Below are 57,671 nucleotides of genomic sequence, written 5' to 3'. Positions count from 1 at the left end.
ATACCTTTCACTGGACAGGCAGTGGCCCGCAACCTGTAGCACAACTGGTCGCAGAAAATTACCTGCACCGCAAAAGGCTGGTGACACTGACGAGCAATCTGCATGATGTCCCATCCGATATACAGCAATTCTTGCCTGGGGTAGCGCTGACTGTACCTACCCATGATCCTGATTATGTCAAAGCGGGCATCGTTGCTTGTCTTGGTGTTGCCTGCTTCCCTGAGTTTATCGAGACGGCCAGCAAGATAGGAGATGTCTCACGCTATCGCCATCGCGATAGTCGAGGCCCTAAACTGCTCCTGATTTCAGATTCATTCGGTCAGGGCGTCGCAGGCTTCTTTTCAGAATATTATGGCGAAGTCTGGCATGTGTCTTTAAATAGCATCAATCAACTTAGTGATAAAGAGCAAGCCAGCTTCAAACAGATTTTGCTCAAAGAATACGCCCCTGACCAGATACTGTATGTCTTCCACGATGCAGCAGTGTCCTATTTCGATAGAAATGGCGGCATCCTGTTAAAGGCAGGTCAATAATTTCTATTATTGTGGCAGCCCGTCCAGACAGCCACTGTATGTTCGCACAACATAGCAGAACTCATTTCATAAATAGAGGTGAGATGCGTTTACCTCATAAAGTGGGCTGGCCAATGGTAAAACTATGGACGAGGCAGTCAATATCGGATCTATTGACAACGAATCCAACGCAGTCCAGCCTGCGTTATTAGGCAAGCCCTCCGGGAACTGGCGATTCGGGCGCATTGCTACCTTGCGCCGCTTGCTAAGGCACCAGCCTTAGCTGCGCGTCACGCCTTGCACTGCATCCCGAATCGCCTTGCTCGCTCCAGGCCTTTGCCCTGCCCATTTCTTCCAGTCCTACAAAACGGCGGTCCCGTGTCCTATATCTGGGTACCTGGCGCGCTGTTACGATACATTCCATGCCTCTGCATTAGTGATTTGAAAAATTAATCAGGCTAATCAGTTCTTTTTTTAATAAAGGAAACATCATGAAAAAAGTCATTTCTATCCTAATGATCTCTACTGCAGGTTTTATTGCAAGTTCCAGTTTTGCTGCTACCGACGTGGCAAAAGCAAACTTCAAAGCGACGGAAGAACGTGCCGAAGCTGATTTTAAGGTCGCTAAAGCCAAGTGTGATGCCTTGAAAGACAATGCAAAAGACATTTGTGTAGAAGAAGCCAAAGTTGTGCGTACCCGCAACAAGGCAGTCGCGCTGGTGACATACGACAATACAGCAAAAAATCATACCAAGGCAGCTATCGACGTCGCGGATGCTGAATACGCGCTCGCTGAAGAAAAATGCGATGACAAGTCGGGTAATGATAAAGATGTCTGCAAAAAAGAAGCCAAGGCCGTGCAAAAAATAGCCACGGCTGATGCCAAGGCAGGCAAGAAAATCTTTGATGCCAAAGTGGACGCTGCCACTACAGCCAATGATGCTAATTACAAAGTGGCGATAGAAAAATGTGATGCCATGTCTGGCCCATCCAAAGATGCCTGTGTCTCGACAGCTAAGAATCAGTACAAGTAATACGGTTCGCTGGACTTCAATCTACTGGCTGGCTTCATGTCGCACTTGTCAGCTTGTTGTGCACCTTAGTTAGCACGTTTTTAAAGCAATTCCAAAAAAAAGTATTTCCTGCATCTCAAATCTACCAGGTTGAAAACCTGCTCAAGGAGAAAAAAATGAATAACTTCGTCAATAAAATCATGGGCATTTTTCTGGCAAGTATCATGCTCAGCATCGTCGGTTGTGCGTCAACTTCCAAACAGGAAAGTGCAGGCGAGTACATCGATGACACAGTCATTACCACCAAAGTGAAAGCTGCCATAGTCAATGAACCGACCTTGAAAGCAAGTGAAATCAATGTTGAAACTTTCAAGGGTATCGTTCAACTGAGTGGTTTCGTGGCTGACCCTGGTTCTGCCAGCAAGGCTGTCAGTGTATCAAGTGGAGTCAAAGGCGTGAAGTCAGTAAAAAATGATATTCGCGTGAAATAGCATTGTTTAAGACGCGAGTACGCTATTACATATGGTGCTCGCGTCGCTCGAACGCATGTTGCATACATGCGCAAGAATATTCTGGGTGTGTTCGCTAGCGCACCGAAAAAATATCCTTACCAATTTAATCTAGTGCTACTTTTATCAGGCGAAGTAAGAAACTCTGTATTCTGAGTTGATGGAAGTACATAGGTTTTATGCAAATTTATACTTTTAAACAGGAGTTTCAAGATGAATTCAGACCAGGTCAAAGGCGCAGCAAAAAAAGTTGCAGGTAAAGTCCAGCAAGAAGCAGGCAAGCTGGTCGGCAATAAGGAGCAGCAAGTCAAAGGAGTTGCCAAGCAGATAGAAGGCAGCATGCAAAAAAGCATGGGTAATGTCAAAGAAGCACTCAAAGACAAAAATTAATTCCAGTGGTCTTCCAGGCTTTTGCGTTGTGAATGATGACGCAAAAGTCTAGTTTGGCCATTGTCTTCATATCTCCATCCATAAAGACAGTTGAAGCATTCCGACAGGTGTTCAAAATTACTGTCTGATCAAGCTTATTGAAAAATACAACCAGTGGACAAAGCGATGGATCTGCCTATACCAACAACGCCTCCGGCAAATGAGGGTGATCTCGATCAAGCAGATGTCGGCACTGTCACCCCTGATTCCAAGCCAGTTGCCGCATCTGAAACGCAAGCTCAATTATTTCCCGGTGTTCATGTCAATGTCCGTGGCGTGGCCTTGACCATACTTGCAACCGTCGCTTTTGTTTTTGCCCTGCGCGCTGCGCAACGGTTTTTCATTCCACTGACCTTTGGTATTTTCATTGCCTATACCCTGGCCCCTCTGGTCAACGCCTTGCAACGCCTGCGGCTGCCGCGTGTCGTCGCTACTACGGTGGTGATGATCAGTGTATTGACGATCTTCGCGACGCAAATCAATTCCCTGCATACAGAATTCAATGCCATTCTTGACCAGTTGCCAGTGGCTACGCGTAAATTTTCCAGCGAAATGAGCAAGCTGCAATATGGCCAGGCCGGTTTTATGCAAAGAATGCAAACGGCTGCCACAGAGATAGAAAAAGCAACCAGCCAGGCAACCACTGGGGTACAGCCAACTGTGAAGAAAACAGTGGTCAGTGAAACGCCGGTACTCAAACTGCGCGAATTACTGCTGGCAGGATCATTAGGCATCATGGATTTGTTAAGTCAGACAGTCATGATGTTGTTTCTTATTTTCTTTCTGCTGCTCTCTGGTGACAAATTCAAACGCAAGCTGGTCAAGATTACGGGTCCTTCCTTGACGCAGAAGCGCATTACTGTGCAAATACTGGGCAAGATCAACACTTCAGTGCAGCAATACATGTTCATGCTGTTAGTCACCAATGGATTGCTGGCCTTGCTGACCTGGATTGCGTTTCACCTCATCGGACTGGAAAATGCAGGTGCCTGGGCGTTGACCAGCGGTCTACTGCACGTCATCCCTTATTTTGGTTCCATACTGATGGCTCTGGCCGCTTGTTTGATTGCCTATGTGCAGTTTGGCACCATCTCCATGGCCTTGTTGGTTGCGGGCGTTTCAATTGCCATTGCCACCCTGGTTGGTACAGTGGTCACTACCTGGATGACTGGGCGCATCACCCGCATGAATGCTGCAGCCGTCTTTATTTCACTCTTGTTTTGGGGGTGGTTGTGGGGCGCATGGGGTTTATTGCTGGGTGTGCCTATTATCGTGATAGTGAAGGTCGTTGCTGAGCATGTAGATGGCATGCAAACTGTGGCAGAATTATTGAGCGAATAAAAGTAGATTTCAATCCGGCATAAAAAATCATTCCAGCAGGGAATGATTTTTTTTACCAGTGTCGTGTGCTAAATCTTAGTTTCGATACACGTAATTGTCCTTCACATACACACGATTACCGACACGCAGATCGACTATATTATCCTGCACGATGGATTGATATGCACCATTGTCCAGGCGCACGCTGATTTGATATGCCTCGCGGACCTGTTGGTTGCGATTATTCTTTTCGATATTGTTGCCGACAATTGCACCGCCAACCACGCCAACAGCCGTTGCTGCTGCATTACCCAGGCCACCACCTACCTGGTTGCCCAAAATGCCGCCAACGATACCGCCGACTACAGCGCCGGCACCAGGCCCCCGGTTTTCACTTGATACCTGTACTACCTGTATGGATTCAATGACGCCATAGCTGCTATAGGGCGATTGTGAGGCTGGATAAGCCGTAGTCATCGATGGTGAGTTAGTACCGCAACCTGTGAGCAGGGCAGAGGCAGCAATACTCACAGCGATGGCAGATTTCTTATAGATGTTCATGATGATACTCCACTGTTGGTGATGTGGTAAATCGTATGCATAGTGAAGATCTTTGTCGGTGCGATAGCGTACTTTATCTTCAATGTGATCGAAGATATTTGTAATAAAACAGGATGGCTGTAGGAACTATCCCACATATCCCAGCGTGTTCAGCGTACAAGCGGCTGCCAGACTCTCTGATGCCAGTTTCAAGAATAAAAAACTACAGTGTAATCAGTTTGACGGACATCAAGAAACGCACCAATAAATACGCGATGTCGACATAAAGAATCATCTGATGGTTAACACAAACACGGCACGACATTCAATAATTTTGATAAGAGGGGAAAAAATGAATAGTACGCAGCCCCACATTTCTATGACTGCATATCCTTCGCTGACCACCGCAGGGACATTGCATCGCAGATATTCAGTCAGCTACACGCCGGCTGTATCACTCCCCATGGATTTTGGCTTGCTTGACGAGCCGATGCAAAACGATATTCTGGCGGCCTTGCCTGATGATGAGCTGGCCTTTCTGTTGCCACATCTCGAACTGGTCCATTTGCCCTTTGGTAAAGAACTCTATGAATATGGTGCCAAGCTGTCGCATGTCTATTTTCCAACTACCGCCATCGTTGCTTTGCTGTATGTGCTGGCAGATGGTGATGTTACCGAAATAGGAGTCACTGGCTATGAAGGCTTGCTCGGCATTTCTGCCCTGATGAGCGAACGTGCCATGGGTACAGCCATGGTGCAATCTGCCGGTGATGCTTACAAACTCAAGGCCTCGGTGTTGAAAGAAGCCAACGCCAGGGGAGGGAAGTTGCCGCAATTGTTGATGTGCTATACCCAGGCACTGTTTGCCCAGATGGCCCAAAACTCTGTGTCTGGGCGCCACTACTCTGTCGATCAGCAACTGTCGCGCTGGTTGCTCGACCGAATGGACAGACTGCACGGTAATGAACTAAAGGTGACCCAAGAAATGATTGCCAACATGCTGGGTGTACGCCGTGAGACAGTGACAGAAGCAGCTGGCAAATTACAGCAGGAAGGCCTGATACAGTACAAGCGCGGCAACATCACCATGCTCGATCGCGAGGGCCTGGAAATGCATGCCGGAGAGTGCTATCGCGTTTCAAGGCAAGAGTTTGAACGTATGCTGACTGCTTGCTGATGCCTTAATCGGGCAATAATTACGCAAACAGTTCTTATGTCGGAAAGGGAATGAAAGCTTCTATGGCAGTTCCCTGATTTTTTTCACCAGGCTTGACAGAAAAGCTTCCGCCCAGCAGCAGGGCGCGTTCACGCATGCCCAGTATGCCATGTGCTTTCGGCTTGGTAATGGCATCCTTTTGTATGCCTATGCCATTGTCAAGAATTTGCAACCACAAGCCCTTGTCAGTACGTTTCAAACTGATCTTGACCTCGGTGGCTTGTGCATACTTGATGACATTGTTGACTGATTCCTGGGTAATACGAAACAAGGCAATCGACCAGGAAGGGTCCAGGGTGTCGAAATCTTCTGTAATATCGGTCACATACGACAATCCGGCGATTGCAGTCGCTTCTTCGCAATAGTGTTGTATGGAAGCAGACAAGCCCAGATTGTCCAGCATGCTGGGTCGCAAATCCTCGATGATACGACGCTTCAAATCGACGGTATCCAGCAGGGCGCGTTTGGTTCTTTGCAATTGTTTGGCCAGTTCAGGCTCCTTGTCCTTGAGCTTTTCAGTGACGACAGAGATATCCATGCTGATGGCTGTCAGATTGGAGCCCATTTCATCGTGCAGTTCGCGCGCCAGTTTAGCCTTCTCGTTTTCCGAGACATTCAACAGGTGATGCGACAAGACGGATAATTGTTCGGTCCGCTTTAATACCGTGCTTTCCAGATTATCGTTGGCGATCTTCAATGCATTCTCTATTCCGCGCTGCTTATGGAAGCTGCGATAGATCAGGCGATAGAACAAGATCAGGACCAGCAAGGCAATCGAATTGGTGGCGGTGCCAAAGAACAGCGCATCCTTGTATTCATTGTAAAAATTGGTACGTCTGGCTACCAGTGCTTCGTTTTCTTCTTTTTCCATGATGATATCAAGCAGCCTGATTTCATCCATGACTTCCCGCCCTTCACCCACTTTAGATAATTCTATGATACCTGTCAGTCCAAATTCTCTATAACTCGAGATGCCATGTTCAAAAACTCTGGCCTTGCTGTCATACAGTTTGCGCAACTCCGACAGGTTTTTGATCTGCGAAGGATTGTTGCGCAATAGTTTTTCAAGCTCCTTGAAATCATCTTCCAGCTTGCTCTTGGCGATATCCCAGGGGCGCAGGTAAATCTCATTGCCCGACATGAAATAGCCGCGCAAGCTGCTTTCTGAATCCATGATAAGCAGATTGATATCCTTGAGTTTATCTTTGACGCTCCAGGTGTGTTCTACCCAATCATTATTGGTCTTGAGTTTTTCCAGGTTCTGGTAAGCGTTGTAGGCATTGCCTGTCAAGATCACGAGGCAGGTAACAAACAAAAACGTGATGTACAGCGGTATGGAAGTCGATGTGTTTTTTTTCATGAAAATTCCCTCGAAGAGTGTCTGAAATGATCATGTGCTTGTTGAAAAAAATCAAAGTCAGTCATACAGGTTTCCAGTCATTTTTTTTCAGGTCGACAAATTTTTATTTTTCGTCTGTGAAAAACAATACCTGAATTGATAAATTATGTGTCTTAAATTCTGGGGAAATTTTTTTTGCCCCTGAAATATGAAGCAGTAGGTTTTTTCCTACAAATGATTCCGCCTGTGCTTATTGCCAATCAAGCTCAGTCTCCTTAGAATAAAACATAGTTAACGCGCATAAAAATTTGGTAAGACTTAGACCATCGGTGTAATTCCGACAAATTTCAGTTCGTCTGAGTATGGAAAAAAATGGACGTCAAGAAAAAATTAAAAGTATTCTTAATCGAAGATGCGCAAAGAATACGTTCAGTGCTGATAGAGGTTTTGCAGCAGACGGACAATGTAGAGGTCATCGGTTTCGCAGAAAGTGAAAAAGAGGCTTTGAATCAATTGCGCTCTATCGAATGGGATGTCGCCATCGTGGACATCGGTTTGCGGGAAGGTAGCGGGCTGGCCGTCCTTTCCGGCTTGAAAAGTGATGGCCGTCATTATGGCTCCCGCCTGGTATTTACCAGCAACCCCAGCAATGCTTTAAAAACCCGCACCATGTCTTTGGGAGCAGAAGGCTTTTTTGATAAATCCCGTGAAATGGACAGCCTGGTTGATCACATACAGGCGCTGGCTCATTAAAGTACCATCAAATTTCATTGATTCCGGCCTGCAATGGTCATAGCTGGATAATGCTTATTCCAGCAAATTATTCTTCATGGCGTAATAAGTCAGGTCACAATTGGATTGCAAATTCATTTTCTCCATGACCCTGGTACGATAGGTGCTGACGGTTTTTACGCTCAGTGACAGTGTGACGGCAATATCAGATACCGATTCACCCTTTGCCAATCTTAAAAATACCTGAAATTCACGGTCAGACAGCTCAGTATGCAAGGCAGTTTCTGCATTATGGTCAAAGCCCTGGGCCAGGATTTCACCCACGTCTGCACTGACATAGCGACGCCCGGTGGATACAGTACGGATGGCCTTGATCAACTCTTCGGCATCGCACTCTTTGTTAAGATAGCCGTTAGCCCCCATTTTCAAGAGATTTACGGCATATTGCTGCGCTGGGTATCCACTTAAAATCAGGATAGGCAAGTTTGGCTGGCCCTGCTTGATTGTACGCAAGGTGTCGATACCGCTCTGATCGGGCATGCTGATATCGAGCAACATGACATCACATGCATCTCTTCTGGCGATGTCCAGCGCTTCGCGCCCGGTCGTGGCCTCTGCCACTACTTCGAAATCGTTCACTTCAGAAAATATCTGCCTGAAGCCGGCCCGTACAATTTGATGGTCGTCACAGACTGCGATACGTATCATTTTCTTCCTTCAAATTTGGGAATACACAAAACTACGTCAACGTGTTTCAACACGGCTTCACCGCTGGCAACAATGCATTTCACTGTATCAGGTTTTGAATGCGATGGAGATTTCCATGCGAGAGGATATTGTTGCGATAAGTCCTCTGCATCTGCCTATAGCATAGCACCTGGACCAAATATGGGGTGGCTTTGTCGCACCATGCGTGATAAACCTACGGGCTTACTCCTTGCAGAGCGGGTTTTCACACAAAATGTGGAAAAAATTTTGGCGCAGACAATACACGCACGTAATACATATTCTGCCGGGATAAGAAACAGCAAGATAATTAGCTCTTACTGTTTCCCGGAAACGATGAGGCCACAATTCTGAACAGGCGTTTGCTAGCGTGGCTGCCGATGGAACAAGACTCCCAAGGCCACTACAGTGGCAATTGCCACTCCCAGTATGGTCATGGGCTGTTTTCTGACTTGCACGCGGCAGGTATCCAGCAATTTCGCCTGCGATACATAGAGTTTTTCGCTATGCTCACATAGCTTCGCCACTGCCTGACTGGCACTGGCGTTTAATTTGCTGGCTGCCTGCTCTGTTAGTACAGTCAGTTTTTCAGCCACCGGCTTAACTGTTTCTGCAGTTTTTTCCTTGATCTGCTCAACTACTTGCTCAGCTACCGGCGCAGGCACTTGTTTAGCCAATGGCGGAGGGTTATCTCCGGTAGGGAAGGGGATGGCAGGATGGTTGATATTGTCGGCCACCGTTGCATTGACACGTGTGGCAGAATTATTTGCATTATTTGGCATGATGACTCCTTTTGCATAGTGGCTGACTGATGCCTGGCAGTGTCAGGGCATCAGCATACTGTTCAAGAACTATTGGGGGGCTGCAGTATTATCCGTGGCTGGCCGGCTTACTTTCGGTGGCAGGTTGCCACCTTCGCCTTCCCAGGTACTCATCTCGGTTTTTTGCAATTTTTTGGTGGCATTTTTTTCCTGATACAGTTTCTTGCCGAAAGCCGTCATCAAGGCCCAACTGGCAAGACCGGCAACAAGGAAGAGGTGTTTGGTAGCTATCATGTATTTCTCCAGAAAGAATTGATATTGATTGAGCTCATCCAGGATCAGGATCGGGGAATAGAGCTTTGAGAACTTTGAGAACTTTGCGAAGTGAGCGCAGTGAGATTGCTTTGCTGGCGCTTGATGCATAGGCGGATGATCTTTTGCGCATCGCCAATAGCGAACCGGCATCTGGCATTGGTCATCATTTGGTAGCCGCTGGTGCGCCATTGAGAGCTGGCAAGCAAGTGACCAATACCGACACGCAGCAAGCCGTAGATGAAAAGTGCGCCATTCTTGAGCAAACATGTATTCATTTTGATTTCTCCAGAAAATGGGTGAATCCTGAGATGAGCGGTAAGTCTGACTGCTGCAGCTAGCTGAATTTGCTATCGACTTGCAATGCATACTAGCATCGGCCCATTTCCCTCCATATAGGACACCGGCCCCCACCTTTGTAGGAATAGATGAAGTAAATCAGGTTCAGCAAATATTGCCCTGCATATGCAAATAGCACTCCAGGCACTGACAACAGCGGTAGCACCCTCCCCAGTTCCTACATGCTGGCAAGCCCATGTCCGATACTTTCAAATAAGCAATAACTTTAGTATGCACCCATGTCTAAGAGGCATGCCTCTAAGACAAAAAGCCTGTCGTGACCTAAACGTGGTGACAGGAAAAGATGTCCGCACCTTGCACCGCCTCTAGAGATAGCAGGCAATCAAAATTTGCATTCATGGCGGACTGACTCACTAACATTAAAGGAAGCATCATGAACAACGACGAAATTATTTCTACGCTGAACGATCTGATTGAAACCAGTAAAGATGGAGAAGAAGGATTCAAGATCTGCGCGGAAGATGCGAGTGGGCGTCACCCGCAACTGAAAGCCATGCTGGCAGAACGGGGACGCGAATGCGCCGCTGCCGCCAGTGAACTGCAAGAATTGGTGCGCAATCAGGGCGGTGACCCGGAAACCAGCAGCAGCGTCTCAGGTGCATTGCATCGTGCATGGACCAATATCCGCATGTCCATCGTAGGCAAAGATGATGAAACCGTGCTCAACGAATGCGAACGCGGTGAAGATGTCGCTGTAAAGGACTATCGCAAAGCCCTGGAAAAAGACTTGCCCGCCCACGTGCGCGTGGTAGTTGATCGCCAGTATCAAGGTGTGTTACGCAATCACGACACCATCAAGACCTTGCGCAACCATGTCAGGACGCATGCCTGATGGAGCGTCTAAGTGATGCGTGAATGATGGTCGAGTAAAATCGCTCATGGCAAGTTCTACGTGCAAACACAGAGCTTGCCATGCATCAGCGATCGGCATGAATAAAACAGCTATAATCCCTGTTATGAAAAAGCTGTTGCGACTATTCTTGTTATGTGTGCTGATGCTGGCTATCCCCACGCAAGCAGCCATAGCTGCGTCGAGAATATGTTGTGCCACCGGGCATTCGCAACATGCTGCCAGTCAGCAACATGAAGATCAGCATCATCCAGATGAATCCCACGATGCCACCAGCGCAGAATGCTGTATCGCTGCGGCGATCCTGAGCACCGTCTTACCCCCGGTTTTTCCGCCCACCACCTCAGAAAAAATTGATTTGATTTTTTCATCTTACGCTGGTCACATCAGCGATTGCCCTGACAAACCTCCCAGGTTGCACGCCCCTCAATAGTTATCTTCACCCTGATATTTTCAGGGTTTGATCGTCATTGCTACAGGCTGCGCCAGCCTGGGCAGCGACATGACATTTCCATTTTGGGACAAGGACAAGAATCATGAAATCACTACATATCGCCACGCTGCTCAGCCTGGCGCTGATAAGCCTGACTGACGCCATTGCTTCAGGCTCGCACACAGGTGACCACGGTCACGACACGATGATAGGCAAGCCCGGCAAGGCTGCGCAAGTGAGCCGTACCATCAAGATAGACATGAATGACAATATGCGTTTTACGCCTGCCAATCTGCAAGCCAAACACGGTGAAACCATACGTTTTCTCATCAGCAATTCCGGCAAACTCAAGCATGAGTTTGTTCTTGGCACAGAACAAGAACTTGGCCAGCACTATGAACTGATGAAAAAACATCCAGAAATGGAACACAGCGACCCCAATATGATCAGCCTGGCAGCCGGGCAGAGTGGTGAAGTGTTATGGCAATTCAGCAAGGCGGGCCAGATAGATTTTGCCTGCCTGCAAGCAGGGCACTACGAGGCAGGAATGAAAGGCAAAGTGCAGGTCCACACATCCAAAGCACCCAGCACAAGCAAAGCGCAGCCACATCAACATTAACGCTACCAGGACTAAATATGAAACTTATCAAGACATTGGCAATGACAATCTTCCTGGGCATGGGCTTGCAAATGGCCCATGCACAAGAAACCAACCTGGCCAGCCCAGAGAGCAAGGTACCTGCCAGCGCCAGCCATGACGCTTCTGAAGCTGAAGTCATCAAAATAGACCAGAGCGCCAACAAGATCACACTCAAGCATGGCCCTATTAAAAACCTCGACATGCCGGCCATGAGCATGGTGTTCAGAGTCAAGGATACAGCCATGTTAGCTAAACTTGCCGTTGGCGATAAAGTCAGGTTCAGGGCAGAAAAAGTCAATGGAGCAATCTATGTGACCGACATTCAAGCCGTCCAATAATAAGCAGAATCCCGGCTGCTCAGACCATGCCTATCTGGTTTGAGCATCCGGACTTACCATAGACTGGCCAATACCTTGTCTGAATTTGACACTGATCGATCTGGATGGGAGGATTTGTCCCAGACTGTTCGCTAACGAACAGAGGTTTTCTTGCAGGCATGACATGATGTTATAGAACTAAAAATCAGTTATGATGAACATCGGCAAATAACAAATGTTCAAAGTATTGATCAACGCAGGATGACAAACGGAGAATACAAATGCGCAAAGTATGGCTATTATTGTCGATGAGTTTGGTATTGTTGCTTTCTGGTTGTGGCTACAATGGCTTCCAGAGTGGGGACGAGCAAATCAAGTCCAGCTGGTCTGAAGTGTTAAACCAGTACCAACGTCGTGCTGATCTTGTGCCTAATCTGGTGAGTACCGTCAAAGGCTTTGCCGCACAGGAAAAAGATGTGTTGCTGGGTGTCACCAATGCCCGTGCTAAAGTTGGCAGCATGCAGGCCACGCCAGAACTGCTGGCCAATCCAGACGCATTTGCAAAATTCCAGTCCGCCCAGGGCGAATTATCCGGTGCCTTGTCCAGGTTGCTGGTCGTCACTGAAAATTACCCGCAACTAAAATCAGACGCCAACTTCCGCGACCTGCAAGCCCAGCTTGAAGGCACAGAAAACCGCATCGCCGTCGCACGCAATCGCTATATCAAGGCCGTGCAAGAATACAATGTGCTGGTACGCTCCTTCCCATCCAACCTCACAGCCATGATGTTTGGTTACCAGGTCAAGCCCAATTTTGCGGTAGAAAACGAAAAAGAAATCGCCAAGCCGCCCAAAGTGGATTTTGCCGCGCCAGCGGTTAATAAGCCTGATAGTGCTGGCAGCGCAAAATGAACATCCTGCACAAAACAGCGGCAGCATTCTTCATATGCATGCTGCTGTTGACTTTTGGCGCTCACGCACAGCTTGCCGTGCCACCCCTGCAAACGCGCGTCACTGACCAGACTGCCACCCTCAGCAGCGAGCAAAAAGCCATGCTGGAACAAAGCCTGCAAAGCTTTGAAAATACCAAAGGCAGCCAGGTCGCCGTGTTGATTGTGCCAAGCACAGCACCAGAAAGCATAGAACAATTCGCCCTGCGCGTGGCAGAACAATGGAAACTGGGGCGCATGAAGGTGGATGACGGTGTCATCCTGCTGGTTGCCAAAAATGACCGCGCCATGCGCATAGAAGTCGGCTATGGACTTGAAGGGGCACTCAATGATGCAACCGCCAAACGCATCATTGCCGAAACCATGACACCCCACTTCAAGCAGGGTGACTACTATGCAGGCATCAAAGCAGGCACTGACCAGATCATGCGCGTCATTGACGGCGAACCCTTGCCAGCAAAAAAATCCGGCAGCGCCACAGGCGTTGGCGGCTTTGAGCAATATCTACCCTTCCTGTTGATCGCGGCGCTGGTAGTCGGTGGCGTCTTGCGCGCCATATTCGGCAGATTTCTGGGTGCAGTCATCACAGGTGGTGTGGTTGGCGTAATTGCCTGGTTTGTGGCCGGTGCTATTTCCTTGGCAGTGCTGGCTGCTCTGGCTGCCATGATATTCAGCCTGTTTAGTGGTGTGATGGGCAGGCGCGGCATCGGCGGGTATTATGGCGGTTCAGGTCGCGGTAGCAGCGGCGGCGGTTTTAGTGGTGGCGGCGGTGGTTTTGGCGGTGGCGGTGCATCGGGACGGTGGTAAATATGAAAAAACTCAATTTCCAGCGTATCGCAAAACATCTGTTGACTGGCACATCCAGCCTAAGAAAAGCCTTTCCGCCCTTGAGCTTGCATGCCATAGAATCCGCCATCAAAGAAAGCGAAGCGGCGCACCAGGGACAAATTCGCTTCGTCATCGAATGTGCACTCGATAGTGCCGCCTTGTTTGCAGGCCAGACCGCCAGGGCGCGCGCAATAGAAGTCTTTGCGCAACTAGGGGTGTGGGACACCGAGCACAATAACGGCGTGTTGATCTACGTGCTGCTGGCAGACCGTGATGTAGAAATTGTTGCCGACCGTGGCATAGACCGCCAAACCCCCACAGACACCTGGCGCCAGATCTGCCACGTCATGGAAGCCGCCTTCAAACAAGCCCACTACGAAGACGGAGCCGTCAAAGGCATACAGGCCGTTGGCCAGCATTTGAGTACGCATTATCCAGCAAACGGCGAAAATAAAAATGAATTGCCGGATAAACCGGTGATACTTTAAAAATCCAGGGAGCCGCCAGATGCGAGACAAGTAGCACCCTGGCTCAAGCAGAGCGACTGCCAGCAAAATATCCCAGCGTACCCGCACAACTTGACAGCGCCGCACCCCAGCAAATATCGATAGCCGCCAGCACCGGCGACCAGGCTTTTAGCGTCGCCAGATTGCTGAGGTCATATGTCCCATATGCCACCAGACCCAGCAAGCCACATAAGCACGCTGCCTGACGCCAGCTTTGCGCACGCAGGGCAGGCAGGATGCCCAATACCAGCAATCCAGAGGAATACAACAGATAAAAAAGTGCTGCCGGTATTAACCTGGGTTGCGGCAGCATCAAGTCACCCAGATAAGCCTGGTAAGTCGACCCCATCAACAACCCCAGCCATATAGCATCCAGCGCAAGTATGGCGACTAGCGCAGCACCATAAGCAATCAGCAATTGCTTGCCTGTTGGTGATGTCACTGTGGATAGCATATGCATGGCAAAAATCCATTTCAAGTAGTGAGGGAATACCCATTTGCAGATTGACGAATGGAAAGACTCTCCATTGCAAGACAGTGCGCAAGATCAGAGTAGCAGATATCTCAAATAATCCGTATGATCATTGACATGCGTGGCCCCAGTTTAATTGCTCAGTCTTCTACCTGGCGAGAAAATTAATGAAAACAAATGAGGGAATTGCAGCGACTGCGATTGATGCGCAGAAAGGTGAGCGTGATTATGCACTGCTTGAGATACCTGCTTACATGCCCTGGTCTGAGAGAAAATTGCTTGAAGGAGAGTCTGAAGCATTAATCGCCCATCTCGATGCGACCAGCATGTGGCTGTCGCCTGAACAGTTGCAAACAGTAACAGAATCAGACTTCGAAGAATTATTGTCTGAACTCAAAGAAACGCTTGGAAATGCCAGTTAACATGAATCTTGAAAAACGCTCCAGTTCCATCTGAGAAGCGTTTTTCTGTTTATGCTGACTTCACTCCAGCGACTTGGCCTTTACTGCCGGTAAGCGCCTTTCCTATCCCCGTGAAACACATTACATTGAGCGGGAACTCCAAAAGCACATGCAAAAGACTCAGGAAGAATAAAACCTGCAATCCCAGATTATAGTCATATGCATACAGCGCTATCGACAACAGCCAAATCGTAATCGTCAAAACCAAAGTCTGCCTGGGAACCTTATGCCATTTGATGACCGATGTTTTTGAAAACCAGTTCAGGTAATGATAGGTGTAAGCAAAAGCAATAAACCGCATGATCACAAAACCTGCATCGCTGGTAAAAATCTCGCTAGTCCTTTGCAACGTATCGAGATGAAAAATATTGATTAAATTAAAATTCAATGATGCAAATTGAAAATAACTTTTGTGAACATCAATACTGACTACATACTGCAAGCCGTCTGGCTTGATAAGAAAAAAACTTGCCGCACAGACGATCAAAACCGCGATGGACAAATACCCCGAAAACGATTTTTCTTTCAATGCACCAAACAGCATAAACGCCAGCGTAAAAATAAAGACGTGAATAATGGTGGGGAGAAAAAGACCTATCCAGATTAAATAAGCTGGAGACTTATTGACCAGGCCCACAGCCAGCAAGGCCAGAACCACCAGCGCAATCCGATAAAGCCTGTCTTCTACCAGCGCAAAAATAAGCGACAAAAAAACAGCAAGCGCAACCAGGTTTGCGGCAAAAGTGCTGTCTTTAGAAAGTGGTATAAAGGCCGGGACGAAAAGCAAAACAAAGCACAAACCGATCAAAAAAATAAAATCGTATTTGCCCTTGGTGAAATAATTTTTTTTATGCAGCCATCCTATTTCGGTCAGGTAATGCAATGGCCCCAGTACACCGTAAGAGAACAAAAACAATTCGAAAGGGATGATGAACGCAATGACGCAAGAAAAAATAATCAGAGCAGTGTTTATATAATTAATGCTGTTGGTGGTCATAATTTCCAACTAAACATAATTTGAGCTCATCACATTCTCGGCCTAGTCTGACTGATGAAATGGCATTGGCTTCTCTAAATGTCTGCACAAAACCTGAAATTGGAAATGGACTCAAAAGAATTTATCGAAAGGTGCGTGATGCACTGCTTCATCAATTCTTCGGAATTGTGATTCGTCTATATTTTTATAGTTAGAACGTAAGGTCTTTGTTGTAGACGCGACAGAAAGTTTATTTAAACTTTGCGGATCTTCTGCAGGCAGTGGCGCCTTAACATTTGAAATAATAATCGCATTAATATTTTTAATTCCGTGTATTAAACAATACCGAAGCCTCGCATTCCCATCAATAACAATTAATTGACCGTCCATTTCTTCCAATACTGGCGGACAGACGATAGAATATGAACCGTCATCAAATACAATTTTTTTCAAATCAAATAGGTCGTGACCATCTTCATTTAAGTCTTTAATGTAATCCTCCATTTGAAATACTTTATATTCTTTAACAGATTTCTGTAGCACTTGAATGTCTTTTGAGACTTCGATATTTTTCATCAATATTTCAGCATTCTTATACTGCGGAATGGTCCTTAGTAAGGAAAATAACTCTTCTTTTATACATTCCTGATATGGAAGTTCGGATGGCTTTGGGTGACTTCGAACAAATAATTTCTGCAATTCTGCCCAAATAATTTGTAAAACTGCAGAGTCGGTGCTGTAAGTATATACACGTAAAATTTCTGAAGTGTAATCTCTATCACTACCAATTTTTTTTCGTAAATCACTTATTACCGCCCTACCTTGTTTTGATGGCATATCAAAGAAAAAACCGTTTATTAATATACTCTGTTCGTATTCAACCTCAACTATCTGAGCCCCCATCTTTGATAGCAGCGCGCGACGCCTTAATTCATGTTTATCAGTCTCCTTGGGTACAATACAAATAATCTCTACCCCCCGTCGTGCAGCCGCTAAAACTGCTAAAAATGAAAAATCTAGCCAGTATGTTGATGTACCACTAAAACAAAATAGATTATTACATTGTCTCAATGAGTGCATCATTAGAAAGAGTTTTTCATCAAACCCTTGAAATGATCGTGCAGCGATATTTGTACGGATTTTTGAGCGTTCTTTTCGTAGGAAATCAGCAACTGCATCTTCTCCGGATTTATGAAGTGACTTTTTCTTCGTCGAATTTATTTCAAAATCTGTAGAGTTTATATTGCCAGTGTTAATAGAAATAACATATATGCCTGTTTGTAGCGATGATTGAATATGCGTCGCACTAGAAATTACTGCATTCGCTAATGAGTACAAAAAGTCCAGAGCTCGATTCGGTTTTTTCGAAGCACTAACGTTCTCGCATAATCGGAACGCAAGGATTTCTGAAAGAATTCCTCTATCAAGCTCCCTACTTGCAGTTGGATTAAATACAAAAGATGGTAAATTGCTAACTACACCCCCATCGATAAGAAGAGATGGGCCAACGGGAACGGCTTTGAAAAAAAATGGGATTGTGCATGAGCAGCGAACTGCCAAGGCTACACTGTCATCTGGAGTGGTCTCTCTTGACCATATTTTGGGTTGACCAGTGACTAAATCCGTTGCAACAATATGAAGTGGAATGCGAAGTTCTTTGAATGTAATTGGGCCTGCTACTCCCAATGCCCGTTCCGGTTGAATAATTTGACTTAACTTATTCTGGAGCCATGATTCAATTTGAACAGAACTATGCAAACCAGAGTTACGTGCAATTTCTGCAGCTATTTTCCAACGTCCCCATGTACAAAAACGAGCAACTTTAAGTAAAAAAGATTTTTTGAAAAAAATTTCTTCTTCTATTTTTTGGGGGCTAATAAAAGAAGGGAAATTAGTTTCCTCTAATAGTTTTGAGAGTTGAGGAGCATCATAGCCTGCAGCAATCAGCGCTGCCACGATAGAACCGCCAGATGTCCCAGCCACACGTTCGAAGCTCACACCTGCTTCGCGTGCGGCCGCATATGCACCAGCGTGTGCAGAGGCGCGCACTCCACCACCTTCAAAAACTCCCCAACAATGAGAAAAATACATTGTTTGCAAAGGTTCTTTTTTTTCACTTTTCATACAATCACCGCAATGTATTCATTAATTTTGCCTTTGCAATGGCAATTAAATTCGAAGAGCAATAGCGTTCCAATCCAAGAAGGACTTCATCTAAAGAAATTTTGTTTTCACAAACTTCACGAATAAAAGATTTGACGGTATGCGACAGCTCAAAATTTAATTTGACGGAAAGATTAATTGCTCTAGATGCTTGAATCGTAGGCAAAATCACTTCATTCGCTTGGAATTCAACAATTTTATCTTGGATAGCAGAGTAAGCACCTATCTCAAAAATACTCGGTTTTCCAAAAAATTGAGCAGGTTTAAAAATGACGGAATTAAATGTATAGTCAGCGGTTAGAGGTAGCGTTTCAAATTTCAAATCTAATGAATGTCGTTTGATATGATAAGTATTTGGTAAATCCCAGGCATCAAAGTAAATCGTTGACTCCCTTCTACCACAGCCTCCAAATACTGTCGGTATTGCATCTTCACCGAGAACATCAACAACAGAGTGCTCACCAGATGCGACCATGTCTATGTCATTTGAAATGCTGTTTGCGGAGTTAACTAATTCATTAATTCTATCGCGTGCCCAACCACCGAATACAACAGCATTGATTTTTTTTTCACACATTGCCTCAATATGAACGCTAAAAAGTTGATCAGAATAAATTAATGCGTTGAATCTTTCCTGCATATACTCCGCGGCATGCTCTAGTAGCAAGGGTGATACTAGATTTGCTCTAGGCCTTGGTCGAAGGATCGGCAATATTTTTATTGGAAGAATCGGAGGTGAACTGTTCATTGTTTCAGTGTTGCCTAGTAAATATAAACTGTTCAAATTATAGATTGTTTATTTTCGAACAAGCTGCTTTGCTATCGATTATTGTTCTACAGTTTATTAATTGCAAGATAATTGCCGATTAGAGGGCAAACATCCTGGTCTAATCGGTACATGATATTTTCAGCCGTTCTAGGTTGCCATGTTTCTTTCTTGTTCGTGCACTACGACTTCAAATGTATTTGCTGAAGCACTATTGTTTATAATCTTTTCAATGCGCTTTGCTTGGGCTGGGTCCTAGCTTCCTATCGGCTGTGCCCTTATAGCGAGCCTCAGCAATAGATGTTTGTGGATATTTTAAAATGTCAAAGTTCTACATATATCAGCAAAGCGGTAGTCCATTCTCCAGTAATTTGCTCCATCAGTATTACGCAATAGATAAAGCGTACCCCATCTATGCTTTATAAGTTTTTTCTTTAGGAGCGGCTTTTTTGATTTCGATACCCGTTAACGAGGCAACTATTTTGGGCATTTTGGTGATATTGGAAAGTACCGTCAAAGAAATTGGATGTCAATAAACGCAAAAAATGCTTAGAAAACAAAAAACCCGCTAAAGCACAAGGCTAAAAGCGGGTTCTTTGCATCTGGCAGATCGCTCTGCAAGAAAATTCTGGTGGTGATAGGTGGACTTGAACCACCGACCCCAGCATTATGAGTGCTGTGCTCTAACCAACTGAGCTATATCACCAAGAAGCCTGCGATTATGTCAGTTTGGCTTTTGGCTGTCAATATGCAAAACCAGATTTTGATGGAAACCGGGGCTATTTTTGCTTAAAAAGCAAAGCATTTCTGGTTTTGTGTCTGCATTATGCTGCGTATTGTTAAAAATGAGGTTCGCAATGAGATTCCCAGCAAAGCTCGTAGTGAGCTTGGCTGGGGTTCACTCTGGGATTGCTAGTGCTTGCCTGACGGTGTCCATGATTTGCGCCTGGGCATCGGTTGCAAGGCAGTCGATGATGATGCGGTTTGGCATGGATCTTAGCCAGGTGACCTGGCGTTTGGCGAGTTGGCGGGTGGCGATGATGCCTAGTTCGCGCATTTCTGCCAGGGTGGTTATGCCATCCAGGTAATCCCAGGCCTGGCGGTAGCCTACGCAGCGTATGGATGGCAGGTTGGCGTGCAGGTCTGGTCTTTGTTTTAAGGCTTTGACTTCATCGATAAAGCCTTGCTGGAGCATGGTGTCAAAGCGCAGGGCGATGCGTTGGTGCAGTACGCTGCGGTCTGATGGTTCCAGCGAGATGGCGTGCATGTCAAAGGGTGGGGCGGGACGTTCCTGTTTGGCCAGCAGGGCGGACATGGGCTGGCCGGTGATGGCGATGATTTCCAGGGCGCGTTGTATGCGCTGGCTGTCTTGCGGTTTCAGCCTTGCTGCGGTTTCCGGGTCCAGCGTTGCCAGTCTGGCGTGCAGGGCGGGCACGCCTATGCGGGCGGCTTCTGCATCGAGCTCTGCGCGTATAACCGGGTCTGCGCCTGGCAAGTCGTCCAGGCCATCCATCAGGGCTTTGAAATACATCATGGTGCCGCCTACCAGCAGGGGCAGCTTGCCCCTGGCTTGTATGTCGGCGACCAGTCTTTGGGTGTCTTTGCGAAATTGCGCTACTGAGTAGGATTCTGCCGGGTCGATGATGTCGATCAGGTGATGGGGTACTGCTGCCAGTTCTTCTGCATTGGGTTTGGCCGTGCCTATGTTCATGTCGCGGTAAACCAGGGCAGAATCGACGGAGATAATTTCTGCCGGGTAGTTGCGCGCAATTTCCAGCGCGGCGGCGGTTTTGCCTGAGGCGGTAGGCCCCATGATGGCGATGACTTTATTAACTAAGATATTCATACTGGTTGTTCTGCCGGAGGTTCGGCTTCAAGCAATGCTGGTAAGACGCGGGCGGCGATAAAGATCAGGCTGCCCATGCAGCAGGCGATGATGGCGAGTGGATAGACCGTGCCATTATGCGTGGCACCAACGATGCTACCGACGATAAAGGCCGCCAGCATATACAGCGCGCCCATGAGGCCAGCGGCAGTGCCTGCCTGTTGCGGGAAAGGTGAGACAGAATTGGATTGTGAAATAGGGAAGTTGATGCCATGCGCACCCATGGTCATGAACATGATGGGCGGTATCATGGCCCAGTGGTGCATGCCAGCCATGGTCAGTGTCAAGAAGCTCGCACCCGCTGCCAGCGACAGGCTGCTGCCTATGCGCAGGGTGATCCTGGTGCCATAGCGTGCATGCAGGCGGCGGCATACCACAGTGCCACTGAGGTAGCCGGATACGCCAAAGGCAAAACAATACCCAAACCAGGCCGTCGGCAAAGCCAGCACCTTGATCAGCACCACTGATGCGCCGGAGATGAAGACGAAGATGGAGCCATACGACAATGCACCCGGCAAGGCGTATACCCAAAATACTGGCGCACCCAGCACGATGCGGTAATTGCGTAGCAAGCCGCTGATGTTGGTGGCCTTGGCGTCTTTGTACAAATTGGTTTCTGGCAGGCGCAAGATGACCATGATGAGCAAGGCAGCAGCCAGCAGTGCATGCACGAAAAACGCCGCCCGCCAGCCGAGATTGACTTGCAGGAATGAACCCAGGATAGGTCCCAGCAAAGGTGCGGCAGATACCCAGCTACTGGCCTTGGAAATGACCTTGACGCTGTCTTGCGGGTCATAGGCATCGCGCACGATGGCACGGGCAATGATGACAGCAGAACAGCAACCCAGTGCCTGCAGGAAGCGTGCAATGATGAGCATGCCCATGCTTTGCGATGCGCCACACAAGAGGCTGGCCAGCATGTAGAGGCTGAGTCCGGCGATGACCACGGGGCGACGGCCAAAGCGGTCAGATAAGGGGCCTATCACCAGTTGCGCGCCACCAAAGCCAGCGACGAAGATGGTCAGCGTCAGTTGTACCGTAGCGGCAGGCACGTCAAACACGGTGGCCAGGCTGGGCAGGGATGCCAGGTAGAGGTCAGTAGACAGCGGTTGCAGCATCAAAAATGCGGCAATCAGAAAGAACAGCGGCGCTGTTGAAAACTGGGAGATGGCCTGGGCTGACTGGTTCATGGGGGTTTGCATGCTATTGACCGCGCAAGAACATCTTGTCGAGGTCATTCAAACCCAGTTGCACCCAGGTTGGGCGGCCATGGTTGCACTGGTCTGAACGTTCTGTATGTTCCATCTGGCGCAGCAGCGCATTCATTTCTGGCACGGTCAGGCTGCGGTTGGCGCGCACGGCAGTGTGGCAAGCCAACGTACCCAGCAATTCATTGCGCCTGTCTATCAAGACGCGCGAGCCGCCAAATTCACGCACTTCACGCAAGACATCGCGTGCAAGTGACTGGGCATCGGCATTCTTCAAGAGAGCGGGCACGGCGCGCACGGCCAGCGTCGTCGGCGAGATGGCGGCCATATCAAAGCCCAGCGCCTTGAGTGTGTCCTGATGTTCTTCTACAGTGCCGACTTCGACAGCATCGGCAAAGAAGGTGATGGGAATCAGCATGGGTTGCACTGGCATGCTGTTTTCATCAAGGGCGTTCTTTAACTGTTCGTAGAGTATGCGCTCATGGGCGGCATGCATGTCCACCAGTACCAGTCCCTTGCTGTTTTGTGCCAGCACATAGACGCCATGCAATTGGGCGAGGGCGAAGCCTAATGGGTAGTCGTCATCAGGCAGGCTGTTGGCAACCGGGTTGGCGGGGGCATAGCTGGCACCAGCCTCATTGACGCCACCATTGACATTGGGGCGGAAGAAAGCGCCATAGCTTTCCATGCTTTGGGTGACACCGCCATTGGGCTGTGGGCGGTAGGGGTTTTGATAGGCATTGCCGTAGCCGCTGCCACCAGTATTTCCGCCGCCAGCATAGGGGGATGGGTTGGCAAACTGCGCCGCAAAAGTGGTTTGCTCACCGGAAATCCAAGGCATGCTTCCACTCGCAGGTGCTGCCACGCCAGAGCCAGCAGACATGGGGCCGGGTACAGTACCAAATGCAGTGGCGGATGTTTGCGCCAAGGCGCGGCTGACCGCATGAAAGACAAACTGATGCACGGAGCGGCTATCGCGAAAGCGTACTTCTATCTTGGAAGGGTGTACATTGACGTCGACCAGTGCCGGGTCCAGGTCCAGCCCCAGTACATAGGATGGATAACGGTCACCGTGCAAAACGTCTTGATAGGCAGCGCGCACGGCATGGGTCAGCAGCTTGTCGCGCACAAAGCGGCCATTGACGTAAAAGAATTGCGCATCAGCGCGGGCCTTGGATGCTGTGGGCAAGCCGACAAAGCCGTGTATCCGCAAGGGGCCAGCACTTTCATCAAGTGACAGGCGGGCATTCGAGAAAGCTTCACCCAGAATCTGCGCACTGCGTTTGTCGATGGCGCTGACATTCCAGTGATCAACTGCCTTGCCATTGTGGCTTAATGAGAACGAAACATCGGGCCTCGCCAGGGCAATACGACGCACGATCTCGGCGCAATGACCAAATTCTGTCTGCTCGGACTTTAAAAACTTGCGCCTGGCCGGGGTGTTGTAATACAGGTCTTGCACATCCACGGTGGTACCTTGTGCGCCGGATGCGGGCGAGACCTTGCCGTTTTCTATTTGCCAGGCATGCGGTGCATCGGCAGTGCGGGTGGTCAGCGTCAGCAGCGATACCGAGGCGATCGAGGCCAGGGCCTCGCCACGAAAGCCCAGGGTAGCGACATGCTCCAGTTCATCCAGGCTGGCAATCTTGGAGGTGGCATGGCGGGCCACGGCCAGCGTTAACTGGTCGGGCGGTATGCCGCGGCCATTGTCGGTAATGGCAATGCGCTTGACGCCGCCTTCTTCAAGTCGGATGACGACATTGCTGGCACCGGCATCCAGGGCGTTTTCCAAAACTTCCTTGACGACGGCAGAAGGTCTTTCGACGACTTCGCCTGCGGCGATCTGCGAAATCAGGTTGTCGGGCAGGGCCAGGATGGGGCGATGGGTAGCAGGGTTCGAATTCATGCCATGATTATACCTGTCAGGCGTCGCAGACATTGCTGACTGGTGTATGATTGCGGCGGCTTTATCTACAGACCATCTAGACCCTGGGACAATAATGGATTTTATGCAACTCTTCGGCATGATTTTGCATGTCGATAAAATGCTGGGCACCTTCGTTACGCAGTACGGCACGCTGGTTTATGTCATTTTGTTCGCCATTGTATTTTGTGAAACGGCTTTCGTGATTTTCCCTTTCTTGCCTGGGGATTCTTTGCTATTCATTGCCGGCGCTCTTTGTGCCGCTCCTGATTCACCAATCAATGTCTGGCTGCTGATTGCCTTATTGATCGTCGCTTCAATCACTGGCAATTCTATTAATTACTGGATAGGCAGTATGATAGGGCATAAGGTGATGGCGAAAGACTATCAGTGGATAGACCGCAGATCCCTGATGAAAACCCATGAATTCTATGAAAAACATGGTGGCAAGACGGTGGTGCTGGCGCGCTTTATCCCGCTGGTGCGTACTTTTGCTCCCTTCGTTGCCGGGTTTTCTGAAATGACACACAGAACCTTCCAGTTGTATAACGTCCTGGGCGCCTTATTGTGGGTATTCAGTGTGGTCCTCGGCGGTTATTATTTTGGTAATATTCCTGTCGTCCGTGATCATTTGAATACTATCGTCTTGATCGGTGTTGGTGCTGCGGTAGTGCCTGTGGTACTGGGCGGATTATGGAAATTGTTCAAGAGGCCTAACAAAGCTTCCTGATTCAAACACGCGGGTAATGTGAAAGCAAAGTCCACTTCATCCCATATCATCTGGCTGCATGCCAGTGCACCAGCCAAGCCTGCGTTGGGGCAGGCGTGTAATGGTTGTGGAGTTTGCTGTGCTGCCGAACCCTGCCCGGTGGCAAGGGTGTTTTTGTGGCAGTTCAAGGGGAGTTGCCGTGCTCTGGAGTGGCATGCAGACGCGCAGCAATATCGCTGTGGCATGTTGCTGCAGGCTGCCAGTTATGTAGGCTGCTTGCCACTTGGCTGGCAAAGCTGGTTTGCAAAAAGGGTAAGGCGCTGGATTGCAGCGGGCACGGCTTGTGATTCTGATGCCAGTGCCGCTGCTGCTGTTTCTACTGCAAATAGCGGTGAGTGACAGCTTTCAAGGCAAGAGCAGCGCACTGATCATGCTCAGGGCTATATTACCGCCCACCAGTATGGCCGGGGTTTGCAGATCCGGCTTCAAATCATCAACATCAAATTCATTGTGAATGGCTGTCGAAATGCCATCGACGGCTTCTTCGCGGCTGCCTTTTGCGACTGTTGCATTGGTTTCAATCACACGCGCTGCGACGCTAACAAAGTCAAACTTGCTCATCAAGCTGCTGAAGATGGCTTTATTGATTCTGGATTGTTCGCTGAGGCTGGCAATCTGGGTGTTCAGCTTTTCCTGGATGATGGCACTTTTGGCTTGCGCGCTGTCCAGGATATTGGGGTAGGCATCCAGCAGTTTGCCTATGACAAAACGGGACAAGTCTTCACCATGTTTTTCAACGATGAAATGCACGGCAGCAGCGGCCCCCTGTTTTTGGCCTATGAAAAAATAAGCGATGGGCGCGAGCAGGCTGACCAGTATCAAGACTGTGCCACCATGTTGACGGGATGCCATGCTGGCACAAACAAAAAACAGGATAATGTTAAAAACGATACCAAAAGCGGTGTAAGCGATAATCCGGCTGCTTAGTTTGACGCCTGCCAGCGCTGTTACATTTAAAATGCTTTTAATTGCCATATATGCTGTCCTGCCCTTGTTTAGAGTGAGAAGTGAGAACTGAGAATCGACCAACAAATCATAGCATAAGAGAAATTTAAGACAACAAAAGTAAGTTTTAACGTGTCATCAATAAGAGACGCAGGGCCAGCAAGGACAACACGGCTGCCAGTAGGCGTGCCTGCAATCTGGCCACTTTGGCATGGCGCATCAGGGCCTGTCGAATGACATGGCCAAAGCTGCCCAGCAAGGCATGGAAGACAGTGCTGATGATGGTCAACACCACGCCCAGCAACAGCAATTGTTGCGTCACCATGCCCGCATGCGCATCGACAAATTGCGGCAAGAACACCATGAAGAATAATAGGGCCTTGGGATTGAGCAGGCTGTTCAGGCAAGAGCGGGCAAACACGCTGCGCAGGGACGTAGTCTGGTTGGCAGCTTGCGTCACAGGCGCAGACTTGTGCAGAGCCTTGTATGCCATCCAGAGCAAATATAGTGCACCGGCATAGCGTATCAAATCGAATGAAGGTGGCCAGGCGATGATGATGGCGGTGATTCCACAAGCGGTCAGTATCGTCAGCAGGGTATCGGCAAGCCCTATGCCCAATGCAGCGGCGACACCGCCACGCACACCATGCTGCATGCCGCAAGTCATGACGAAAGCCATGTTCGGGCCGGGTGAACACAGCAACAGCAAGACGGCGATGCTGAAGGTGGCGAGGGTATTTAAACTGATCATGTTAGCTATCCTGGTGATTGCTGAAAAGATGCAGGCAGTGTAGTCTTTTGATCTGATACAGTAAAAAAATTGTTCTAGATACTATCTTGTTACTATTCTATGGCCCTGGCTCGCTACAAATCCATCGTTGATGATTATGCTGCCCGCATACGTAGCGGCAAATTGCGACCTGGCACGCAATTGCCAACCTTGCGCAAGCTCATGCAGGAGCACGGCATTGCCCTGGCAACGGCCTCCCGCGTCTATACCGAGTTGGAGACGCATGGCCTGGTTGCCTGTGAGATGGGGCGCGGCACTTTTGTGCGCGATACCAGCCTGCCACGTGGCTTGGGGCTGGAGCAGCAGACCTTGCAATCGGGGGCGGTAGATTTGATTTTTAATTATCCTTGCCTGCCTGGGCAAGACGAAATGCTGCGCGAAGGTTTGCGTTGCATCGCCAGTTCAGGCGATCTGGATGCCTTGTTGCATGCTGCACCCCAAGGTGGTCGCCCGCATGAGCGGCAGATCATTGCCCGTCATTTACGTAACCGTGGCTTGCGCCTGCCTGCGGAACAGGTACTCATCGTCAACGGTGCGCAACAGGCGCTGGCGGTGACTGTGCAAGCCTTACTGGCACCGGGAGACATCCTGGTCATGGATGCACTGACTTTCCCCGGCATGAAAACCCTGGCGCAATCAGCACGGCTGGATGTGGAAGCCTTGCCGCTGGCAGCAGGAAAATTGAACTTGCCAGCCCTGGCTGCGCTGTGCAAGCGGCGGCCAGTGCGTGCCGTGTATGTGATGCCGACCATGCATAATCCCATGGGCACGGTGATGACAGATGCAGAGCGAAAAAAACTTGCGCAACTGGCGCAAAAACATCAATTTTTGATCATTGAAGACGGGGCCTATGCCTTTCTGGCAGAGCCTGCGCCAAAGCCAGTGTTTACTTATGCGCCTGAGCAAACTGTGTATGTTTCCGGTTTATCCAAGAGCGTGGCATCGGGTTTGCGCATAGGCATGCTGGCTGCACCGCTAGCATTGATACCTGCGCTGGAAACAGCAATCCGCGTCACATCCGGCAATACACCTTCCTTGATGATAGCCCTGGCTTGCCTGTGGATAGAAGCGGGTGTCGTCGACGAACTGGAAGTAAGGAAGCGCAAAGACGCCAGGCAAAGACAGAAGCTGGCACAAGCGGTCCTGCATGGCTGTATGCTGACAGCGCATCCCTCTTCTTATTATTTGTGGTTGAGTTTGCCGGAAACTTCACGGGCGGAACAAGTTGCTGCTGCTTTGGCAGAGCAGGGCATTATGGTGGCAACTGCCGATGCGTTTTCCGCTGGGGCATCTGTGCCGCATGCCTTGCGGCTGGCGATAGGTTCGGTACCGCTGGATGTTCTTGGGCAAGCCCTGACAAAGATAAAAGTGGCGTGCTGGTCTTAGTGAGCCTTAAGCAAGTTCGATATCTGTAGCTTCAACGCGTCGGAAATTTTTTCATCTCGCTAATTTTTACCTGCATGCCATGTGCTGTTGGTAATTCAGTGAGACATTGCGCGATCGTGACATGTTTTTGACTGGCCTTGATCTCACCACAGGATAGTCCTTTGGTGATTTCAAAAACCTGCGTCTTGCCAAGATAGTAGGTATTGCAGAAATCGACACTATTTCCGGGTGACATGAATTGGCGTACAACTGTCTTGTTCAGGTTTTTTATGCGTCCTTTGTAAGTGTCCATACTATGATCATAGTAGGATCGTATGTATTCCACTTCTTGTAAGGGCTGGGCAGTGAACAGACTGAAATACTTGGCTGAGATACGGGTTTCTTCCAGTTCTTTTGCGGAATAACCCTCGCCTTTTATCTTTTGCTCTATCAAGGGCAGGGCGGAGGAGCAACTAAGAACCTTCATTTCCACAAAAGATGGGATGCTGGTGATATCTTCAGCATGGCCAGGCACAGCAAGTGTCAAAGCCAGCATGGTCAAAATCAAGGTTTTCAATTGTTGCCGTCCATAGGTATTCTCAAGTCATGCGGTTTTTAGCCAGCGGTGGGTTCTTGGAAAAATATTTCCTGATACCCTTCATGACGGCTTCTGCCAGTTGATCCTGGTAGGCATTGTCGGTCAGCTTGGCTTCTTCTTCCGGGTTGGAGATGAAGGCGGTTTCTATCAATATGCTGGGGATATCAGGTGCTTTCAATACGGCAAAGCCAGCTTGCTCAACTGAACCTTTGTGCAGCCTGTTGATGCCACTGATTTCACTGAGTACTACCTTACCCAGCTTCAGACTGTCATTGATTTGTGCTGTGGTCGATAAATCCAGCAAGACGCTGGCAAGCTGCTTGTCATGGGTCTTGATGTTGACACCACCAATCAGATCGGCAGCATTTTCTTTATCAGCCAGCCAGCGGGCGGCAGTCGAACTGGCCCCTTTTTCTGACAAAACGAACACGGATGAACCGCGTGCACTGGAGTTGATAAAAGCATCGGCATGCACGGACATGAACAAATCCGCTTGCACGGCGCGGGCTTTTTGTACTCTGACATTGAGCGGCACAAAGTAATCTGAATCGCGGGTCAGCATGGCGCGCATGTTTGGATGTTGCTCTATCTTGGCCTTGAGGCGTTTGGCAATCGCCAGCACCACGTCTTTTTCACGGCTACCTCCACGGCCAATAGCGCCGGGGTCTTCACCACCGTGCCCAGGGTCGATGGCAATAGTGATCATACGGGTCAGTTGTACCGGTTTTTCAGCAGGCTTGTCAGCCGGTTTTTCTTGTTTTTCTACTGCGGCAGTTGTGTTTGGTTTGATCTCAGGCTTGTCATCCTGCCTGATTTCTGGCTTCAAATCCACTTTGCCATCGCTCTTGCCTGCCAGGATGTCGGCAGGGTTGACGGTGCTGGCCGGGGCTTGCGCAATCTTGCTGGTATCCTTATCCCATTCCCCTTTTTCTATCATCGCAGTCAGGGGATCAACCGGGTTGGCCGGATACAGATCGAAAACCAGCCTGTGTTTGTAATTCCCTGCAGGTTGCAGGGTAAATACCTGCGGGCTGACTTCTTCTTTCAAATCGAACACCAGTCGCACGACGTTGGGGCGATTTTGCCCCACACGCACTTGTTTGATGTAGGGGTCATTCGACTTGATCTTGGCGACCAGCTCCTTGAGCTTGGCATTCAGCTCCAGCCCCTCGATATCGACAAACAGGCGGTACGGGTCTTTCAGTACGAAATGATTGGTTTTCAGCTCACTGTCATTTTCCAGCGTGACACGGGTATAGTCTTCTGCTGGCCAGACACGTACCGCCAGTATCTGTGCCGCATTGGCAGCCGGGGCGATGACGGAGAGCAGCAGTGTGCCGCCTGCTTTGAGCAGGACACGGCGTTTTTTGGAAAGCGCAGTAGTATTTTCAGCGCTTACAGATTCGGGGCAAACTTGAGTAATGCGAGACATGCGATACCTTTGGCAGACAACGCGTGCAATTCTACCTCACGACCGTCACCGGCGACGCGCAAAAATACATTCAAGTCCGGTTCTGGCAGCACGCCATCGGCTTTTTCCGGCCATTCTACGACGCAGATATTGCTATCATTAAACTCTTCCCGAAAGCCTGCTTCGGCAAATTCATCTGCACTGATCATGCGATACAGGTCAAAATGCATGATGGTGACAGCCTGGCCCTTGAGTTTGACCTGGTAAGGCTCAGCCAGGGTATAGGTCGGGCTTTTGACATTGCCATTGTGGCCTGCGGCATGGATCATGGCGCGTGTCAGGGCGGTCTTGCCTGCACCCAGGTCGCCATGCAAAAAGATGCTCATGCCCGGTGTCAGCGCATGCGCCAGGCATTTGCCCAGGGCCTGGGTAGCTGCTTCATCGGCGAGTGTGGTCTTATAATGTGACATTTCCTGCAAAGTTCCTATTCATGAATCTGCCTAACATAGCACAACACCCTCATTCTGTGTACACCAGAGGGCCGAGCGCGTGAGTCTGGACAGCACAGCCCTGGCCGATCTGGCGGGGCAAATACGCCTCTGGGGCAAAGAACTGGGTTTTGCCGAACTACGCATAGCTGATGTCGATCTGTCGCATATAGAAGGCAGCTTCCAGGCCTGGCTGGATGCTGGCTACCACGGCGAAATGGCTTATATGGCCAGCCACGGCAGCAAACGCACCCGCCCGGCAGAGTTGGTGCCGGGCACGGTCAGAGTGATTTCTGCCCGCATGAATTATTTGCCCAGGACTGAAAGCTGGCGCGCCGAAGAACAGGGGCAGGCGGCAGACAAGGCCGTAATTTCACTGTACGCACGTGGCCGCGACTACCACAAAGTCTTGCGCACCCGTCTGCAGCAACTGGCTGAACGCATAGAAAAAGCCATAGGCCCCTTCGGCTACCGGGTATTTACCGATTCTGCACCCGTCATGGAAGTAGCGCTGGCAGCAAAGGCAGGCCTGGGCTGGCGCGGAAAACATAGTCTGTTGCTCAGCCGCGAGGCTGGCTCGATGTTCTTTCTCGGTGAAATCCTGATCGATATTCCCTTGCCAGTCGATGAACCAGTCGGCCAGCACTGCGGCCAGTGCAGCGCCTGCATGGATGTTTGCCCAACCAAGGCGATAGTCGCACCTTATACCGTCGATGCGCGTTTGTGCGTGTCTTACCTGACCATAGAATTGCACGGCAGCATACCGGTAGAGTTGCGTTCTTTGATTGGCAATCGGGTGTATGGCTGTGATGATTGCCAACTGGTGTGCCCCTGGAACAAGTTCGCCCAGGCAGCCGCCGTTGATGATTTTGCCGTTCGCAATGGCCTCGACAATGCCCGCATGGTGCATCTGTTTGCCTGGACTGAAGAACAATTCCTGCGCATGCTGGAAGGCAGCCCGATACGACGCATAGGCCATGAGCGTTGGTTGCGTAATATCGCGGTTGGGCTGGGGAATGCAGCTTCTGTGATGAAGGGCGATGCAGAGATTGTTGCGGCTTTAAACGCGCGGCGAGATCATCCTTCAGAGATGGTGAGGGAGCATGTGGTGTGGGCTTTGGAGCGACATGGGGTGGAGCATTAAGCGATGGCGGACTATTTATTTGGTAATAGAGAAGCTACTTCAAACGGAAATCCCGTCTTGGTCAACTACCTTGAATGCATCTATCAAAGCGGGAATTTCGTCCGGTTTCTGGAATATTTTTCCGCAAGAACAGGGTTTGTATGGAATGAAATAGGCTATCGTTTTCCAGACCTGACTGAATATGATGCAGAATATTATTTTGTAGGCGTGCGGGTCTGGGTTGGCGTGTCAAGGATCACACTGGCTGAGGTCGATTTTGTTGAGCAAGTCGGCAAGGCTTGTAAAAACTATTGCAGTAAACATCAAGATAACGTGAGTCTGGTCAATGCCTTATTGGAAAAAATACAAAATAATTGCAGGAAAATAGAGATTACATCAGGATTTGAGATGCTAAAAAGGGATACCAGCAAAGCCAGCATAAGCACGATTGACAAAGCTGTGTATGAGCCATGTTTCCATCATTTGATCGACTGGGGAGTTGTTTTGCTGGAAGTGGTAGGTATGCAAGGCATTGATGAGTGTTTGAGTCCTTCTCTCGTGAAGGATTTTGCATACCATGAGCTTGAGGAAGTCTCTATTGATGATCCCTTGCTGGAATTTATTGTAGATCTGGCTGCAAACAGCGGATACAACTCTCTTGATTTATGCGAAAGGATCGAGAAAATCTGTCAAGCCAAAGGCATAAATTTGGAAAAGTCCAGGCAAAAATGGTTACTCATTTTGCTCGACAGTATTTTATCGGATATTGATTCTGACCCTTTGTACGGGCTCATAAAATTGGCGAAATTTTGGGCTGCATGGGGATGGCCTCCTGGTAGTTCAGCCTTGATGCAACACGACAATAAGATATCTTCTCAGGATTATCATTCACCAGCCAATTTCTTTCATGTGGTAGCAAATCACCGCGAATGGCTGGAAGCAGAGATTGCAGCCTGTCGATAGTGTTGCAGTGGACTGATAGGTTGCAGCTTTCACTGTACATGCATACTCCAGTCAAGTGATCCATAAAACGGATGTTGTTTGACTTCACCGCACCAAACTCAACCACACCGGCAAAGTCAACACAGACAACACTGTACTTGCCGAAATCAAAAACGCCACAAACGGCCCATTCCCACCCATGCGCGCTGCCAGTACATAGGCGCTCGATGCGGTAGGCAGGGCGCAGAAGACGACGGCGATTTGCAGTTGCAGTGGCGGCAATTCCAGCCAGCGACCCAGGAACAAGGCGATCAATGGCAGGGCCAGCAGCTTCACTGATAAAAAATAGGCAGCGATGCCCTTGGCTTCACGCAGGCCAGACAGGCGCATGCCAGCGCCGACGGCCAGCAAACCCAGCGCAATCGAGGCATTGCCCAGGCGTGACAGAGTGGCGGTAATACCTTCAGGTATGGGAATCTCAAGCACACTGAACAAGACGCCGCTGGCGGTGCCGATTACCAGCGGGTTGCTGGCGATTTCTTTCATGAGCCTGCCGCTATTGTGCGCGAGGGCATACACGGCACCCATATTGCACATGGGGACCAGAAAACCTATCAGCAAGGCCATCAGCGCGGTGCCCTGTTCGCCAGCCATGCGCGAGGCGATGGCCAGGGCGATATAGGAGTTGAAGCGAAATGCAGTTTGTACGCCTGATTCAAATATCCTGGGAGCAGTCTTGAACATGAATTTTGCCATCCAGCCCAGCAACATGCCACAAGCGGTTGTGATGACAGCGACCTGCAGTAAATGCCCCGTCGAGTGAAAGTCAAAACGGGTGCGCGATGTGGTGTAAAACAGCAGGGCGGGGAACATGATGAAGTAAACGATCTTTTCCACCCCAGCCCAGAAATGCCCGCCCCAGTGAGCATGACGTGCCAGCAGAAAACCGATGAGTATCAGGCTAAAGTCGGGGAATAGCAGGGTGAAAATCGACATCGTTCTTTACTTCAGCAATCCCGCCAGTTCTACTGCAGTCTTGACCTGCATTTTGTCAAAGATATGGGCGCGGTGCACTTCGACGGTACGCATGCTGATGCCCAGTTGATCGGCGATGACCTTGTTCATTTTGCCCAGCAAGATCAGGTCCAGCACTTCTTTTTCCCTGGCAGACAGGCTGGCCAGGCGGTCGTGTACCAGTGCCGCAGAACTTGCCTGGCGGGAGATTGCCAGGGCTTCTTGCACCCTGTCCATGAGCTTGTTGTCATTGAAGGGTTTTTCAAAAAAATCAAAAGCACCGCGTTTCAGCGTGTCTACCGCCATTGGTACATCACCATGGCCTGTCAGGAAAATAACAGGCAAGCGTTTGGTCAATTGCCGGGCCGCCAGCATTTCAAACAGATTGATGCCGGTCAGGCCGGGCATGCGAACGTCCAGCAAGATGCAATCACCCTGGCTGTCAAAGATCAGGGGCTTGTCGAGCGCATGCAGGAATTTTTCTGCGCTTTCATAGCTGTGTGCGGCAATTTGCCTGGACCTGGCCAGCCAGGATAAAGAGTCGCGTATGACCTCTTCATCGTCAATGATATGTAGCATGTTGTCTCCTGTATATTATCTGGCGCACTGCTTTTGTTGCGCTAGTCTTGTATTGGTAAGGCAAATTGGAAAATAGTACCACCGGCTGGATTTTCATGATGTGAGAGCCTGCCGCCATGGAATTCGATCGCGGTGCGGCAGATATTTAAACCCATGCCCATGCCCGCAGACTTGGTGGTGAAAAACGGTGAAAACAGCTTTTCTGCCACTTCAGTCGGTATGCCATGGCCTCGGTCGGTCACGCTGACGATGATTTGCTGGCTGGCCTCATCCAGCACCGCTTCCACTCGCAGTATGCGTTTTTCTGGTGCTGTGGTTTGCATAGCCTCGATGCCATTCCGGGTCAGGTTCAGCAGCACTTGCTCAAGCAGGACGCGGTCTGCCAGTACCAAGGGCAACTGGGGCTTGATTTTCCATTGCAGGGCGACATGGCTGGCCTGCGCCTGTAGCTCTACCAGTGGCATGGCGCTTTGTATCAAGTCGGCAATTTGCAGAGGCTCGCGGGCGGCTTCGCGTTTTTTCACGAATTCATGCACGCTACGTATAATCTGGCCAGCGCGCTGCGCCTGGGCGTTGACTTTTTCCAGCGCACTCTGGAAAAGACTGCGGTCCATCACACCAGCCTGCAAGAGGTTGACTGCACCAGTGGTATAACTGGAAATGGCCGCCAGTGGCTGATTCAGTTCATGCGCCAGCATGGAAGCAATTTCGCCCATGGTGGCAAGCTTGGCGCTGGTATGCAGTTTTTCTTCTTGCTGACGGCTCAATTCCTGCGCCCGCCTGAGTTCAGAAATATCGAGAATGGAACTCATCCAACCCGTTTGCTTGCCATGCTCATCAATCAGGGCCGATTCATAAATCAGCACAGGAATGCGTTCACCACTGGCATGCTGGTAGATAGTTTCAAAACCTTCTGAAGGAACAGTGCCTGCCAGTAACTGGGTAAAGCGTTGCTGGTATTCTTCTATGGCCTCCGGTGCCCAATAAGGCATGGGGGGGATGCGTCCTATGATTTCTTCAGCCGGGAAACCCACCATGCGGCAAAATGCCGGGTTGACATAGGTCAGGCGGCCGCTCATGTCGCGTGCCCGCAAGCCTGTGACCAGTGAATTTTCCATCGCAGTGCGAAAAGTGACTTGCTGGCGCAATGCACCTTCTGCGGCCAGTCGCCGGTTGATATCCCGCCACAGCGCCAGTAAGCTCCAGATCAGGCCTATTGATAACAGAATGACTGACAGCACCAGCAAGTTGGACAGTAACTTTGGTTCAGTCTTGATGCTATTGGTGCGCAATACCAGGGTCAGGCTGGGTAACTCAAGGGCGCGGCTATGGGTATAGACGTTTTTGCCGCTGCCACCGGCACTGCGTTCGGCAAGGATACGGTCATCGATATCGGTGATGGTTATTTGATTATCCTGGGCAAACCACCAGGGCACCAGCTCTTCCAGTAAGGCATTCATGCGGTAGCTGATCATCATGCTGCCTATCCGGCGCTCATCCCTGACCAGCGGGATCTGGCAATGCATGAGGTAGGCATTCCTGGCATTGATCTCAAGCACGGGTTTCAGACATGCCGTTTCTTCACTGATATCCAGCGAGCCAAATTCAAAATGGGGCAAGGGCAGGCGTTCGGCGCTGGCTTGCAGGGATTCTCTGGTATCAACCAGGACCTTGTTGCTGACGTCATACCAGGCGATGCGCTGGATTTCACGATTGTTCTTGAGTATGGTGTTGAAACGCTCAAGCACAGCTTCTTTTTGGAGTTTTGCTGCCTTGATGTCGCTGCCTATCTGGCGCAAGACTTCATCATTGCGGGTGAGTTGGAACTGTATGGCTTGCTCTACCCACAGCGAATCAGCAATCAATTGTTCCTGACGCTCATTGGCTTCCATGCGTTGCGCCTGCCACGGTAACCAGATCAGCGTGGATAAAAACAACAACAACAGCAAGATGGGGATAATCCAGCGCCATTTTTGGTTGGGCCAGGATTGGGAGCGGTGCGAACTTTTCATCTTGATAGTTTACTTCAGCGTGGGGTTTATCAACAGATGCACAGAAAAACAATTAAGCCTTGTGGTTTTCCACAGTTGCAAGATAATGCTTTGGTTGAAATAATCAGTGTAATAACCCTTATAAAGATCGGAGACAAAGATGAAACTGAAATCCCTGTTGTTTTCTCTGGTGGCTGCCTCTTTGGTGAGTGGTGCTGCGTTTGCACAGGCACCCATCGTCATCAAATTCAGTCATGTAGTGGCAAACGATACGCCAAAAGGCAAGGCTGCCGAACGTTTCAAGGAGCTGGCCGAAAAAGCCACCAAGGGACGCGTCAAGGTTGAACTGTATCCTAACAGCACTTTGTACAAAGACAAGGAAGAACTGGAAGCCCTGCAATTGGGTGCCGTGCAGATGCTGGCTCCTTCGCTGGCCAAGTTTGGCCCCTTGGGCGTCAAGGAATTTGAAGTCTTCGATCTGCCTTACATTTTTCCGTCCAAAGATGTGCTGTATGCAGTGACTGAAGGCCCAATTGGCAAGGATTTGATGAAAAAACTCGAATCCAAGGGAATCACTGGCCTGGCATTTTGGGACAACGGCTTCAAGGTCATGTCTTCCAACAAGCCCATGCATTTGCCAGCAGACATGAAGGGCCAAAAGCTGCGCATACAATCATCCAAAGTGCTGGATGCGCAAATGCGTGCCTTGAGCGCCAATCCTCAGGTGCTGGCATTCTCCGAGGTGTATCAGGCATTGCAAACCGGTGTGGTTGATGGCACAGAGAATCCGCCATCCAACCTCTACACCCAGAAAATGCATGAGGTGCAAAAGCATGTAACCGTCACCAACCACGGTTATCTGGGATATGCGGTGATCGTCAACAAAAAATTCTGGGATGGCTTGCCAGCCGATGTGCGTGCACAGCTGGATGAGGCGATGAAGTCGTCAACCAAGTATGCCAACGCCATCGCCCAGCAAGAGAATGATAATTCTCTGGAAGCGGTCAAGAAATCTGGCAAAACGACGGTTTACGCTTTGACCGACAAGGAAAAAGCCGAATGGCGCAAGACCTTGTTGCCAGTACAGAAAGACATGGAAGGTCGCATAGGCAAAGATTTGATTGCCAATGTGAATAAAGAAGCCGTCAAACTCGGCTATAAATAATATCCTGCCTGCCACCATGGCCTGTTCATGGTGGCATTCTCTACAGTCTGCGCATTCGCGCATGGTTCCGGGTCGGCGTTCTGCTTCCCAGTTCAGGAGCTTATATGAAATTTCTCGATCACCTTGAAGAATGGCTGATCGCTACCCTTATGGGGGCGGCCACACTAGTCATTTTTGTTGCGGTAGTACATCGCTATCTCTCGGGTTTTGCCATACCTGGTTTGCAAGATGCGTTGCTGAAGCTTAATACCAGTTGGGCGCAGGAACTGACTATCTACATGTTTGTGTGGATGGCCAAGTTTGGCGCAGCTTATGGTGTACGTACCGGCATTCACGTAGGTGTTGACGTACTGATCAATAAAATGAATCCGCAATGGCACAACAAGTTTGTTGTTCTGGGTTTGCTGTCTGGTGCCTTGTTCACTGGTATCGTTGGTACCCTGGGTGCAAGTTTTGTCTGGGAAATGTCGCATACTGAACAGACTTCAGCCGATATGGAAATCCCGATGTGGTGGGTCTATCTGGCGATACCGCTGGGTTCTTACCTGATGTGTTTCCGTTTCTTGCAAGTTGCCTGGACTTTCATCAAGACTGGTGAATTACCCAAGCATGATCATGCCCATGTTGAAGGCCTGGAAGATGAGGTGAAAGCATGAACGCCGCGATTATATTTATCTTGTTGTTAGTGTTGATGCTGACAGGCATGCCGATTTCGATATCGCTGGGTCTGACGGTATTGACCTTCCTGTTCGCCATGACCGACGTGCCAATCGCATCGGTGGCATTGAAGTTGTTCACGGGTATAGAGAAGTTTGAGATCATGGCGATCCCCTTCTTTATCCTGGCAGGCAATTTCCTGACCCATGGCGGGGTGGCGCGGCGCATGATCAATTTTGCCGCTTCCATGGTTGGCCACTGGCACGGTGGGTTAGCGCTGGCTGGCGTTATGGCTTGCGCACTGTTTGCAGCGGTATCCGGTTCGTCACCAGCGACCGTGGTCGCGATTGGCTCCATCATTTTGCCAGCGATGGTGAAACAGGGCTATCCAAAAGGCTTTGGTGCAGGTGTCATCACTACCTCTGGTGCGCTGGGTATTTTGATCCCGCCTTCTATCGTCATGGTGATGTATTCGGTCTCTACCAATACCTCAGTTGGCCAATTGTTCATGGCGGGTGTGATACCTGGCTTGATGCTAGCCTTCCTCCTGGGTTTGACGACCTGGTTCTTGGCGAAAAAACATAATTATCCACGCATGCCCAAGGCAAGCTGGGCAGAACGCTGGGCCGCTTTCCGTAAGAGTGCCTGGGGTTTGTTGCTGATAGTGATCGTCATGGGTGGTATCTATTCTGGTATGTTCACACCGACAGAAGCTGCCGCAGTGTCTGCCGTGTATGCCTTTGTTGTTGCCGTGTTTGTGTACAAGGACATGACCATCAAGAAAGTACCCAAGGTCTTGCTGGATTCTGCAGCCATGTCGGCGATGTTGTTGTACATCATCACGAATGCGGTGTTGTTCTCTTTCCTGATGACCAGTGAAAATATCCCTCAAGCCATGGCTGGCTGGATCATGGACAAGGGTTTTGGGGTGATCAGCTTCCTGCTGGTGGTGAACATACTCCTGCTGCTGGCTGGTAATGTCATGGAGCCATCTTCCATCGTCCTGATCATGGCACCTATCCTGTTCCCGGTCGCCATGAAGCTGGGTATCGACCCTGTGCATTTTGGCATCATCATGGTGGTAAACATGGAAGTAGGCATGTGTCATCCACCAGTCGGGCTGAATTTGTATGTCGCTTCAGGAATCACCAAAATGGGGATTACCGAGCTGACCATCGCAGTGTTGCCATGGCTGATGACGATGGTAGGTTTTCTGCTGTTGATTACTTACGTGCCGCAAATCACGATGTGGTTGCCAAATTTGATTTACAAATAAGTTAAACAAAGTAACTTAGCAAAAGTTTAAAAGAAATTGCCGTATTTCCCGCAAGGAAATACGGCAATTTTTATTTTGGCAGAATTAAAATTGGTCTTGCCTAGCACATTTTTTAGGATTATGATCAATTTTCACATATCTGCAACAGTGCACCGTTTTGCGTCATTTTTATTTTGAAAGCCAAAACTTGTCATGCTATATTCACGGCAGTTCAGATTTCTGCAAGACAAAAACAATAATAAAAAACACACAGGTTTAAAAGGCGGTAGTGCAAAATAACGGTAACAATACCGTACACACTGAGGAGACGCGCGTTTTTACTACAAGCTGAGTGAATGTGAAGATGTTAAAAATCGCATACACTAAACAGCCGAAAACGCGAAAGACGTTTTAAAGGCGCATCGGATGATGCGCCTTTTTTTCTTTGTCAAAAAGGAAACCCATGCTGGATAATGAATCCAAGGAATCAGGCCTTTTCTCTGCTATCGTTGAAGCACCTTTCGGTGCCGTAGGCATACGCTGTGAAGGCCAGCACGTCAGTGAACTGGTGTATCTGCCGCCACGCTTCCAGGAAAAAGCGCCTGCTGACAAGGTGGCTGAAAAAGCTGCAAAACAAGTGGCAAGTTATTTACAAGATCCCGACTTTCAATTCAAGCTGCCTTTGAAAGAGGCTGGCACAGCTTTTCAAGCGAGGGTCTGGCAAGCGATTTCTTCGATACCGCGTGGCCAGGTGCTGACTTATGGGCAGATTGCCAAACACATACGCTCGGCGCCACGTGCGGTAGGCCAGGCTTGCGGTGCCAACTGGTATCCCTTGGTGATACCCTGCCATCGGGTCACTGCCGCTGGCGGTCTGGGTGGTTTTGCCCATCATGATGATGAGACTGGATTTCACCTCGGTGTGAAACGCTGGTTGCTGACACATGAAGGTGTAGCTGGTTTTACCCAGGAAGCATTGTGGAAATAAAGCCTTTGCCTGTCATTTTGCCTGAACAATTGATTGGGCAAATCGACCAGTTTTGTGATGCCTTATGGCTGGAAGATGGACTTGCAAAAAACACCATAGAAGCTTATCGCCGCGACATGCGCTTGTTTGCCGAATATCTGCATACAGAGCAGGGCAAGCATTTGCATGAAGTCAGCCACGCTGATATCAATACCTATATTGCGGCAAAACACGAGACTTCCAAAGCCAGCTCGGCCAACCGCCGCATGAGCGTGCTCAAGCGCTTTTACCTGCTCGCCTTCCGTCAGAACCTGGTCAGCCAGAACCCCTGCAGTAAATTGCGTTCGGCCAAGCAGGCACAGCGTTTGCCCAAGACCCTCAGCGAAGCGCAGGTAGTCGCCTTGTTGCAAGCCCCGGATGACAGCAATCCGCATGGCTTGCGTGACAGGACCATGCTGGAATTACTGTATGCCTGTGGCTTGCGCGTCAGCGAGCTGGTAGGTTTGCGTTCGATAGAAGTCGGGCTGAATGAAGGCGTATTGCGCATAACTGGCAAAGGTGACAAAACCAGGCTGGTGCCATTTGGTGAAGTGGCAAGGGCCTGGATGGAGCGCTATCTGCACGAGGGCAGGCCAGCCATCCTGAACGGCCAGATCGATGACGCCTTGTTCGTGACTGCACGCGGTGCTGCCATGACCAGGCAAATGTTCTGGATACTCATCAAAAAATATGCCTTGCAGGCAAATATCACTACCCATTTGTCGCCGCACACCTTGCGTCATGCGTTTGCAACACACTTGCTGAATCATGGTGCTGATTTGCGGGTAGTCCAATTATTACTGGGCCATGCGGATATTTCAACGACGCAAATTTATACGCATGTGGCGCGAGAACGTTTGAAGAAACTACATGCGGATCATCATCCGCGAGGTTGAGTTGTCTTGTTGTATTCAAAAAAAATCCACGCTGAGCGTGGATTTTTAATTGGGACATTAGAATTTATTTAACAGCGGTATTCTCATCCAGGAATTTTTCCACCTTGGTCCAGAAGTCGACGTTGTTTCTCAGCAGACGCCAGCCATGGCCTTCTTCCTTATAAGTGATCCACTCAATTTTGGCATTTGCTGGAGCTGCTTTTTTGAATTTTTCACCATGTATCAGAGGTACGCGTCTGTCAGCAACACCATAAGCAAGAATCAAGGGCTTGGTCAGTCTGTGGGCTTGCTCCGCAGGGGAAGTCGCTTTCAATTGTTCAGCATCCTTCTGCTGGTCACCGATCAGGATAGGCATGCCAAAACGCTGCCATGCGCTGCCATCCTGGTCACTCCAGGTGACGTCATACAGCAAATTGATATCAGACACACCTACCCAACTGATACCGCAACGGTACAGGTCCGGGTCTTTGATTAATCCCATCAGTACTGCATAACCACCGTAACTGGCACCTGCGATGCAAACGCGGTTGGCATCGGCATAGCCTTTTTCTATTGCCCATTTTGTCGCATCGGTGATGTCATCCTGCATGGCCAGTCCCCATTGCTTCCAGCCAGACTTGAACAGATTTTTGCCATAGCCAGTACTGCCACGGAAATCTGGTTCCAGAACCGCATAACCGCGCGAGGCAAGGAATTGGGTTTGCGGATTCCAGCCCCAGCGCCCACCACGCACATACGGACCGCCATGCACCATGACCACCATGGGCAGATTTTTACCTGTGCTATTACGCGGCAAGGTCAGGTAAACCGGGATTTCCATACCATCACGTGCCTTAATGCGGAAGAAATCCTGGTAAGACATTTTTTTGGAATCCACTTCAGGCAAGCTGTCACCAATTGCGGTGAATTGCTCAGCCTTTGTGTCGAACAAGAATGTCGATCCAGGGTGAATGTCTGAAAATGAGGTGACCAATACGACGTTACTTTCATCGCCTTCGGCAATGGTCAGCATATTGACAGTGTTAGGTAATTTTTCGTCGATTTTCTTTTGTATCGCCTTGTATTTTTCATCAAACCACGTCACTCCTGGTGCATCAGTTTCATAACGCACACCCAAAAGCTTGTTTTGTTTTTTGTTAAAAATAAAACTGCCTGAAAAATCAAAGCCTTTGGCGGAGATAAGGGGAGTTGCATCAATCTGATTTTTTTCCAGATCGTAGCGATACACAGATTTGGTATCCTGCCCCTGATTCGCAGTCACGTAGAGCTGGCCATCCGGTGCGATAAATGCGGGAGAGAAACCATCTTCTGTTCTGCCGTTATATTCTATGAGCTTGCGCCATTGTTTGGTGTTTGGGTCTTTATACTGAACACCACTTATTTCATCCAGGTTTGTCATGGCAATACGTGGTTCACCAGACATATCAGTCAGAACTCCGGTGGAGTTGGGCGGCGTCTGTATGATTTCGTTATAGCCAGTCAGCGTATTTAATTTCAGAATGCTGGCCGTCGGATTTTGCCTGGTGCCACTACCATGAGCGACTATTACATCGTCTGAATTCTCCACACCTGTCGAACTGACAAAGTAATGACGCGAAGTCAGCACGCGAAATTTACCAGAACTCCCCATCGTTTCTATCAGTTGACGAAATTCTGAGCCATCTTTATTGACTGCAAACAGACCGCTACCTTTATAGACTTCGCCAGCCCCCAGTTTTCTGTCGCCAATACCGAATACCAATCGATTATTGTTCACCCAGGAAAAGAAAGTGACGTCACTTTTTTCATACTGTGCCAGGATCTTGGGAGTGCGGCTAGTGAGATTCATGACAGCAAGATTTAATCTCTCATTAGCACCAGCGGAAATCATTGCTAAATATTTGCCGTCAGGTGAGAAGCGGATCCCATTGATTTGTGGGCTCTTGAAGAATTTTTCTACAGGGATGCGCTCAGACACGCTGTCAGCATATGCTGGCAATGCCAGGCTGCCTGCAATAATTGCCCCGACGGAAAAACATCGGAACACGGAAATTATCATTTGATTCATTGTTTTTTCCATGAAATTTTAAAAAAAAATAAACAGCACCAAAAATAAACGCCCCGGAATACGAGGCGTTTATTCATTACACTACGTCACCGAATCAACGGAAAACGTATTTTGCTGATAACGTGAAATAACGACCGAAGTTATTATGCAAAGTGGTGTTGTAACCTTGCTGCACTGTTGTACTGGTGTTGGAACCAGGAGCATACGGTGCTTTTGAATCTGTAATGTTCCTGATATTCAGGCCCAGTGTCAGATTCTTGATACCAGAGTAGCTGTAACCTAAATCCAAAGTAGTCCAGCTCGCCATTTGGCAATCAGGGAAATACTTGTTGTAGTTCGGCTGGAGCTGGATTGAAGTTGCACTTGCTGGTTGACCTGAGCCGTAGTGGCAATACGGTACAGGGTAGGTGTCGGCATTGTCATAACGACGATATTGAGCAATGCTGTCTGTGAAGCGCAATGTGCCATAAACAGTATGTGGACCTTTTTCCCAGACGCTAGACAGGGAGGCGCGCAGACGTGGAATGGAACCAACAGACGTTGCCCAGTCGTTCAAGCCACCATTTGTACCAACAGCATTTCTCTCTGCATCACCAGGTGCTTCTGCGCGACGATATGAAATCAGGTAGGTAGATTTCAAAGAAGTCGTCAACTTGCCATTTTCGCCGAGGTTGTTGCGCAATTTCAGCTCAACATCAACGCCGCTCACTTCAGTACTGCCTTGATTTACCCAAGGAGTTTTGACAGCCAGCAATGGACCTGTACCTGGAATAGGGTTACCGTTGGCATCTTTCAACTGATTCAGTGGATTAGTATCGCGTAAGATATAGTCCGCTGGGAAATTGGCTGGATGTTCCAACAGGAAAGTTGAGCTACTCAGAGCAACTTCACCTTCTTGACGCAGTTTATAGGCATCTATAACCACGTCAAAATTGGATGAAGGAGAGTAGATCATGCCTAAAGCATAGCTCTTGGATTTTTCTGGCTTCAGTTCTGGATTGGCACCGCCTACACCGGAAACGCTCTTGGAGCAATCAGCCTGTTCTGCACCTGCAACTGGATTTGCACCATTTGGGCAACGGATAGGGTCAACTGTACCGTTCAGGAAGAACTGGGCACCACCTGCCGCAACTTGTGACAACGCTGGTGCGCGGAAACCTTCGGCATAAGTACCACGGAAAGCCAAACCATCTGTGACTGTCCATTTTGCACCAACCTTAGGTACGAAATTACCTTTGAAACTTGGATATTTATCGTAGCGGCCAGCAAAGTCCATTTCAAAGTTTTTAAGGAATGGTGTGCGTAATTCAACGAAAGCAGATGAAACATTGCGTTGCGCATTGATTGCTGTTGTGGACAAACCAAGTACGTCACCACGTGCATTGATAGGGTCTGGATCTATCGTCAGTTTTTCCTGGCGTAACTCAACACCAGCAGCGAAACCAATTGCACCGCCACCGAGAGAGCCAAACTCGGTTGTTGCTTTGCCATCCCATTGGGTGATTTCAGCAGTGCCGATATTGGTTAAGTCAGGACTGATGGTTGGATCAGCAGCCAATGAAGCCAGCGAACGGTTTTCTGTAATTAACTTGCGCAGTGTAGGCAGGTACAAGAAACCATGGGCTACTTCATTGCGCTTGGAGCGATTCCACAGTACGGCGCTTTCCCAGTCCCAAGTAGAGATACTGCCCTTCAAGCCAGCGACCAAGCGGGCGCTCTGATTTTGCAAGTCGGTACCAGTTCTTAAATTTTCGAAGCGATAAGCAACTGCTGAGCGAGCGTCCTTGTTTGGATTGTCAGGGTGCCCAACCGGCAAAATTGCCTGGAAAGGTGTCGCCAGACCGCCAACCAGGAAGTTCGTGGTAGGTGAAGTGCCGCTGATGCTGCGTGCCGGGGAGCGATATACGCGCTTAGAATCTGTGTAAGCAAATTCACCAAAAGCCGACAGCTTGTCATTGATCTTCAGGTTACCAACGGTCATGAAGTTGACATCATCACCTTTGCTTTGTACGTCGGTGCTGGCTTCCAGATCGTAATTACAGAAAGTGCGGCCACGCAGTACACTGGTAGCAGCAATATTATGCTCAGCGCCGCCTACCAGTTTGCGGGATGCATCACAATTGGTTTGATTGATGACAGTCGCGCCAGTCGTGAAAAACGACAGTGCACCAGGTGTACGTTCTTTATAAAAGAATGCCTGGTTGGAAATGCTGCTGCTGTAAGGATTCAGGCGGAAATTGATATCAGAATACAGCTTGGCTTCTATATCATTTGAGCCATTTTGCACTGTTGTAGCATTTTGTTTTCTGTAATCAATAGCAAACAGGACATTGTAACCCTGGCTCGAATAGTCACCGAAACCTATCGTAGCGTTGACATTTTGACGACCAAATTCACGGTCGTCATTGGCGCCGACTTTGACAGAAGCTTCACCGCCCTGATAGTCACGTTTGGTAATGAAGTTGATAACGCCAGCAACCGCATCAGAACCGTAAATCGCAGATGCGCCATCCTTGAATATTTCTACTTTTTCGATTGCTGAAATTGGGATGCTGTTCAGATCGTACAGCGTGGACTGACCATTGTTTGGATTTGCATACGCAGATGGCGTCATGCGGCGGCCGTTCAACAGGATAAGTGTCGAAGTAGAGCCCAGGCCGCGCAAGGAGGCTGTTGCAACACCACGGGAAAAGCCATTTTGATCTGGTGTATCGTTATAACCACCAGTACCCATGGACGGGACATTTTTTAACAACTCCAACACCGTAGTTGCACCACTTTGCGTGATTTCTTTAGCAGTGATGGTTTGTATCGGTGAAGTTCCTTCTTTATCTGCACGCTTGATGTTCGAGCCGGTAATTTCGATACGTTGTGGTGCTTCAGTCTGAGCGTGGGCATAGCCCCCGATCAGCATGGAGCCAGCAAATACGCTGAGCGCCAGGCGCACTGACTGCACGCCTATTTTTTCTTTAAATATCATTATTGTTCCCTCTTTGTTGATAGACCAGATGCAATCGGGTGCCGGATCCGTTTAAGCAGCCAGGGTGAAGTTTCAAAAATTTTGTGAATTTCCAAACTTTTCTGTACTGCTGTCTGATGAATTTTCGCCAAATCTTTCTTCTCTATATTTGCGCGGAGGAAATGAAAGGCAATGAATCAAACAGAACTTTATTATGTAAATAAAATACCTTTGGTGGAAAGCATTTGTTACCAAATTTTGACTTGCTGTTGTTTGACGGCGACAAGAAATGAAAATTTAATTTCTAATTTTTCATGAATTTGAAATTAAGTGATCATTTTGCAAATGCATTCAATTCCATATAATTTCTATGAATATGCTTATAAAATGAAGAAAATATGAACTATATGAAAGAAAATGTCTTCAAATCATGATGATTTTCTGATTTGAACAGATTCTCAAAAATGCGAAAAAATTTTCAAATTTAAAGATTTCTGCAAAAATCGCAGCTGCTGATAAGTTCCTGCAACTTGTAAGAACTTGTAACGTAATAGTCGGTCTATGACCTTGGTGGCACGTGTGTTTATGTTAAGTGCATGTATTACTGTCAAAATAATTAACCAGGAAAAAATATGAAATTGCCAAAAGAAGTACATTTCAAGAAAAAGACCCTACTCCTTTTGTTGTGTGCCATGAGTGAGCTTGCATTTGCTCAGACACCTCCTGCAGCAAGCCCTGCAACGAATGGCAATGCTACTGCAACTCCTGCTGTTGCACCTGTTGCAGCACCCGCACCAGCGCCTGGTTTGCGCCCATTCAAAGATATCATCAAGGATGCAAAAGAGCTCAAGGGCTTTTTTAATCTGTATCAGAAAGACGACAAGGTCTGGATGGAAATCCGTCCTGAGCAATTTGATAAGCCCTTCCTGTTTACTTACAATATTCCCAACAGCATAGGTGAGCGTGGTTTGTATGGTAGCCAGATGGGTCGTGGTTATCAGGCAGTATTCAAAAGAATCGGCAATCAGGTGCAATTGCTGGCCAGGAATACAGAATTCTATGCAACCCCAGGTACTCCTCAGGCACTGGCCGTAGCCCAGGCTTTTTCAGATAGTTTGTTGGCCAGTGCTCCGGTCTTGAGTTCTCCGAATAGTGATTCTAAAGGCATCTTGGTAGATGCCAGTACCTTGCTGTTCAACGATATTCCTGCTTACTCAACAAGGTTGGAATTTGCCTACCGTACTATGTATGTACTGGACAAGCCGAATACCAGTTTCGGTAAATTGACTGCAGATGAGTCTTTGGCTGGTTTCTTCGTCAATGCGCACTTTGCCACGCCACGCATTGCTGCTGCGCCGCTGGTGCCGCCACCAGTTCCTATGCCTACGCCACCACAAACGACGCCTGATCCACGTAGTTTCTTTGTAGGCTTTTATTTTAATTTCGCAGCCTTGCCAGCAGAAGTGATGCGCCCACGTCTTGCAGATGACCGCTTAGGGCACTTTGTCACGACCAGCTACGATTTCACCGAAGATATCAAGCCCAAGACTTCACGCCATTTCGTCAATCGCTGGCGTCTGGAAAAGCAAGACCCGGCAGCGGCTTTATCCGAACCCAAACAGCCTATTGTTTACTGGCTGGATAAAAACGTACCAGAAAAATATCGCAAGTCCATTACCGAAGGTGTACTGGAGTGGAACAAGGCATTTGAAAAGATAGGTTTCAAAAACGCTGTTGTGGCGAAACAGCAAACCGAAAAAGACAATTTCGACACCATGGATGCGCGTCATGCCTCGATACGCTGGTTTGTCGGTGCGGATGTCGGTTTCGCCATTGGCCCTTCGCGTGTCGATGAGCGCAGTGGTGAAATCCTGGATGCAGATATTGGCATGTCAGATGTGTTCGCCCGTGGCGCACGCCGTATGATAGGTGAGGATGCGCAGGCACATGCCATGTCAGGCCACGCCCACGGTGAATGTAATTTTGCTCATGAGGCATCGATGGAAATGGGTTTCGCCATGGATTTGCTGGATGCCCGTGGTGAAGTCGACATGGATAGCCCCAAGGCTGAAGCGCTGGCACAAGCCTATGTAAAAGATGTGATCATGCATGAAGTCGGCCACACTCTGGGTTTGCGCCACAACTTCCGCTCTTCCACGATTTATACCTTGAAGCAATTGCAAGATCCGGCCTTTACCAAAGTCAATGGCATGGCTGGCTCCATCATGGATTATGTCCCTTTCAACCTGGCGACCAAAGGCGAGCCTCAGGGGGAGTATGTGATGTCGTCCCTGGGACCTTATGATTATTGGGCGATTGAGTATGCTTACAAGCCTGTTGACGCGGACAAAGAAAAAGAAGAACTGGCCCGTATCGCATCGCGCTCTACGGAACCTTTGCTGGCCTATGGCACAGACGAGGATTCCATGGGAACGCTGGTATCCGACCCCGATGTCAACGTCTTTGATCTGGGTTCAGATCCGCTGGCTTACATCCAAAAGCGCCTAACAATTTCGCGTGAATTATGGGACAGGCTGCAAACTCGACAGCTCAAGACTGGCGATAGCTATGAAACCCTGCGCCGCAGTTTTGAGTATGGTTTCGGTCAATTTGCCCGTACCATGCCAGTAGCGACCAAATTCGTTGGCGGCACTACCTTCTTGCGTGATCATGCTGGTACAGGTCGTGCAACGTACACACCGATCGCCGCAGAGCGCCAGCGTCAGGCCTTGAAGCTGGTTTCTGACAGTTTGTTCACCGCAAAGAGCTTTGTCTTCTCACCTGAATTATTGAGCCGTATGGGTGTGGATCATTTCCAGCGCGCCAACCGTAACGACATTTCCATATCTGCCCGTTTGCTGGGTTTGCAGACAGCAGCTTTGGATCAGTTGATGTCGGATGTCGTTGCCCAACGTATGCTCAACGCAGCAGAAAAAATACGTGATCCCAAGAAAGTGTTGTCCTTGCATGAGCTGTATGGCACTTTGCAAACCAGTATCTGGAGTGAATTGTCCAGCGGTGCCGACATCGTTTCTGCACGTCGTAATCTGCAACGCGAGCATCTGAAGCGTTTATCAAATGCCTTGTTGAAACCAGCAGCAACTACTCCTGCAGATGCCCGCAGCCTGCAAAGAGAACAGGCGAATCAGTTGTTGGTGGCTATCCGTGCTGCGGTCGGCAAGCCTATGAGTGCAGAAGCGCGCGCTCACTTGTCGGAGAGCCTGGCAACCTTGAATGAAGTGCTGAAGGCTTCGCTTGTAAGGACTGGCGTTTAATGATGTAAATAATATCTGCTATTTACATAATTTTATTGATTCAATTATTTAAATGTTAAAAGCCCGTGCATTGCACGGGCTTTTTTATGGGCGCAGGTGTTACGAATTGGCCTTAAATAGTTTGCACTATTTTTTTTCCTCAGCGAAAAGTTCCCGCGTAAGTACGAAAAAACAACAGTGCTAAATATATTTTAATGCTTGCTCAATATGCAATTTTTAAAAACATAATTCTGGTTACGCAGAAAATTCCATAAAAAACACATATTTTTAGGGCTAATCAAAAACAATATTCCCAATTGTTAAAAATGTCGAGGATGAAAACCGGGGCTCATTAAGAAAAACTAAACATGTTACATAATGTCACAGTTCATAATCACTGTTCTTCCAAAGAACCTTATGTTTTTGCAAGCAGATATATCCGGTGAAGTAAGGGAGATTGTCATTTTCAAGGGATGAAAATGACAACTATGCCGAATAAAATTTGAGCAAAAATGAAGCGCAATCGTTCCTGGAAGTTCGCGCTTGCATTGAAAAATTAAAATAGAAAGGTAATTCATGAAGCTGAGTCGTCTCGCATTTGCATTGTCCAGCATAGGTCTGTTCTCTATCGCCACAGGCGTATTGGCACAGGTGACCACCACTAAAGAGGATGAAAAGAAATCAGAAAAAATCCAGAAAGTGGAAGTGACTGGTTCAAAAATTAAACGTATCAACTACGAAACAGCATCTCCGGTACAAGTTATTACCCGTGATGAGCTGGTACGTGGTGGCGCTACTTCCCTGACTGAAGTATTGAAAACCATTTCTGCCAACCAGGGTGGTATTGACGAAAACCGTACCAATGGTTTTACCGCCGGCGCATCCGGTCTGAATTTGCGTGGTATCGGTAGCCAGGCAACATTGGTACTTATCAATGGCCGCCGTCTGGCCGCCTACGCACAACCAGAATATCAAACCACTTTCGTCGATTTGAATTCCGTGCCGGTTGGTGCGGTTGAGCGTATCGAAGTTTTGAAAGATGGCGCATCGGCGATTTACGGTTCAGAAGCGATGGCAGGTGTGGTGAACATCATCTTGCGTGACAGTTTCGTGGGCGCAGAAATAAGCGGCTCTATTTCTCAATCACAAAAAAATGACGGTGAACAAGTCCGTACCAGCCTGAGCTATGGTTTCGGTAGCTTGGTGGAAGATCACTACAATGTTTATGCCACCCTGGATATTCGTCAGCGCAAGCCTATGTTTATCAGCAAGCGCGATGATTACCTGAGCACACTGGACTTGCGTCCTTATGGCTATAAAGATAACCGCTCGCTGTACACATTCCCGGGCAATATCTACTGGACAGACAAAGCTACAGGTAAATTTGTTTCACAAACCCTGGACAAGAATTGTGCTCCCAATAACCTGGTTCCTGCTGATATCTTCTTTGGTGCTGGCACAGTAGGTAATGCTTGTGTATTTGATGACTTGAAAGATGCATCGGTTAACTCTGGCGGCAAAACTGACCGTGTCGGTTTGACCAGCCGCGGTACATGGCAAATCAATGCCGACACCAGTGCATTTGCAGAAATCATGTACAACCAGAATAAGGCGACCGTAACAGGTTTGCCACACTGGTTTGCAGGGCAGGTTGGTCAGCCGACAGGGCCGTTGCCAATTACCCATCCACAATATCCTAAAGAGTTGATTGACCCAGTGACTGGGAAGACACTGGCGGGTGGTAACGGCACTGTGCGTGTGCGCGCATCCTTGAAAGATTTTCCTGGCCAAGGTTTGGAAAATACCACGGATTTTGGCCGTTACCTGGCTGGTTTGAAAGGCACGTATGCGAACTGGGATTGGGAAACTGCGCTGATGTTCAACACCAGCAAGGTTGAATCCAAAGCCACCGCCGGTATCTTGTCCAAGCCATTTATCGAAGCCTACAATAACGGTACTTTCCTGTTTGGCAGCTCTGCACAAAACGCTGAACTGTACAAAAAACTTGTGACAGGTTCTTCTGATAACTTCAAATCCGGCATGTATATGTGGGATGGCAAAGTATCCGGTGAAGTGATGCAATTGCCAGCCGGCCCTATGTCCATCGCTGTTGGTGTTGAGGCACGTCGCGAAACACTGGAAGTCAATCCTTCCCAATTGTCTATCGATGGCGAGTTGTATCATCGCGCACAATCAGAACCAGGCTATAAGCGCGGCCGCAATATCGCGTCTACCTATGCTGAATTGTCAGTACCTATCTTCAAGACACTGGAAGGCCAGATTGCAGCACGTTATGACCGTTACTCTGATTATGGTAATTCAACCACACCAAAAGTCGGCTTGAAATGGAATGCTGATCCAACTTTGCTGGTACGCGGTACTTACGCAACCGGTTTCCGTGCACCGACTCTGGTAGAAAACTCTACCCAGATCTTGAAGGCTTTCCTGTCTTATCGCGATCCTGAACGTTGCAATGACAAATTCAAGAACGGTTGCCAATGGAGTAGTGCTTATGAAAGCGGTTCTAATCCCAACCTGAAACCTGAAACTGCAGACAGCTTTACCCTGGGTCTGGTATGGGAGCCAACATCATGGTTGAATGCCAGCCTGGATTTCTGGCAAATCAAACGCAAGGATGAAATTTCCACATTTGATTTGACGACGGTCCTGGCAAATCCTGGCCGTTATGCAGGCAACCCTGCTGCTGTCATTACACGTGATCCCTTGACCGCCGCTGACAGGGCCGCTGGTGCGACTGCTGGTGAAATTAGCAACCTCAGATTGTTGCTGACTAACGTGGCGACGACACAGGTACGTGGTTTGGATCTGGACATCAACACCAAATTCAACCTGGGTGAATATGGCCGTATCACGCCGAATATGAAAGTGACTTACAACCACTCTTATAAATCTGCACCATCCCCTGAAACAGCTGCAATCGAGTATGCAGGTACACGTAATCAACCCCGTGTTCAGGCTACTGCTGGCATAGGCTGGGAAAAAGCAGCATGGAAAGCCTCTGTCGATGCAGTGCATATCGGTCACATGTCTTCTAATGGTGACTTTACACAGCCATGTGTATTCGAAACCCAGGGTTATGCCAACCTGTGCAAGGATATCCCATCCTTCACGACCTTCAACGTCGGTGGTAGCTATACTGGCCTGATGAAAGACTTGAAGCTGAGCTTCGCGATCAGGAACGTACTGGACCGCATGCCGCCGTTTGCGCCAAGTGCTACATCATCGCAGGCGATTGCAGCTGTCACTGGCTTGCATGACGTCATTGGTCGTTACTTCCAGATCACTGTGGATTACAAATTCAAGTAATCTTGTGAGCTGATAAGTGCCGGAATCCTGGATTCCGGCACTTATTTTTTTATCTGCCTGCCGTACTAAGCACGGCGGAATAAAGATAGCGCGATAAAAACAGATACTAATGAGGGACAAAATCGTGAAAAAACAAATTTTCAAGGCTGTTCTCGCCAGCATGCTATGTGCGGCGGGTGCAGTGAGTTTGCCTGCTTATGCAGATAAATCCATATCCATAACGGATTTTTTTAAGAAGGCGCAATTCAGCGGTCGCCCTGTGTTGTCACCTGACGGCCAAAGTATGGCAGTCCTTGTACCTCGCAATGGGCGTTTTGCATTGGCGGTAATTCCTCTGAGCTCCCGTCAACCGAAAGTGGTGGCAGCCGATGTGGATTGGGACATAGTCAACCCCCGTTGGGTTAATAATCAACGTCTGGTGTTCAGCCTGAGCCGTGGTAGCGATGTGGTCATGGAAGACAATGACGGCGGTGGTTTGTTTGCCGTCAATTCAGATGGGTCTTCATTTAGAAAACTTGTACCTACCATGAAAGAGGCAAGAGGCGGGAATATCGCTTACAAGCCTTATTCAGTATTGAGTCGTGTCGATGAGAACAGTAACGACCTGATTGTGGTTAATAATCAGCGTGGCCGTGATGCCACATTGGGAGCCTCGGATGTGTTGCGCCTGGATACGACAACCGGGAAAACCAAGCTCCTGACTTTTGATAACCCAGGCAAGGTGGGCGGTTGGTTACTTGATCATAATAATGTCATCCGAGTTGCGGTCTCGAATAATGTTGATCCAGACAATAAGCGCATCAGGCAGACTGTATATTACCGTGACGGTGACACTAGCCCTTGGAAAACGATACATCAAGCTTATCTGGATGAAGGCAAGGAAATGAATCCTTTGGGATTTGATTTCGATAACAAGACCATGCTGGTAGCGGGACGTTTCAATGGTCGTGACAAATCTGCTGTTTTCATTTGGGATTTTGCCAAACAGACGGTGGGTGAAATGGTCGCAGATCACCCGGATGCAGATGTTGCTGATCTTGCGCTGGATTTGCAACGCAAGAAGCTGGTCGGTGTCAACGTTGAAGCAATGATGCCAGAAAGCATCTATTTTGATGAAGACTACGCCAAGCTGGATGCCAGCTTGCGTGCAAGCTTTCCAGGTCAAAAGGTGGTTTTTGACTGGAGAGGCAAAAACGTCATAGTTTATGTCCGTGGCGACAATAATGTGGGTTCTGCCTATTTCTATGACACTGAAAAGAAAGCGCTTGAACTGGTCTATGTTGCCAAGCCTGAGCTTGAAGGCAAGAAATTGTCTGCCCAGAAAGTCATTAACTATGCAGCCAGGGATGGTCTGAACATACCAGCCTACCTGACTCTGCCTGAGGGCATGCCAGCTAAGAACTTGCCATTGGTTGCTTATATCCATGGTGGCCCGCATGCGCGTGATGGGTATGGTTATGACCCTATGACTCAGATGCTGGCTTCTCGTGGATATGCAGTGTTTCAACCTCAGTTCCGTATGTCTACCGGTTTTGGCTGGAAGCATCATACGGCTGGCTGGAAGCAATGGGGCCTCGCCATGCAGGATGATATTACCGATGGGATTGAAAACCTCGTCAAGCAAGGCATCGTAGACAAGAATCGTGTTTGTATCATCGGTGCCAGTTACGGTGGATACGCGACTATGTATGGTCTGGTGAAAGACCCTGATCTGTATAAATGCGGTATCAATTGGGTGGGTGTGACGGACGTCAAGATGTTGTTTACCGTGAACTGGTCGGATATGTCTGGTCCTGTCATGGATAATCTCGGGGCGAAAATGCATGGCGATCCTAAAACAGACGATGCCTATTTCCAGAAAGTGTCAGCGATAGAAAATGCCAGCAAGATCAAGGCACCTGTCCTGATGGCTTATGGTAGTGAAGACATACGTGTACCTTTGATCCACGGTGAAAAAATGCGTGACAAATTGAAAGCGCAAGGCAATACCGTGGAATGGATGGTCTTTGCCGGTGAAGGTCATGGCTGGGCAAAAGAAAGCAATCGTATCAAATGGGGTGAATCTGTCCTGAATTTCATCGACAAATATATTGGCGATAATTCTCCGGCAGCCAAAAAATAATGGCCACAGACTAAAGTAAATTTGCAGCAAATCTTTAACCGACAAGTTCGCTTGTCGGTTTTTTTTCGGGCCTTGATGCGCCAATTATGCAAGTTCGTCATCGAAGGCTATAATTTGCAGCGGCATTTCAGTCGTATCTTTTCGCAAATCCTGTTTTTGAGAGTGTAATTTGGCTAAGAAAGAACATGTATCGGTCACCCAGGCGACCCAATTGCTGCGCAAGTACAAGGCAGAGTTTACTGAACATCCCTACGCCTATGAAGAACATGGCGGCACCTCAGTGTCGGCGCGTGAGTTGGGTGTGGAAGAGCATCATGTGGTCAAGACCCTGGTGATGCAGGACGAAGCCGCCAAGCCCATGATCGTGCTCATGCATGGCGACAAAAAAGTATCCACCAAGAACCTGGCCAGACAGATTGGCTGCAAGTCAGTAGAACCCTGCAAGCCAGAAGTCGCGCAAAAGCATTCGGGTTATCTGATTGGTGGTACTTCACCATTTGGCACGAAGAAGACCATGCCCGTCTATGTGGAAAGCAGCATCCTGGCGCTGCCAAAAATTTATATCAATGGTGGTCAGCGTGGTTACCTGATTGGCATTGCGCCAGGTTTGCTGGAAAGTCTGCTACGGGCGCGTGCTGTGGAATGCGCGCTGGATGAATAGCATATCGCTTGGTCTCTGTTCCAAGAATTTTGTCCGGCTAGTCATTTCTGGTACTCGCCTGGCGTATACTTGCCGGGCATTTATGAATGAAGGAATAAGATGAATACAATTCTGGCTGCAGTCGCAGCTTATCTGATCGGTTCTTTGTCATTTGCTGTCGTCGTCAGCAAATTGTTTGGATTGGCTGATCCGCGTACGTATGGCTCAAAAAATCCCGGTGCTACCAATGTGCTGCGCAGCGGGAATAAGGCCGCAGCCGTGTTGACCTTGCTGGGTGATGCATTCAAAGGCTGGCTGGCGGTATGGCTGGCGATGAGGTTTGAGGACCAGTTTCAACTCGGCGACAGTGGTGTCGCCATTGTTGCACTGGCCGTATTTATCGGCCATTTGTGGCCCGTGTTTTTCAAATTTGTCGGTGGCAAAGGGGTTGCGACTGCTGCGGGTGTCCTGATCGGTATCGATATCTGGCTGGGCGTGGCGACTCTGGCGACCTGGATGATCGTTGCATTTGCTTTTCGCTATTCTTCACTTGCCGCTTTGATCGCATCGATTTTTGCGCCTTTTTACTATGGTTTGCTGTTTGGTCCGGATGTAAAAATGCTGGCTGTAGCTATCATGAGTGGCTTATTGGTGTACCGACATAGCCAAAACATAGCCAACCTCATCGCAGGCAAGGAAAGCCGTTTGGGCAGCAAAAAGGCTGCAGCAAAAGACGAAAAGAAAAAATAAATCTAGATTATTTTGCAACTCCCAATTATGATGAAAATATCATTTTTTCATCATTATTGGGAGGGCATATGTTGAAGCAATTTGTCAAACTGTGGATAGCCAGTTTTTTGTTACTGGCTTCCTTAAGCCTTTCAAGCTGGGCTGCAGATCATGGTAGTGCCATTGAAGCCAAAGCCATGGTGCAAAAAGCCCTTGATGCCATGAAAAAAAACGGTATTGACGCGACCATCACTGAAATCAACAAGCGCGATGGTCAATATATGGACCGCGACTTGTATGTCGTCGTGTATGACATGAATGGCAAAAATCTCGCCCACCTGAATCCCAAAATGGTAGGCAAGGAGATGATAGATCTGACTGATGTCGATGGCAAATTCTTTATACGCGAGCGTATAGAATTAGTGAAAGCCAAGGGCAAGGCCTGGCAGGATTATAAATTCGTTAACCCTGTCAGCAAACAGATCGAGCCTAAATCCATGTATGTGGAAAAATTCGAGAATGTGATTGTTGGCTGCGGTATCTATAAATAGACGGGCAGCCTGAGTCCTGATCAGGCGGCGACCAACTCCTGAAGCGGCCAGCGCGGCCTGACATTGAAACCATAATCCCGCGTTGCGAGATCGGGATTGTTTTTTAAACGCATGGCACCCGCAAAGGCAATCATCGCGCCATTGTCGGTACAAAATTCCAGCTCAGGGTAGTACACCTTAAAACGCTTCTTCGCTGCCGCTGCATTCAAAGACGCGCGCAATTGCAGGTTGGCACCTACACCGCCAGCAATGACCAGACGCTTCAGGCCACTTTCCTTCATCGCAGTCGTGCACTTGGCCGTCAGCACGGCGACGATGGCATCGACAAAGCCACGCGCAATATTGGCTTTATCCTGCTCACAGATATTCGCGGGTTGATTTTTGACGACCGTCAGTACCGCTGTCTTCAAGCCAGAGAAGCTGAAGTTCAAGTCTTTCGAATGCAGCATGGGGCGCGGGAATTGGTAGGCTGCCGGATCACCAAATTCTGCCATGCGTGAAATCGCCGGGCCGCCAGGGTAAGACAGGCCCAGCAATTTGGCTGATTTGTCAAAAGCTTCACCGGCAGCATCGTCCAGGGTTTCGCCCAGCAATTGATAGCGACCAACGCCATCAACACGCATCAATTGGGTATGTCCGCCGGATACCAGCAGGGCGATGAAAGGGAATTCAGGTGGCTGGCTGGCCAATAAGGGGGACAGCAGATGACCTTCCAGATGGTGGACGCCCAGCACGGGTTTATCCAGCGCCATTCCCAGACCACATGCCACTGAAGCACCGACCAGGAGTGCACCCGCCAGGCCTGGCCCCTGGGTATAGGCAATCGCATCAATGGCTTGCTTATTGAGGTTTGCCTTGCTCAGAACTTCGGTGAGCAAGGGTAGGGCACGGCGTATGTGAT

Annotated in this window: 55 protein-coding genes and 1 tRNA gene (2 of these 56 cut by a window edge); 31 read left to right on the top strand and 25 right to left on the bottom strand. The window is 48.8% G+C overall.

The annotated features are described in order from the left end of the window. The 5 genes from Q8K39_RS23955 to Q8K39_RS23935 form a co-directional block, all read left to right on the top strand. Positions 1-533: the 3' end of a hypothetical protein gene (locus Q8K39_RS23955; RefSeq protein ID WP_305263649.1), read on the top strand. It extends 709 nt beyond the left edge of the window; 533 of the gene's 1,242 nt are visible here — the last part of the coding sequence; its start codon lies off the left edge, out of view; its stop codon occupies positions 531-533. A 470-nt stretch (positions 534-1,003) separates the two neighbouring features. After that, positions 1,004-1,546: a hypothetical protein gene (locus Q8K39_RS23950; RefSeq protein ID WP_305263648.1), complete on the top strand. Its 543-nt coding sequence runs from the start codon at positions 1,004-1,006 to the stop codon at positions 1,544-1,546. Positions 1,547-1,701: 155 nt separating this feature from the next. Continuing rightward, positions 1,702-2,016, top strand: coding sequence for a BON domain-containing protein (locus Q8K39_RS23945; protein WP_186952353.1), 315 nt, complete (start codon positions 1,702-1,704; stop codon positions 2,014-2,016). A 231-nt stretch (positions 2,017-2,247) separates the two neighbouring features. Beyond that, positions 2,248-2,424, top strand: a complete 177-nt coding sequence (locus Q8K39_RS23940) for a CsbD family protein (RefSeq protein WP_186952354.1) — start codon at positions 2,248-2,250, stop codon at positions 2,422-2,424. Positions 2,425-2,589: 165 nt separating this feature from the next. Then, positions 2,590-3,804, top strand: coding sequence for an AI-2E family transporter (locus tag Q8K39_RS23935; RefSeq protein WP_305263647.1), 1,215 nt, complete (start codon positions 2,590-2,592; stop codon positions 3,802-3,804). A gap of 75 nt (positions 3,805-3,879) precedes the next feature. Here the strand turns inward: Q8K39_RS23935 and Q8K39_RS23930 are convergent, their stop codons facing one another. Beyond that, entirely contained in the window at positions 3,880-4,344 is a 465-nt protein-coding gene (locus Q8K39_RS23930; RefSeq protein ID WP_305263646.1) for a glycine zipper 2TM domain-containing protein, read from the bottom strand. A 442-nt stretch (positions 4,345-4,786) separates the two neighbouring features. On the opposite strand from Q8K39_RS23930, the gene Q8K39_RS23925 reads away from it, so the two are divergent. Continuing rightward, the gene (locus tag Q8K39_RS23925; RefSeq protein WP_230413653.1) at positions 4,787-5,500 is read left to right on the top strand and encodes a Crp/Fnr family transcriptional regulator; all 714 of its coding nucleotides are present in this window, start codon (positions 4,787-4,789) and stop codon (positions 5,498-5,500) included. 34 nt (positions 5,501-5,534) lie between these two features. Here Q8K39_RS23925 and Q8K39_RS23920 read toward each other — a convergent pair whose 3' ends face one another. Next, positions 5,535-6,899, bottom strand: a complete 1,365-nt coding sequence (locus tag Q8K39_RS23920) for a CHASE3 domain-containing protein (RefSeq protein ID WP_186952360.1) — start codon at positions 6,897-6,899, stop codon at positions 5,535-5,537. A gap of 351 nt (positions 6,900-7,250) precedes the next feature. On the opposite strand from Q8K39_RS23920, the gene Q8K39_RS23915 reads away from it, so the two are divergent. Then, complete coding sequence (locus tag Q8K39_RS23915) at positions 7,251-7,631, top strand: response regulator (protein ID WP_186952362.1); 381 nt, start codon at positions 7,251-7,253, stop codon at positions 7,629-7,631. A gap of 54 nt (positions 7,632-7,685) precedes the next feature. On the opposite strand, the gene Q8K39_RS23910 is transcribed toward Q8K39_RS23915, so the two are convergent. The 4 genes from Q8K39_RS23910 to Q8K39_RS23895 all read right to left on the bottom strand — a co-directional run bounded on the left by Q8K39_RS23910 (position 7,686) and on the right by Q8K39_RS23895 (position 9,687). Next, positions 7,686-8,318, bottom strand: coding sequence for a response regulator transcription factor (locus Q8K39_RS23910; protein WP_305263645.1), 633 nt, complete (start codon positions 8,316-8,318; stop codon positions 7,686-7,688). Between the two features lie 383 nt (positions 8,319-8,701). Further along, a complete protein-coding gene (locus tag Q8K39_RS23905) occupies positions 8,702-9,118 on the bottom strand; it encodes a hypothetical protein (protein ID WP_186952366.1) in 417 nt (138 codons plus the stop codon). A 69-nt stretch (positions 9,119-9,187) separates the two neighbouring features. After that, the gene (locus tag Q8K39_RS23900; RefSeq protein ID WP_186952368.1) at positions 9,188-9,391 is read right to left on the bottom strand and encodes a hypothetical protein; all 204 of its coding nucleotides are present in this window, start codon (positions 9,389-9,391) and stop codon (positions 9,188-9,190) included. Positions 9,392-9,435: 44 nt separating this feature from the next. Then, positions 9,436-9,687 carry a hypothetical protein gene (locus Q8K39_RS23895; protein ID WP_305263644.1) on the bottom strand — a complete coding sequence of 84 codons (252 nt, stop codon included), beginning with the start codon at positions 9,685-9,687 and terminating at the stop codon, positions 9,436-9,438. 455 nt (positions 9,688-10,142) lie between these two features. Between Q8K39_RS23895 and Q8K39_RS23890 the strand changes: the two genes are divergently transcribed. The 7 genes from Q8K39_RS23890 to Q8K39_RS23860 all read left to right on the top strand — a co-directional run bounded on the left by Q8K39_RS23890 (position 10,143) and on the right by Q8K39_RS23860 (position 14,274). After that, positions 10,143-10,601, top strand: a complete 459-nt coding sequence (locus Q8K39_RS23890) for a PA2169 family four-helix-bundle protein (RefSeq protein ID WP_305263643.1) — start codon at positions 10,143-10,145, stop codon at positions 10,599-10,601. A 124-nt stretch (positions 10,602-10,725) separates the two neighbouring features. Continuing rightward, a complete protein-coding gene (locus tag Q8K39_RS23885; RefSeq protein WP_305263642.1) occupies positions 10,726-11,052 on the top strand; it encodes a hypothetical protein in 327 nt (108 codons plus the stop codon). A 103-nt stretch (positions 11,053-11,155) separates the two neighbouring features. Further along, entirely contained in the window at positions 11,156-11,671 is a 516-nt protein-coding gene (locus tag Q8K39_RS23880) for a cupredoxin family protein (RefSeq protein ID WP_305263641.1), read from the top strand. 17 nt (positions 11,672-11,688) lie between these two features. After that, positions 11,689-12,030 carry a copper-binding protein gene (locus Q8K39_RS23875; RefSeq protein ID WP_305263640.1) on the top strand — a complete coding sequence of 114 codons (342 nt, stop codon included), beginning with the start codon at positions 11,689-11,691 and terminating at the stop codon, positions 12,028-12,030. A 260-nt stretch (positions 12,031-12,290) separates the two neighbouring features. Then, entirely contained in the window at positions 12,291-12,920 is a 630-nt protein-coding gene (locus tag Q8K39_RS23870) for a LemA family protein (RefSeq protein ID WP_305263639.1), read from the top strand. Continuing rightward, positions 12,917-13,765: a YgcG family protein gene (locus Q8K39_RS23865; RefSeq protein WP_305263638.1), complete on the top strand. Its 849-nt coding sequence runs from the start codon at positions 12,917-12,919 to the stop codon at positions 13,763-13,765. The genes Q8K39_RS23870 and Q8K39_RS23865 overlap by 4 nt, the downstream gene beginning before the upstream one ends. Before the next feature lie 2 nt (positions 13,766-13,767). Further along, on the top strand, positions 13,768-14,274 hold the full coding sequence (locus Q8K39_RS23860; protein WP_186952384.1) for a TPM domain-containing protein: 507 nt from the start codon (positions 13,768-13,770) through the stop codon (positions 14,272-14,274). A gap of 43 nt (positions 14,275-14,317) precedes the next feature. Here Q8K39_RS23860 and Q8K39_RS23855 read toward each other — a convergent pair whose 3' ends face one another. Further along, the gene (locus tag Q8K39_RS23855; RefSeq protein ID WP_305263637.1) at positions 14,318-14,752 is read right to left on the bottom strand and encodes a DUF2177 family protein; all 435 of its coding nucleotides are present in this window, start codon (positions 14,750-14,752) and stop codon (positions 14,318-14,320) included. Positions 14,753-14,931: 179 nt separating this feature from the next. Between Q8K39_RS23855 and Q8K39_RS23850 the strand changes: the two genes are divergently transcribed. Beyond that, complete coding sequence (locus Q8K39_RS23850) at positions 14,932-15,186, top strand: hypothetical protein (protein WP_305263636.1); 255 nt, start codon at positions 14,932-14,934, stop codon at positions 15,184-15,186. 49 nt (positions 15,187-15,235) lie between these two features. Here the strand turns inward: Q8K39_RS23850 and Q8K39_RS23845 are convergent, their stop codons facing one another. The 7 genes from Q8K39_RS23845 to mutL form a co-directional block, all read right to left on the bottom strand. Continuing rightward, positions 15,236-16,222, bottom strand: a complete 987-nt coding sequence (locus tag Q8K39_RS23845) for a hypothetical protein (RefSeq protein WP_305263635.1) — start codon at positions 16,220-16,222, stop codon at positions 15,236-15,238. A gap of 111 nt (positions 16,223-16,333) precedes the next feature. Beyond that, positions 16,334-18,325, bottom strand: a complete 1,992-nt coding sequence (locus Q8K39_RS23840) for a patatin-like phospholipase family protein (protein ID WP_305263634.1) — start codon at positions 18,323-18,325, stop codon at positions 16,334-16,336. Between the two features lie 4 nt (positions 18,326-18,329). Further along, positions 18,330-19,004: a hypothetical protein gene (locus Q8K39_RS23835; protein WP_305263633.1), complete on the bottom strand. Its 675-nt coding sequence runs from the start codon at positions 19,002-19,004 to the stop codon at positions 18,330-18,332. A gap of 755 nt (positions 19,005-19,759) precedes the next feature. Further along, positions 19,760-19,836: transfer RNA gene (locus Q8K39_RS23830), tRNA-Met, on the bottom strand. 192 nt (positions 19,837-20,028) lie between these two features. Continuing rightward, positions 20,029-20,976, bottom strand: coding sequence for a tRNA (adenosine(37)-N6)-dimethylallyltransferase MiaA (gene miaA, locus Q8K39_RS23825; protein ID WP_305263632.1), 948 nt, complete (start codon positions 20,974-20,976; stop codon positions 20,029-20,031). Continuing rightward, a complete protein-coding gene (locus Q8K39_RS23820; protein WP_305263631.1) occupies positions 20,973-22,205 on the bottom strand; it encodes a multidrug effflux MFS transporter in 1,233 nt (410 codons plus the stop codon). Before Q8K39_RS23820 ends, miaA begins: the two co-directional genes overlap by 4 nt. A 13-nt stretch (positions 22,206-22,218) precedes the next feature. Next, positions 22,219-24,129: a DNA mismatch repair endonuclease MutL gene (gene mutL / locus Q8K39_RS23815; RefSeq protein WP_305263630.1), complete on the bottom strand. Its 1,911-nt coding sequence runs from the start codon at positions 24,127-24,129 to the stop codon at positions 22,219-22,221. Positions 24,130-24,223: 94 nt separating this feature from the next. On the opposite strand from mutL, the gene Q8K39_RS23810 reads away from it, so the two are divergent. After that, positions 24,224-24,877, top strand: a complete 654-nt coding sequence (locus tag Q8K39_RS23810) for a VTT domain-containing protein (RefSeq protein ID WP_186952401.1) — start codon at positions 24,224-24,226, stop codon at positions 24,875-24,877. Between the two features lie 18 nt (positions 24,878-24,895). After that, positions 24,896-25,255 carry a hypothetical protein gene (locus Q8K39_RS23805; RefSeq protein WP_305263629.1) on the top strand — a complete coding sequence of 120 codons (360 nt, stop codon included), beginning with the start codon at positions 24,896-24,898 and terminating at the stop codon, positions 25,253-25,255. A 6-nt stretch (positions 25,256-25,261) separates the two neighbouring features. Here Q8K39_RS23805 and Q8K39_RS23800 read toward each other — a convergent pair whose 3' ends face one another. Next, positions 25,262-25,891, bottom strand: a complete 630-nt coding sequence (locus Q8K39_RS23800) for a hypothetical protein (RefSeq protein ID WP_305263628.1) — start codon at positions 25,889-25,891, stop codon at positions 25,262-25,264. Positions 25,892-25,988: 97 nt separating this feature from the next. Beyond that, positions 25,989-26,612 (bottom strand): LysE family translocator, encoded by a 624-nt coding sequence (locus tag Q8K39_RS23795; protein WP_305263627.1) that lies wholly within the window; start codon positions 26,610-26,612, stop codon positions 25,989-25,991. A 99-nt stretch (positions 26,613-26,711) separates the two neighbouring features. Here Q8K39_RS23795 and Q8K39_RS23790 point away from each other — a divergent pair, with 99 nt between their 5' ends. Then, the gene (locus tag Q8K39_RS23790) at positions 26,712-28,037 is read left to right on the top strand and encodes a PLP-dependent aminotransferase family protein (protein ID WP_305263626.1); all 1,326 of its coding nucleotides are present in this window, start codon (positions 26,712-26,714) and stop codon (positions 28,035-28,037) included. 31 nt (positions 28,038-28,068) lie between these two features. Here the strand turns inward: Q8K39_RS23790 and Q8K39_RS23785 are convergent, their stop codons facing one another. The 3 genes from Q8K39_RS23785 to tsaE are packed head-to-tail and all read right to left on the bottom strand — an operon-like array spanning position 28,069 to position 30,495. Then, positions 28,069-28,593: a hypothetical protein gene (locus Q8K39_RS23785; protein WP_305263625.1), complete on the bottom strand. Its 525-nt coding sequence runs from the start codon at positions 28,591-28,593 to the stop codon at positions 28,069-28,071. A gap of 22 nt (positions 28,594-28,615) precedes the next feature. Next, a complete protein-coding gene (locus tag Q8K39_RS23780; RefSeq protein ID WP_305263624.1) occupies positions 28,616-30,046 on the bottom strand; it encodes an N-acetylmuramoyl-L-alanine amidase in 1,431 nt (476 codons plus the stop codon). Continuing rightward, positions 30,010-30,495, bottom strand: coding sequence for a tRNA (adenosine(37)-N6)-threonylcarbamoyltransferase complex ATPase subunit type 1 TsaE (gene tsaE, locus Q8K39_RS23775; RefSeq protein WP_305263623.1), 486 nt, complete (start codon positions 30,493-30,495; stop codon positions 30,010-30,012). Before tsaE ends, Q8K39_RS23780 begins: the two co-directional genes overlap by 37 nt. Positions 30,496-30,574: 79 nt before the next feature. Between tsaE and queG the strand changes: the two genes are divergently transcribed. Next, positions 30,575-31,657 (top strand): tRNA epoxyqueuosine(34) reductase QueG, encoded by a 1,083-nt coding sequence (queG, locus tag Q8K39_RS23770; RefSeq protein ID WP_305263622.1) that lies wholly within the window; start codon positions 30,575-30,577, stop codon positions 31,655-31,657. Positions 31,658-31,660: 3 nt separating this feature from the next. Then, positions 31,661-32,599: a ribonuclease toxin immunity protein CdiI gene (cdiI, locus tag Q8K39_RS23765; RefSeq protein WP_305263621.1), complete on the top strand. Its 939-nt coding sequence runs from the start codon at positions 31,661-31,663 to the stop codon at positions 32,597-32,599. An 84-nt stretch (positions 32,600-32,683) separates the two neighbouring features. Here the strand turns inward: cdiI and Q8K39_RS23760 are convergent, their stop codons facing one another. The 3 genes from Q8K39_RS23760 to Q8K39_RS23750 are packed head-to-tail and all read right to left on the bottom strand — an operon-like array spanning position 32,684 to position 36,183. Then, positions 32,684-33,574 (bottom strand): AEC family transporter, encoded by an 891-nt coding sequence (locus Q8K39_RS23760; RefSeq protein ID WP_186952419.1) that lies wholly within the window; start codon positions 33,572-33,574, stop codon positions 32,684-32,686. 6 nt (positions 33,575-33,580) lie between these two features. Further along, entirely contained in the window at positions 33,581-34,171 is a 591-nt protein-coding gene (locus tag Q8K39_RS23755) for a response regulator transcription factor (protein ID WP_305263620.1), read from the bottom strand. A 41-nt stretch (positions 34,172-34,212) separates the two neighbouring features. Continuing rightward, entirely contained in the window at positions 34,213-36,183 is a 1,971-nt protein-coding gene (locus Q8K39_RS23750) for an ATP-binding protein (protein ID WP_305263619.1), read from the bottom strand. Positions 36,184-36,322: 139 nt separating this feature from the next. Between Q8K39_RS23750 and Q8K39_RS23745 the strand changes: the two genes are divergently transcribed. The 5 genes from Q8K39_RS23745 to xerD all read left to right on the top strand — a co-directional run bounded on the left by Q8K39_RS23745 (position 36,323) and on the right by xerD (position 41,141). Next, entirely contained in the window at positions 36,323-37,327 is a 1,005-nt protein-coding gene (locus tag Q8K39_RS23745; RefSeq protein WP_305263618.1) for a TRAP transporter substrate-binding protein, read from the top strand. A gap of 104 nt (positions 37,328-37,431) precedes the next feature. Further along, entirely contained in the window at positions 37,432-37,983 is a 552-nt protein-coding gene (locus tag Q8K39_RS23740) for a TRAP transporter small permease (protein WP_186952427.1), read from the top strand. Then, positions 37,980-39,260, top strand: a complete 1,281-nt coding sequence (locus Q8K39_RS23735) for a TRAP transporter large permease (RefSeq protein ID WP_186952429.1) — start codon at positions 37,980-37,982, stop codon at positions 39,258-39,260. Before Q8K39_RS23740 ends, Q8K39_RS23735 begins: the two co-directional genes overlap by 4 nt. 442 nt (positions 39,261-39,702) lie before the next feature. After that, a complete protein-coding gene (locus Q8K39_RS23730) occupies positions 39,703-40,227 on the top strand; it encodes a methylated-DNA--[protein]-cysteine S-methyltransferase (protein ID WP_305263617.1) in 525 nt (174 codons plus the stop codon). Next, complete coding sequence (gene xerD / locus Q8K39_RS23725) at positions 40,218-41,141, top strand: site-specific tyrosine recombinase XerD (protein WP_305263616.1); 924 nt, start codon at positions 40,218-40,220, stop codon at positions 41,139-41,141. The genes Q8K39_RS23730 and xerD overlap by 10 nt, the downstream gene beginning before the upstream one ends. Positions 41,142-41,205: 64 nt before the next feature. Here xerD and Q8K39_RS23720 read toward each other — a convergent pair whose 3' ends face one another. Together Q8K39_RS23720 and Q8K39_RS23715 are read right to left on the bottom strand one after the other, a co-directional pair. Beyond that, on the bottom strand, positions 41,206-43,188 hold the full coding sequence (locus tag Q8K39_RS23720) for an alpha/beta fold hydrolase (RefSeq protein WP_305263615.1): 1,983 nt from the start codon (positions 43,186-43,188) through the stop codon (positions 41,206-41,208). A 94-nt stretch (positions 43,189-43,282) separates the two neighbouring features. Beyond that, on the bottom strand, positions 43,283-46,168 hold the full coding sequence (locus Q8K39_RS23715; RefSeq protein WP_305263614.1) for a TonB-dependent receptor domain-containing protein: 2,886 nt from the start codon (positions 46,166-46,168) through the stop codon (positions 43,283-43,285). 611 nt (positions 46,169-46,779) lie between these two features. Here Q8K39_RS23715 and Q8K39_RS23710 point away from each other — a divergent pair. From Q8K39_RS23710 to Q8K39_RS23685, 6 genes are all read left to right on the top strand, one after another. After that, positions 46,780-49,422, top strand: coding sequence for a zinc-dependent metalloprotease (locus tag Q8K39_RS23710; RefSeq protein ID WP_305263613.1), 2,643 nt, complete (start codon positions 46,780-46,782; stop codon positions 49,420-49,422). 555 nt (positions 49,423-49,977) lie between these two features. After that, on the top strand, positions 49,978-52,728 hold the full coding sequence (locus tag Q8K39_RS23705) for a TonB-dependent receptor (RefSeq protein WP_305263612.1): 2,751 nt from the start codon (positions 49,978-49,980) through the stop codon (positions 52,726-52,728). Between the two features lie 124 nt (positions 52,729-52,852). After that, positions 52,853-54,850 (top strand): prolyl oligopeptidase family serine peptidase, encoded by a 1,998-nt coding sequence (locus Q8K39_RS23700; RefSeq protein ID WP_186952441.1) that lies wholly within the window; start codon positions 52,853-52,855, stop codon positions 54,848-54,850. 169 nt (positions 54,851-55,019) lie between these two features. Further along, positions 55,020-55,511, top strand: coding sequence for a Cys-tRNA(Pro) deacylase (gene ybaK / locus Q8K39_RS23695; protein WP_305263611.1), 492 nt, complete (start codon positions 55,020-55,022; stop codon positions 55,509-55,511). Positions 55,512-55,610: 99 nt separating this feature from the next. After that, complete coding sequence (plsY, locus tag Q8K39_RS23690; protein ID WP_305263610.1) at positions 55,611-56,240, top strand: glycerol-3-phosphate 1-O-acyltransferase PlsY; 630 nt, start codon at positions 55,611-55,613, stop codon at positions 56,238-56,240. A 68-nt stretch (positions 56,241-56,308) separates the two neighbouring features. After that, positions 56,309-56,770: a cache domain-containing protein gene (locus Q8K39_RS23685; protein ID WP_305263609.1), complete on the top strand. Its 462-nt coding sequence runs from the start codon at positions 56,309-56,311 to the stop codon at positions 56,768-56,770. Positions 56,771-56,790: 20 nt separating this feature from the next. Here Q8K39_RS23685 and tsaD read toward each other — a convergent pair whose 3' ends face one another. Then, on the bottom strand, positions 56,791-57,671 hold the 3' portion of the coding sequence (tsaD, locus tag Q8K39_RS23680; protein ID WP_305263662.1) for a tRNA (adenosine(37)-N6)-threonylcarbamoyltransferase complex transferase subunit TsaD. The gene runs 148 nt beyond the window's last position; 881 of the gene's 1,029 nt are visible here — the last part of the coding sequence; the start codon falls outside the window, past its right edge; it ends in the stop codon at positions 56,791-56,793.

The sequence above is a fragment of the Undibacterium sp. genome (assembly GCF_030683615.1).
Classification (GTDB): Bacteria; Pseudomonadota; Gammaproteobacteria; order Burkholderiales; family Burkholderiaceae_D; genus Undibacterium; species Undibacterium umbellatum.
This window is presented reverse-complemented; position numbering and strand designations above follow the sequence as displayed.

Excerpts from the sequence above, each read along its gene's own strand:
- Q8K39_RS23950 (WP_305263648.1), top strand. The coding sequence starts at position 1,004 with ATGAAAAAAGTCATTTCTATCCTAATGATCTCTACTGCAGGTTTTATT.
- Q8K39_RS23945 (WP_186952353.1), top strand. The coding sequence starts at position 1,702 with ATGAATAACTTCGTCAATAAAATCATGGGCATTTTTCTGGCAAGTATC.
- Q8K39_RS23940 (WP_186952354.1), top strand. The coding sequence starts at position 2,248 with ATGAATTCAGACCAGGTCAAAGGCGCAGCAAAAAAAGTTGCAGGTAAA.
- Q8K39_RS23935 (WP_305263647.1), top strand. The coding sequence starts at position 2,590 with ATGGATCTGCCTATACCAACAACGCCTCCGGCAAATGAGGGTGATCTC.
- Q8K39_RS23930 (WP_305263646.1), bottom strand. The coding sequence starts at position 4,344 with ATGAACATCTATAAGAAATCTGCCATCGCTGTGAGTATTGCTGCCTCT.
- Q8K39_RS23925 (WP_230413653.1), top strand. The coding sequence starts at position 4,787 with ATGGATTTTGGCTTGCTTGACGAGCCGATGCAAAACGATATTCTGGCG.
- Q8K39_RS23920 (WP_186952360.1), bottom strand. The coding sequence starts at position 6,899 with ATGAAAAAAAACACATCGACTTCCATACCGCTGTACATCACGTTTTTG.
- Q8K39_RS23915 (WP_186952362.1), top strand. The coding sequence starts at position 7,251 with ATGGACGTCAAGAAAAAATTAAAAGTATTCTTAATCGAAGATGCGCAA.
- Q8K39_RS23910 (WP_305263645.1), bottom strand. The coding sequence starts at position 8,318 with ATGATACGTATCGCAGTCTGTGACGACCATCAAATTGTACGGGCCGGC.
- Q8K39_RS23905 (WP_186952366.1), bottom strand. The coding sequence starts at position 9,118 with ATGCCAAATAATGCAAATAATTCTGCCACACGTGTCAATGCAACGGTG.
- Q8K39_RS23900 (WP_186952368.1), bottom strand. The coding sequence starts at position 9,391 with ATGATAGCTACCAAACACCTCTTCCTTGTTGCCGGTCTTGCCAGTTGG.
- Q8K39_RS23895 (WP_305263644.1), bottom strand. The coding sequence starts at position 9,687 with ATGAATACATGTTTGCTCAAGAATGGCGCACTTTTCATCTACGGCTTG.
- Q8K39_RS23890 (WP_305263643.1), top strand. The coding sequence starts at position 10,143 with ATGAACAACGACGAAATTATTTCTACGCTGAACGATCTGATTGAAACC.
- Q8K39_RS23885 (WP_305263642.1), top strand. The coding sequence starts at position 10,726 with ATGAAAAAGCTGTTGCGACTATTCTTGTTATGTGTGCTGATGCTGGCT.
- Q8K39_RS23880 (WP_305263641.1), top strand. The coding sequence starts at position 11,156 with ATGAAATCACTACATATCGCCACGCTGCTCAGCCTGGCGCTGATAAGC.
- Q8K39_RS23875 (WP_305263640.1), top strand. The coding sequence starts at position 11,689 with ATGAAACTTATCAAGACATTGGCAATGACAATCTTCCTGGGCATGGGC.
- Q8K39_RS23870 (WP_305263639.1), top strand. The coding sequence starts at position 12,291 with ATGCGCAAAGTATGGCTATTATTGTCGATGAGTTTGGTATTGTTGCTT.
- Q8K39_RS23865 (WP_305263638.1), top strand. The coding sequence starts at position 12,917 with ATGAACATCCTGCACAAAACAGCGGCAGCATTCTTCATATGCATGCTG.
- Q8K39_RS23860 (WP_186952384.1), top strand. The coding sequence starts at position 13,768 with ATGAAAAAACTCAATTTCCAGCGTATCGCAAAACATCTGTTGACTGGC.
- Q8K39_RS23855 (WP_305263637.1), bottom strand. The coding sequence starts at position 14,752 with ATGCATATGCTATCCACAGTGACATCACCAACAGGCAAGCAATTGCTG.
- Q8K39_RS23850 (WP_305263636.1), top strand. The coding sequence starts at position 14,932 with ATGAAAACAAATGAGGGAATTGCAGCGACTGCGATTGATGCGCAGAAA.
- Q8K39_RS23845 (WP_305263635.1), bottom strand. The coding sequence starts at position 16,222 with ATGACCACCAACAGCATTAATTATATAAACACTGCTCTGATTATTTTT.
- Q8K39_RS23840 (WP_305263634.1), bottom strand. The coding sequence starts at position 18,325 with ATGAAAAGTGAAAAAAAAGAACCTTTGCAAACAATGTATTTTTCTCAT.
- Q8K39_RS23835 (WP_305263633.1), bottom strand. The coding sequence starts at position 19,004 with ATGCAGGAAAGATTCAACGCATTAATTTATTCTGATCAACTTTTTAGC.
- miaA (WP_305263632.1), bottom strand. The coding sequence starts at position 20,976 with ATGAATATCTTAGTTAATAAAGTCATCGCCATCATGGGGCCTACCGCC.
- Q8K39_RS23820 (WP_305263631.1), bottom strand. The coding sequence starts at position 22,205 with ATGAACCAGTCAGCCCAGGCCATCTCCCAGTTTTCAACAGCGCCGCTG.
- mutL (WP_305263630.1), bottom strand. The coding sequence starts at position 24,129 with ATGAATTCGAACCCTGCTACCCATCGCCCCATCCTGGCCCTGCCCGAC.
- Q8K39_RS23810 (WP_186952401.1), top strand. The coding sequence starts at position 24,224 with ATGGATTTTATGCAACTCTTCGGCATGATTTTGCATGTCGATAAAATG.
- Q8K39_RS23800 (WP_305263628.1), bottom strand. The coding sequence starts at position 25,891 with ATGGCAATTAAAAGCATTTTAAATGTAACAGCGCTGGCAGGCGTCAAA.
- Q8K39_RS23795 (WP_305263627.1), bottom strand. The coding sequence starts at position 26,612 with ATGATCAGTTTAAATACCCTCGCCACCTTCAGCATCGCCGTCTTGCTG.
- Q8K39_RS23790 (WP_305263626.1), top strand. The coding sequence starts at position 26,712 with ATGGCCCTGGCTCGCTACAAATCCATCGTTGATGATTATGCTGCCCGC.
- Q8K39_RS23780 (WP_305263624.1), bottom strand. The coding sequence starts at position 30,046 with ATGTCTCGCATTACTCAAGTTTGCCCCGAATCTGTAAGCGCTGAAAAT.
- tsaE (WP_305263623.1), bottom strand. The coding sequence starts at position 30,495 with ATGTCACATTATAAGACCACACTCGCCGATGAAGCAGCTACCCAGGCC.
- cdiI (WP_305263621.1), top strand. The coding sequence starts at position 31,661 with ATGGCGGACTATTTATTTGGTAATAGAGAAGCTACTTCAAACGGAAAT.
- Q8K39_RS23760 (WP_186952419.1), bottom strand. The coding sequence starts at position 33,574 with ATGTCGATTTTCACCCTGCTATTCCCCGACTTTAGCCTGATACTCATC.
- Q8K39_RS23755 (WP_305263620.1), bottom strand. The coding sequence starts at position 34,171 with ATGCTACATATCATTGACGATGAAGAGGTCATACGCGACTCTTTATCC.
- Q8K39_RS23750 (WP_305263619.1), bottom strand. The coding sequence starts at position 36,183 with ATGAAAAGTTCGCACCGCTCCCAATCCTGGCCCAACCAAAAATGGCGC.
- Q8K39_RS23745 (WP_305263618.1), top strand. The coding sequence starts at position 36,323 with ATGAAACTGAAATCCCTGTTGTTTTCTCTGGTGGCTGCCTCTTTGGTG.
- Q8K39_RS23740 (WP_186952427.1), top strand. The coding sequence starts at position 37,432 with ATGAAATTTCTCGATCACCTTGAAGAATGGCTGATCGCTACCCTTATG.
- Q8K39_RS23735 (WP_186952429.1), top strand. The coding sequence starts at position 37,980 with ATGAACGCCGCGATTATATTTATCTTGTTGTTAGTGTTGATGCTGACA.
- Q8K39_RS23730 (WP_305263617.1), top strand. The coding sequence starts at position 39,703 with ATGCTGGATAATGAATCCAAGGAATCAGGCCTTTTCTCTGCTATCGTT.
- Q8K39_RS23720 (WP_305263615.1), bottom strand. The coding sequence starts at position 43,188 with ATGAATCAAATGATAATTTCCGTGTTCCGATGTTTTTCCGTCGGGGCA.
- Q8K39_RS23715 (WP_305263614.1), bottom strand. The coding sequence starts at position 46,168 with ATGATATTTAAAGAAAAAATAGGCGTGCAGTCAGTGCGCCTGGCGCTC.
- Q8K39_RS23710 (WP_305263613.1), top strand. The coding sequence starts at position 46,780 with ATGAAATTGCCAAAAGAAGTACATTTCAAGAAAAAGACCCTACTCCTT.
- Q8K39_RS23705 (WP_305263612.1), top strand. The coding sequence starts at position 49,978 with ATGAAGCTGAGTCGTCTCGCATTTGCATTGTCCAGCATAGGTCTGTTC.
- plsY (WP_305263610.1), top strand. The coding sequence starts at position 55,611 with ATGAATACAATTCTGGCTGCAGTCGCAGCTTATCTGATCGGTTCTTTG.
- Q8K39_RS23685 (WP_305263609.1), top strand. The coding sequence starts at position 56,309 with ATGTTGAAGCAATTTGTCAAACTGTGGATAGCCAGTTTTTTGTTACTG.